The sequence below is a fragment of the Alishewanella sp. WH16-1 genome, assembly GCF_001441695.1.
Taxonomy (GTDB): Bacteria; Pseudomonadota; Gammaproteobacteria; order Enterobacterales; family Alteromonadaceae; genus Alishewanella; species Alishewanella agri.
In genome coordinates this window covers 57,672-114,719 of record NZ_LCWL01000122.1, presented here as the reverse complement: position 1 = coordinate 114,719, position 57,048 = coordinate 57,672, and the positions used below count along the sequence as shown (strand labels likewise).

Annotated in this window: 53 protein-coding genes and 5 tRNA genes; 25 read left to right on the top strand and 33 right to left on the bottom strand. The window is 50.4% G+C overall.

From position 1 onward, the window contains the following. Positions 1-50: 50 nt before the first annotated feature. From AAY72_RS13035 to AAY72_RS13020, 4 genes are read right to left on the bottom strand one after another with little or no spacing between them, the layout of a single operon-like run. Positions 51-947, bottom strand: coding sequence for a hypothetical protein (locus tag AAY72_RS13035; RefSeq protein ID WP_057788020.1), 897 nt, complete (start codon positions 945-947; stop codon positions 51-53). Positions 948-958: 11 nt separating this feature from the next. Further along, the gene (locus AAY72_RS13030; RefSeq protein ID WP_008983761.1) at positions 959-1,723 is read right to left on the bottom strand and encodes a hypothetical protein; all 765 of its coding nucleotides are present in this window, start codon (positions 1,721-1,723) and stop codon (positions 959-961) included. A 2-nt stretch (positions 1,724-1,725) separates the two neighbouring features. Beyond that, on the bottom strand, positions 1,726-2,310 hold the full coding sequence (locus tag AAY72_RS13025) for a hypothetical protein (protein WP_057788018.1): 585 nt from the start codon (positions 2,308-2,310) through the stop codon (positions 1,726-1,728). Positions 2,311-2,316: 6 nt separating this feature from the next. Next, complete coding sequence (locus tag AAY72_RS13020; RefSeq protein ID WP_008983759.1) at positions 2,317-2,601, bottom strand: J domain-containing protein; 285 nt, start codon at positions 2,599-2,601, stop codon at positions 2,317-2,319. A gap of 216 nt (positions 2,602-2,817) precedes the next feature. On the opposite strand from AAY72_RS13020, the gene AAY72_RS13015 reads away from it, so the two are divergent. Both AAY72_RS13015 and secF read left to right on the top strand, forming a co-directional pair. Further along, positions 2,818-3,120 (top strand): hypothetical protein, encoded by a 303-nt coding sequence (locus AAY72_RS13015; protein ID WP_057788016.1) that lies wholly within the window; start codon positions 2,818-2,820, stop codon positions 3,118-3,120. Positions 3,121-3,199: 79 nt separating this feature from the next. Beyond that, positions 3,200-4,141, top strand: a complete 942-nt coding sequence (gene secF, locus AAY72_RS13010) for a protein translocase subunit SecF (protein WP_057788014.1) — start codon at positions 3,200-3,202, stop codon at positions 4,139-4,141. Here secF and AAY72_RS13005 read toward each other — a convergent pair. Beyond that, on the bottom strand, positions 4,138-5,289 hold the full coding sequence (locus AAY72_RS13005) for a hypothetical protein (RefSeq protein ID WP_057788012.1): 1,152 nt from the start codon (positions 5,287-5,289) through the stop codon (positions 4,138-4,140). The two genes, secF and AAY72_RS13005, sit on opposite strands and share 4 nt — an antisense overlap. Positions 5,290-5,463: 174 nt before the next feature. Continuing rightward, positions 5,464-7,128, bottom strand: coding sequence for an asparagine synthase B (gene asnB / locus AAY72_RS13000; RefSeq protein ID WP_008983755.1), 1,665 nt, complete (start codon positions 7,126-7,128; stop codon positions 5,464-5,466). Between the two features lie 153 nt (positions 7,129-7,281). On the opposite strand from asnB, the gene AAY72_RS12995 reads away from it, so the two are divergent. The 6 genes from AAY72_RS12995 (at position 7,282) to AAY72_RS12970 (ending at position 12,650) form a co-directional block, all read left to right on the top strand. Next, entirely contained in the window at positions 7,282-8,100 is an 819-nt protein-coding gene (locus AAY72_RS12995; protein WP_057788010.1) for a DUF3025 domain-containing protein, read from the top strand. Between the two features lie 12 nt (positions 8,101-8,112). Continuing rightward, positions 8,113-8,913 (top strand): ATP-binding cassette domain-containing protein, encoded by an 801-nt coding sequence (locus AAY72_RS12990; RefSeq protein ID WP_008608206.1) that lies wholly within the window; start codon positions 8,113-8,115, stop codon positions 8,911-8,913. After that, positions 8,913-10,115, top strand: a complete 1,203-nt coding sequence (locus AAY72_RS12985) for an ABC transporter permease (protein ID WP_008983753.1) — start codon at positions 8,913-8,915, stop codon at positions 10,113-10,115. Before AAY72_RS12990 ends, AAY72_RS12985 begins: the two co-directional genes overlap by 1 nt. A 361-nt stretch (positions 10,116-10,476) precedes the next feature. Next, the gene (locus tag AAY72_RS12980; RefSeq protein WP_057788008.1) at positions 10,477-10,683 is read left to right on the top strand and encodes a bacterioferritin-associated ferredoxin; all 207 of its coding nucleotides are present in this window, start codon (positions 10,477-10,479) and stop codon (positions 10,681-10,683) included. Positions 10,684-10,824: 141 nt separating this feature from the next. Then, on the top strand, positions 10,825-11,712 hold the full coding sequence (locus AAY72_RS12975) for an aspartoacylase (protein WP_008983751.1): 888 nt from the start codon (positions 10,825-10,827) through the stop codon (positions 11,710-11,712). Positions 11,713-11,780: 68 nt separating this feature from the next. Then, a complete protein-coding gene (locus AAY72_RS12970) occupies positions 11,781-12,650 on the top strand; it encodes an ABC transporter substrate-binding protein (RefSeq protein WP_008983750.1) in 870 nt (289 codons plus the stop codon). Positions 12,651-12,665: 15 nt separating this feature from the next. Here the strand turns inward: AAY72_RS12970 and gloA are convergent, their stop codons facing one another. The 14 genes from gloA to AAY72_RS12900 all read right to left on the bottom strand — a co-directional run bounded on the left by gloA (position 12,666) and on the right by AAY72_RS12900 (position 22,111). Next, a complete protein-coding gene (gene gloA / locus AAY72_RS12965; protein WP_057788006.1) occupies positions 12,666-13,067 on the bottom strand; it encodes a lactoylglutathione lyase in 402 nt (133 codons plus the stop codon). A 9-nt stretch (positions 13,068-13,076) separates the two neighbouring features. Then, the gene (gene nth / locus AAY72_RS12960; RefSeq protein ID WP_057788004.1) at positions 13,077-13,709 is read right to left on the bottom strand and encodes an endonuclease III; all 633 of its coding nucleotides are present in this window, start codon (positions 13,707-13,709) and stop codon (positions 13,077-13,079) included. A 7-nt stretch (positions 13,710-13,716) separates the two neighbouring features. Beyond that, the gene (locus tag AAY72_RS12955; protein ID WP_008983748.1) at positions 13,717-14,412 is read right to left on the bottom strand and encodes an electron transport complex subunit E; all 696 of its coding nucleotides are present in this window, start codon (positions 14,410-14,412) and stop codon (positions 13,717-13,719) included. Then, positions 14,409-15,041, bottom strand: coding sequence for an electron transport complex subunit RsxG (gene rsxG, locus AAY72_RS12950; protein ID WP_008983747.1), 633 nt, complete (start codon positions 15,039-15,041; stop codon positions 14,409-14,411). Before rsxG ends, AAY72_RS12955 begins: the two co-directional genes overlap by 4 nt. Then, positions 15,038-16,105 carry an electron transport complex subunit RsxD gene (gene rsxD / locus AAY72_RS12945; RefSeq protein WP_057788002.1) on the bottom strand — a complete coding sequence of 356 codons (1,068 nt, stop codon included), beginning with the start codon at positions 16,103-16,105 and terminating at the stop codon, positions 15,038-15,040. Before rsxD ends, rsxG begins: the two co-directional genes overlap by 4 nt. After that, the gene (gene rsxC / locus AAY72_RS12940) at positions 16,102-18,279 is read right to left on the bottom strand and encodes an electron transport complex subunit RsxC (RefSeq protein WP_057788000.1); all 2,178 of its coding nucleotides are present in this window, start codon (positions 18,277-18,279) and stop codon (positions 16,102-16,104) included. The genes rsxD and rsxC overlap by 4 nt, the downstream gene beginning before the upstream one ends. Positions 18,280-18,285: 6 nt before the next feature. Further along, positions 18,286-18,837, bottom strand: a complete 552-nt coding sequence (rsxB, locus tag AAY72_RS12935) for an electron transport complex subunit RsxB (protein ID WP_008983744.1) — start codon at positions 18,835-18,837, stop codon at positions 18,286-18,288. Further along, positions 18,834-19,418 carry an electron transport complex subunit RsxA gene (gene rsxA / locus AAY72_RS12930; RefSeq protein WP_008983743.1) on the bottom strand — a complete coding sequence of 195 codons (585 nt, stop codon included), beginning with the start codon at positions 19,416-19,418 and terminating at the stop codon, positions 18,834-18,836. Before rsxA ends, rsxB begins: the two co-directional genes overlap by 4 nt. Before the next feature lie 120 nt (positions 19,419-19,538). Continuing rightward, a complete protein-coding gene (locus tag AAY72_RS12925; RefSeq protein ID WP_057787998.1) occupies positions 19,539-21,464 on the bottom strand; it encodes an EAL domain-containing protein in 1,926 nt (641 codons plus the stop codon). Positions 21,465-21,640: 176 nt separating this feature from the next. Continuing rightward, a tRNA-Asn gene (locus AAY72_RS12920) sits at positions 21,641-21,717 on the bottom strand. 20 nt (positions 21,718-21,737) lie between these two features. After that, a tRNA-Asn gene (locus AAY72_RS12915) sits at positions 21,738-21,814 on the bottom strand. A gap of 23 nt (positions 21,815-21,837) precedes the next feature. Continuing rightward, positions 21,838-21,914: transfer RNA gene (locus AAY72_RS12910), tRNA-Asn, on the bottom strand. A gap of 20 nt (positions 21,915-21,934) precedes the next feature. Further along, a tRNA-Asn gene (locus AAY72_RS12905) sits at positions 21,935-22,011 on the bottom strand. A 23-nt stretch (positions 22,012-22,034) separates the two neighbouring features. After that, positions 22,035-22,111: transfer RNA gene (locus AAY72_RS12900), tRNA-Asn, on the bottom strand. 488 nt (positions 22,112-22,599) lie between these two features. On the opposite strand from AAY72_RS12900, the gene AAY72_RS12895 reads away from it, so the two are divergent. The 3 genes from AAY72_RS12895 (at position 22,600) to AAY72_RS12885 (ending at position 26,882) form a co-directional block, all read left to right on the top strand. Beyond that, on the top strand, positions 22,600-23,949 hold the full coding sequence (locus AAY72_RS12895) for an MATE family efflux transporter (RefSeq protein ID WP_008983741.1): 1,350 nt from the start codon (positions 22,600-22,602) through the stop codon (positions 23,947-23,949). 8 nt (positions 23,950-23,957) lie between these two features. Further along, positions 23,958-25,973: an excinuclease ABC subunit UvrB gene (uvrB, locus tag AAY72_RS12890; protein WP_057787996.1), complete on the top strand. Its 2,016-nt coding sequence runs from the start codon at positions 23,958-23,960 to the stop codon at positions 25,971-25,973. 120 nt (positions 25,974-26,093) lie between these two features. Continuing rightward, positions 26,094-26,882, top strand: a complete 789-nt coding sequence (locus AAY72_RS12885; RefSeq protein ID WP_008983739.1) for a putative porin — start codon at positions 26,094-26,096, stop codon at positions 26,880-26,882. A gap of 61 nt (positions 26,883-26,943) precedes the next feature. Here AAY72_RS12885 and AAY72_RS12880 read toward each other — a convergent pair whose 3' ends face one another. From AAY72_RS12880 to AAY72_RS12840, 9 genes are all read right to left on the bottom strand, one after another. Further along, complete coding sequence (locus tag AAY72_RS12880) at positions 26,944-28,221, bottom strand: acetyl-CoA hydrolase/transferase family protein (RefSeq protein WP_057788079.1); 1,278 nt, start codon at positions 28,219-28,221, stop codon at positions 26,944-26,946. Positions 28,222-28,344: 123 nt separating this feature from the next. Continuing rightward, positions 28,345-30,432 carry an elongation factor G gene (fusA, locus tag AAY72_RS12875; RefSeq protein ID WP_057787994.1) on the bottom strand — a complete coding sequence of 696 codons (2,088 nt, stop codon included), beginning with the start codon at positions 30,430-30,432 and terminating at the stop codon, positions 28,345-28,347. Between the two features lie 130 nt (positions 30,433-30,562). Then, complete coding sequence (gene rimO, locus AAY72_RS12870; RefSeq protein ID WP_057788076.1) at positions 30,563-31,960, bottom strand: 30S ribosomal protein S12 methylthiotransferase RimO; 1,398 nt, start codon at positions 31,958-31,960, stop codon at positions 30,563-30,565. Between the two features lie 96 nt (positions 31,961-32,056). Continuing rightward, a complete protein-coding gene (locus tag AAY72_RS12865; RefSeq protein WP_008983735.1) occupies positions 32,057-32,470 on the bottom strand; it encodes a BLUF domain-containing protein in 414 nt (137 codons plus the stop codon). 9 nt (positions 32,471-32,479) lie between these two features. After that, positions 32,480-33,415 (bottom strand): ribosome biogenesis GTPase YlqF, encoded by a 936-nt coding sequence (ylqF, locus tag AAY72_RS12860; RefSeq protein WP_057787992.1) that lies wholly within the window; start codon positions 33,413-33,415, stop codon positions 32,480-32,482. 19 nt (positions 33,416-33,434) lie between these two features. Next, on the bottom strand, positions 33,435-33,941 hold the full coding sequence (locus AAY72_RS12855) for a DUF3087 family protein (RefSeq protein WP_057787990.1): 507 nt from the start codon (positions 33,939-33,941) through the stop codon (positions 33,435-33,437). Positions 33,942-33,944: 3 nt separating this feature from the next. Beyond that, on the bottom strand, positions 33,945-34,988 hold the full coding sequence (locus AAY72_RS12850; RefSeq protein ID WP_057787988.1) for a CsiV family protein: 1,044 nt from the start codon (positions 34,986-34,988) through the stop codon (positions 33,945-33,947). Further along, positions 34,988-38,464 carry a transcription-repair coupling factor gene (gene mfd, locus AAY72_RS12845; protein ID WP_057787986.1) on the bottom strand — a complete coding sequence of 1,159 codons (3,477 nt, stop codon included), beginning with the start codon at positions 38,462-38,464 and terminating at the stop codon, positions 34,988-34,990. Before mfd ends, AAY72_RS12850 begins: the two co-directional genes overlap by 1 nt. 64 nt (positions 38,465-38,528) lie before the next feature. Continuing rightward, a complete protein-coding gene (locus AAY72_RS12840; protein WP_057787984.1) occupies positions 38,529-39,107 on the bottom strand; it encodes a PilZ domain-containing protein in 579 nt (192 codons plus the stop codon). Positions 39,108-39,216: 109 nt separating this feature from the next. Between AAY72_RS12840 and AAY72_RS12835 the strand changes: the two genes are divergently transcribed. From AAY72_RS12835 to AAY72_RS12825, 3 genes are read left to right on the top strand one after another with little or no spacing between them, the layout of a single operon-like run. After that, positions 39,217-40,416: a lipoprotein-releasing ABC transporter permease subunit gene (locus AAY72_RS12835; protein ID WP_057788074.1), complete on the top strand. Its 1,200-nt coding sequence runs from the start codon at positions 39,217-39,219 to the stop codon at positions 40,414-40,416. Continuing rightward, positions 40,409-41,086: a lipoprotein-releasing ABC transporter ATP-binding protein LolD gene (lolD, locus tag AAY72_RS12830; RefSeq protein WP_057787982.1), complete on the top strand. Its 678-nt coding sequence runs from the start codon at positions 40,409-40,411 to the stop codon at positions 41,084-41,086. Before AAY72_RS12835 ends, lolD begins: the two co-directional genes overlap by 8 nt. After that, positions 41,086-42,324, top strand: coding sequence for a lipoprotein-releasing ABC transporter permease subunit (locus AAY72_RS12825; RefSeq protein WP_057787980.1), 1,239 nt, complete (start codon positions 41,086-41,088; stop codon positions 42,322-42,324). The genes lolD and AAY72_RS12825 overlap by 1 nt, the downstream gene beginning before the upstream one ends. On the opposite strand, the gene AAY72_RS12820 is transcribed toward AAY72_RS12825, so the two are convergent. After that, positions 42,321-42,851, bottom strand: coding sequence for a DUF2062 domain-containing protein (locus AAY72_RS12820; RefSeq protein ID WP_057787978.1), 531 nt, complete (start codon positions 42,849-42,851; stop codon positions 42,321-42,323). The genes AAY72_RS12825 and AAY72_RS12820 overlap by 4 nt on opposite strands. A 121-nt stretch (positions 42,852-42,972) precedes the next feature. Between AAY72_RS12820 and AAY72_RS12815 the strand changes: the two genes are divergently transcribed. From AAY72_RS12815 to tcdA, 7 genes are all read left to right on the top strand, one after another. Next, positions 42,973-45,066 (top strand): ComEC/Rec2 family competence protein, encoded by a 2,094-nt coding sequence (locus tag AAY72_RS12815; RefSeq protein WP_231728969.1) that lies wholly within the window; start codon positions 42,973-42,975, stop codon positions 45,064-45,066. An 82-nt stretch (positions 45,067-45,148) separates the two neighbouring features. After that, positions 45,149-46,876, top strand: coding sequence for a lipid A export permease/ATP-binding protein MsbA (msbA, locus tag AAY72_RS12810; protein ID WP_197408417.1), 1,728 nt, complete (start codon positions 45,149-45,151; stop codon positions 46,874-46,876). After that, a complete protein-coding gene (lpxK, locus tag AAY72_RS12805; RefSeq protein ID WP_057787972.1) occupies positions 46,873-47,871 on the top strand; it encodes a tetraacyldisaccharide 4'-kinase in 999 nt (332 codons plus the stop codon). Before msbA ends, lpxK begins: the two co-directional genes overlap by 4 nt. Beyond that, the gene (locus AAY72_RS12800) at positions 47,846-48,043 is read left to right on the top strand and encodes a Trm112 family protein (RefSeq protein ID WP_057787970.1); all 198 of its coding nucleotides are present in this window, start codon (positions 47,846-47,848) and stop codon (positions 48,041-48,043) included. The genes lpxK and AAY72_RS12800 overlap by 26 nt, the downstream gene beginning before the upstream one ends. Further along, the gene (gene kdsB, locus AAY72_RS12795) at positions 48,031-48,783 is read left to right on the top strand and encodes a 3-deoxy-manno-octulosonate cytidylyltransferase (protein ID WP_057787968.1); all 753 of its coding nucleotides are present in this window, start codon (positions 48,031-48,033) and stop codon (positions 48,781-48,783) included. Before AAY72_RS12800 ends, kdsB begins: the two co-directional genes overlap by 13 nt. Beyond that, the gene (locus tag AAY72_RS12790; protein WP_057787965.1) at positions 48,776-49,492 is read left to right on the top strand and encodes a pseudouridine synthase; all 717 of its coding nucleotides are present in this window, start codon (positions 48,776-48,778) and stop codon (positions 49,490-49,492) included. Before kdsB ends, AAY72_RS12790 begins: the two co-directional genes overlap by 8 nt. Next, positions 49,492-50,286, top strand: coding sequence for a tRNA cyclic N6-threonylcarbamoyladenosine(37) synthase TcdA (tcdA, locus tag AAY72_RS12785; protein WP_057787963.1), 795 nt, complete (start codon positions 49,492-49,494; stop codon positions 50,284-50,286). Before AAY72_RS12790 ends, tcdA begins: the two co-directional genes overlap by 1 nt. Position 50,287: 1 nt before the next feature. Here tcdA and AAY72_RS12780 read toward each other — a convergent pair whose 3' ends face one another. From AAY72_RS12780 to gltA, 3 genes are all read right to left on the bottom strand, one after another. Further along, a complete protein-coding gene (locus AAY72_RS12780; protein ID WP_008983718.1) occupies positions 50,288-50,731 on the bottom strand; it encodes a SufE family protein in 444 nt (147 codons plus the stop codon). A gap of 2 nt (positions 50,732-50,733) precedes the next feature. Next, positions 50,734-51,948 (bottom strand): aminotransferase class V-fold PLP-dependent enzyme, encoded by a 1,215-nt coding sequence (locus AAY72_RS12775; protein ID WP_057787961.1) that lies wholly within the window; start codon positions 51,946-51,948, stop codon positions 50,734-50,736. A 142-nt stretch (positions 51,949-52,090) separates the two neighbouring features. After that, positions 52,091-53,368 (bottom strand): citrate synthase, encoded by a 1,278-nt coding sequence (gltA, locus tag AAY72_RS12770; protein WP_057787959.1) that lies wholly within the window; start codon positions 53,366-53,368, stop codon positions 52,091-52,093. A gap of 364 nt (positions 53,369-53,732) precedes the next feature. On the opposite strand from gltA, the gene sdhC reads away from it, so the two are divergent. The 4 genes from sdhC to AAY72_RS12750 are packed head-to-tail and all read left to right on the top strand — an operon-like array spanning position 53,733 to position 56,955. Next, positions 53,733-54,110: a succinate dehydrogenase, cytochrome b556 subunit gene (gene sdhC, locus AAY72_RS12765; protein WP_156411334.1), complete on the top strand. Its 378-nt coding sequence runs from the start codon at positions 53,733-53,735 to the stop codon at positions 54,108-54,110. Continuing rightward, positions 54,101-54,448: a succinate dehydrogenase, hydrophobic membrane anchor protein gene (sdhD, locus tag AAY72_RS12760; protein WP_008983714.1), complete on the top strand. Its 348-nt coding sequence runs from the start codon at positions 54,101-54,103 to the stop codon at positions 54,446-54,448. The genes sdhC and sdhD overlap by 10 nt, the downstream gene beginning before the upstream one ends. Continuing rightward, positions 54,449-56,221 carry a succinate dehydrogenase flavoprotein subunit gene (gene sdhA, locus AAY72_RS12755; protein WP_008983713.1) on the top strand — a complete coding sequence of 591 codons (1,773 nt, stop codon included), beginning with the start codon at positions 54,449-54,451 and terminating at the stop codon, positions 56,219-56,221. It abuts the gene before it with no gap. 14 nt (positions 56,222-56,235) lie between these two features. After that, positions 56,236-56,955 carry a succinate dehydrogenase iron-sulfur subunit gene (locus AAY72_RS12750; protein ID WP_008608256.1) on the top strand — a complete coding sequence of 240 codons (720 nt, stop codon included), beginning with the start codon at positions 56,236-56,238 and terminating at the stop codon, positions 56,953-56,955. The last annotated feature ends 93 nt before the right edge of the window (positions 56,956-57,048 follow it).

Below are 57,048 nucleotides of genomic sequence, written 5' to 3'. Positions count from 1 at the left end.
AGTTAATAACACTGGTCAGACCGGTACCGGAGTGCGGTCTGACCAGTTGTTCAGAGTTCGAGATAATGTGGCCAGCCGAGCAACGGGCTCTGCAGGCCATGTTTGTGCTCGAAGGCATCCAGCTTTTCCGGAGTAGCGTCAGTCTGCTGCAGACTTTGATAATCACGGCAAAACTGCAAGGTGCGCAACAAGGCAGGAATAAAGTGCTGTCCCAGATCGGCACGGATCGCTGCAGCGTTTTCCGCTGGCAGCTCGCTTAAAACCGCCTCGGTCTGCAATAGCAGATAGGTTTCGCTAAACCAATGCTCGGCCAGATTAATCTGCCGCAAGCGCTTTTTCAGATCCTGGCGGACTTTATCGCCACTGCAGATCGCCCGGTATAACACCACTTCGGCCAGCACTTCTTCCAGACTAAAGTGTTCAAATTCATCAAACACTTGTTTTTGGTAAAACTGTTGCCGCAGCAGTTGCATCGCCTGATGCCGATGGTGTTCGGTCAGTGCTTGCTGATAAGCCTGCCAGCCCGGCCAGTCTTCGGCATCCGGAGGGGAGGAGACTTGCTGCAACAGCTGCTCATCGACCTCGCCATACAAGGAGTTTTTGCCTGGCGTTTTACGGCTTACCGCCGACAGCATGGACCAGCCTTTCTGAAAAGGTTTAACGATACCTTCCTGACTCAGCAGTGCCTGCAATGCTTGCTGCGGATCACCGTCCGACAGAGCCCGTAAGCCGAGACTGGTAATACCAATCACGTCATAAGCCGCTTGCTCCAATAAATGCATCTTATATTTATTGTAAAATTTATCGGCAAATTTCAGGCTCATCAGCACCGCTTTGCTTTTTATTTGTTGCAATTGCAAGGCGCTGAGTTGTTGCTCCGACAGTGCTTGTTGCAGTACCTGACTTAAAAATGGACCGGCTGACGCTTCACGAACCACTAACTGCATGGCGCTATCCCTTAATCCAGAAAGCTGAACATATCGTCCACTTCGGCAAATTCATCTTCGACTTTGTTTTTCTCTTTTGCCTGCATCACCAGCTCAGTCGCAAACTTACTGATAATGCTTTCCCAGCCTGATTTTTCATCGCGGATCAGGGCTTTAATCGAGGTTTCAACTTTCGGGGTTAATTGCCGGATCAGTGCCAGCAGACTTTTGGGATCATCATACCCGATGTTATGGGCGTCTTCTGCCAATTGCCGTTCGGTGTAGGCTTCTGCTTCTTCCAGATGTTCTTCATCTTCGTACAGTTTGTCTTCCCAATAGTTCTCGTATTCGAGAATTTCACCTCGGTAAATTTCGATAAAAGGGATCGACAGATAGAATAAACCAGCCGGATCTTCGGCGATACACTCCAGTATTTCAGCCTGTTTCTCTTCGGTTTCCTGCGTACGGATCAGATAAGTCAAAAAATCGAAGGTATGTTGTTTCAGCTCTTCGGCATTGTTTTTGATCTTTTCTTCCCAGTACAGCGGTTGCTGACAAACGATGTCACGGATCTTCTCCGGCGTCATCAGCTCAGAAATAATCGATGGAAAAGACAGATCGTGCTGACTGTTGATCTGGGTCAGAGTGACGATGTCAATTTGTTCGATGACTTCGGACAGCTGCGCATCACTCATGGTGTTGGCAATGATCTCAAAGCGCTCGCTCGCTTGTTTTGGCTCGACCAACGCCAGTTGCCGGATTTCGTCAGCCGCGATTTTAATCAGCTCAGTACTCATTATTAGCCCTCGTGCTTAAAGCGGATTTCATCATATTGATCGTCATAGCCTTCTTCGTCGCTGTCGTCATCCTCGGCAGCATAGCCATCATAATCGTCGGCGGCATAGTCTTCATCTTCGTCCGCTGCCTGCTCATCAGCTTCGTAGCTATCGTCGTTAGCATCTTGTTTGGCTTTACGTTTGGCGGCGGGCAGCGGCTTCTCTTCAGCCAGTAAAAATAATGCAGCACAGGCTTCAATCAATAAGCTTTCAGAGTGGGTTCTGACCGCTTTGACTAAAGGCAGATCGGCATTATTAAACGCAATTGAAACTTTAAACTCATCCCATGACGGCATTTTTCCGCTGGCCAGCCATTGTCGCCATTGCGTTTTGGCTGCAGCCGGAAATTGTACCCGGCCGGCCAAGGCTAGCGGCAGGTATTCCGGCACGGACTCCAGCATTACCGGATCGGCTAACAGTACTGCTTTCATTTTACTGGTGAACTGTTCCAGCGCTTTCGGGTTTTCCGGATCGCTGTAAGATTCGATATTTTCTTTAGCATCAGTTTGTAACTGGCGGATATGTGACAGATTTAACTTTTTTGCCATCTGGCTTCACCCATAATATTCATCCCACAGCTCACGCATCGCGGCAGTAGGATCGGAAACGATAACGTTATTGAAATCTTTTAAAAAAGCACTGCGCTGCTTGGGATCAGACAGCACCTCATAAGCTGTTTTGACGCGCTGCAATTGCATCGCGGCTTGAGCCTGTTCCTCTTCGGTCTGGCCATGTAGCTTGTCCGGGTGATACTTATTGGCTAAGCGTCGGTAGGCCTTTTTAATTTCATCCTCACTGGCATTGGACTTTATTCCCAGTACCCGAAAGTGATTTTGCATAGCTGTTAATCCTCAGACCGCCAAAGACGGTTAGCGCCGTATCGCAACTTATTTGCAGCAAACTTAGCTGCAAAGCTAAAGGGCAGATCATAGCAGATTGCCAGGGGCGGGGCATAGCGACAGTTTTTTTATCACTGCATCTTGTTAATTTTGCCGGGCACCGTCATCATTAACAAGTGGATTCCCTGCCGGGAACCCTGTCTGTTGCGGAGATGTATGCGCTGGTTTAGCGGTTTTGCCATCCTGTTGTATTTAAGCTTGTTGTGCACGCCACAAGGCTTTGCCGTGCAAGATTTACGGCTGGCGCCACTTGCTGATCATCAGATAACGGCCGTCACCGCAAAAGTTTACAGCTTAAATGAGCGTGCTACCGCCGCTGACGACAATGATGATAATGCCAGTATCAGCCCGTTAGCTATCGCTGTAACTGGTTCCCAGCTGCTTAATGCTGCGGTTTTTTACTTTTATCAGACCCCATTCCATCCCAGCTTTAGTGCCCGCGCACCACCACAACAATAAACCTGTTATCGCTTGCTGTTTTTGTTGCTGGGTCAGTCACTGATCCGCGTTAGCTATGGTTTATTGTTATGGAGCTGTTATGCAGCTATTTAAGTTTGATACCTCTTTAAATTTTATGCGTTTTCGCTGGTTTGCCGTCGGGCTTTCCTCGCTGTTAGTGCTGTTGTCGATTGCATTGTTACTTACCCGAGGGATTAACTGGGGTCTGGATTTTACCGGCGGCACCGTGCTGGAATTAAGTTTTGCCCAGGCGGCTAATCTGGACTTATTGCGTCAACATCTGACACAGGCCGGCTATGCCGAAGCGGTGGTGCAGTTTTTTGGCAGCAGTAACGATGTGCTGGTGCGCTTACCTTCAGGCGCCAGCGCTGTGCAGCAGCAGCTTGGCGAGCAAGTGTTTCAGCTATTGCAGGCACAAAGTGATGTCGCGATGACGCTGAGTCGGGTTGAGTTTGTCGGCCCGAGCGTCGGTGAAGAACTAAAACAGGATGGTGGGCTGGCAGTACTGGTTGCCTTACTGGGGATCCTGGTTTACGTTGGTTTTCGTTTTGAATGGCGTTTATCCTTGGGTGCGGTACTGGCGCTGGCACATGATGTGATTTTAACGCTGGGCTTGTTTTCACTGCTGCAAATTGAATTTGATTTAACGGTACTGGCAGCCATTCTGGCGTTAATTGGTTATTCGATTAACGATACGATTGTGGTGTTTGACCGGGTACGGGAAATGTTCCGTAAGCTGCGGGATGAAAGCGTATTAGAAACGGTCAATCAGGCCATTACCTCCACCCTAAACCGCACCGTGATCACCTCGGCGACCACTATGCTAGTGCTATTTGTACTGTATTTTAAAGGCGGTGCTTTAATCCATGGCTTTGCCACTGCACTGCTGTTTGGTATTGCTGTGGGAACCTACTCTTCCGTTTATGTTGCCAGCTCGGTGGCAGTGTTACTGGGGCTGAGTCGTGAAGACTTGATGCCACCGAAGCCGGTTGAAACGGAAGAAGGTGAGCCTTTAGTCTAATTAAACCAGCGTGGGTCAATAGCCAGCTTGAAGATTAGCGGTGAGAACTGCTGAAACGCCGCAGCATTATCCGGACATTGAATATTCTCCGGATAATGCCGCTTCCATGGATCGTTGACGAGCACCACCTGATCACCTACCACGGCAACACCCTCGATCGAGGTATTAGCCAGCGGCTCATAGGGCGGGCAACTGCTGTCTGGACGGGTCGGCGCGTAAAAACGCAGTGGAATCACCTTTGCCGGTTGCTGCCGGCTTAAATCCAGCACCCAGAGCTGATCATCATTGCGTGCCGCAGCCAGCAGATAACCGGGATGGCCCTCTTTTCTGGCTGGTAGAAAGTCCAGACCATTGATCGGGTGATCTTTGGCATCCGGTACCGGCAGCGGCAACTTGAGGTCGGTAATCTTAACAAAATCATCGCTGAGCCAGAAATCGTCGCTATAGGGCGTGACAAAGAGCATCGGCGCATTGGCCTGATTTTTCTCCAGCGCCAGATACAGGTTACGCTGATTGTCAAACGCCAGGCCTTCAATGCCATCATTTGGGAAGTTACCAACCTGAGCTGCTGCCGGGAACTGTACTGGCCGCACCGCGACGACCTCGGCAAAGCTTAAGGCTTTATCGGTACGGATTTTTACCAGTAGGGTCGGATAGGCGGTGGAATGGGTAACGCCGAAGCGCCGGGCGCAATCTGCGGTTAAGTGAAATTTGCTGGAGTCTTCGGTGACGCTGATTAGCGTGCTGTCGTCCAGGCGATCCCAGGTCAGGGATTCCCAGTCTGGATCGCCGGCTAACAGCTCGGCAAAGCAGCTCTGTTTTAGCGCCGGGTTAACGTTAATGGCGAGGGGTGGTGCGACCAGCTGCCCGGTTGCCGGGTTGATCCGCAGCAGCTTGTTTCTAAGCGCCGGGGTCGCGCTATTATCGCCAATATGCACCAGTTCACCATGGCGGTAGGTTAACCCTGAACTTTGTGGATCCGGGATCGTCTGCCCGTTGCCATCGGTGAGCCATTGGCCAGCGAGATGCTGCTCGGTTAACCATAGCGCAGGCGTATCTGCCGCGACAGCAAGGCTGCCAGCAAGGTTGCCAGCAAGGTTGAGAATGCAGCCAGCGGCGAAAAGTAAAGATGTAACAGCAGGTTTCATTAGCGAATAGTCCGGAAATAAAAGGCGTATTCTGCCAGTGTCGGATGACAATTCAAGTTTTGCTGCGCTACGGGCAACAAAAAACCCGGCGGACCGGGTTTGGCTTGTTAGTGCTTGGCTTTCGCTGCGCTCTGCTTTGTCAGCGCTTGGCTGGGTCTACACTTGACTGTGCGGTTAATAACCCTGAGCGTGTACATCGCGCACGGCACGACCAGACGGATCCGTCAGCTCGGCCATTTTGGCATCCCAGGCCAGAGCTTCCGGCGTAGAGCAGGCGACGGATTTACCGCCCGGTACACAAGCAATGGCGCCAGCATGCGGGAAGTGCTCTTCAAAGATCACCCGATAGTAATAGGCCTCTTTGCTGTCCGGCGTATTGACCGGGAAGCGGAAGCTGGCAGTCGCCATCTGCTGATCACTGATCTCTTTCGCGGCATGGGCTTTCAGGCTGTCGATCCAGTTATAGCCAACGCCATCTGAGAATTGCTCTTTCTGACGCCACAGGATTTCATTGGGTAGTAAACCATCAAAGGCCTGACGCAGGATATGCTTTTCCATCTTACCGCCACCGCACATCTTCGCTTGCGGGTTTAAACGCATCGCCACGTCCATAAATTCCTTATCCAGGAAGGGCACACGGGCTTCAATACCCCAGGCTGACATGGCTTTGTTGGCGCGGTTACAGTCGAACATATGTAAGCGCTCGAGCTTACGCAGCGTCTCTTCGTGGAACTCTTTGGCGTTGGGCGCCTTATGGAAATACAGATAGCCGCCGAAGATTTCATCCGAGCCTTCGCCCGATAGCACCATCTTAATGCCCATGGCTTTGATTTTCCGTGCCATCAGATACATCGGCGTTGAAGCGCGGATGGTGGTAACGTCATAGGTTTCTAAATGATAAATCACATCACGCAGCGCATCTAAGGCTTCCTGCACACTAAAATGGATGGTGTGATGCACAGTACCGATGGCGTCCGCGACCTTTTGTGCGGCCGCCAGATCCGGTGAGCCGGGCAAGCCAACGGCAAAGGAGTGCAACCGCGGCCACCAGGCTTCACTTTGATCATCATCTTCCACCCGGCGCTTGGCAAATTGCTGGGCAATGGCCGAAATCAGCGACGAATCCAGACCTCCGGATAACAGCACACCATAGGGCACGTCTGACATCAGGTGGGTTTTAACACTGTGTTCCAGCGCGGCTTTTAACTCCGCCTCGCTGGCCGGGTTATCTTTTACCGCATCAAACTGCATCCAGTCGCGCTGGTAGTATTTACGTAGCTCGCCAATTTTGCTGTCAAAGTAATGACCCGGTGGGAATTCTTTAATTTGCTTGCACACCGGCACCAGCGCCTTTAATTCTGACGCCACAAACAGTTGACCATGCTCGTCATAGCCATAGTACAGCGGAATAATACCGATATGGTCACGGGCGATCAGGTAGCGGTCTTGTTCGGCGTCGTACAGCACAAACGCGAACATACCATGCAGGCTGTCGATAAACTCAGCGCCGTGCTCTAAATACAGCGGTAGAATGACCTCACAATCCGACTTGGTTTTAAACGGATAGGGCGTGGCCAGATTTTTTTCCAGTTGTTTGTGATTGTAGATCTCACCATTCACTGCCAGAATGTGATTTCGATTATCATTAATGAGGGGTTGGGCACCATTTTCAGTATCTACGATGGCCAGGCGCTCGTGCACCAGAATGGCATTGTCGTTATTCCAGATCCCGGACCAATCCGGGCCACGATGACGTAATAACTTAGATAACTGCAGCGCCTGCTGGCGCAATGCTTTAACATCGGTTCTGATGTCAAGCACCCCAAATATCGAACACATGATAACCTCTGATAATCAAATTAAATAACACATAGTTTGGCAGTATGTACGTCTATACGTACCCTCTGACTGTGCCATGCCCGCTTAAAATTGCAAGTGCTTTTTGGGCTGCTGGGCGAAATTTATCACTGCTCCGATTACTGAAAGTCAACAATGCTGAAAAATTCATCAAAAAGCCGTTTTACCCCACCTGCCGACTGGTCTGCCGCCTTACTAACGGCCAATCCCATTTTTACTGATTTGGTGGCGCGTTTTCCTCTGCAAAACCAGAGTCAGTGGCCCGAACCGGCTCAGCTTAACCACTGGCGGAGTAACACCGACTTTAGCTTTGTTGAAAATGCGCTATTGGAGCAGGATGGCCGTTATTATGAAGATTTTATTTTCGCCACCCGGCAAATCCCGACCCGGGCAGCAAACTGGCATGACTTTTTTGGGGCGCTGATTTGGTGTTTGTTGCCCCGCAGTAAGGCGCTGTTAAACCAAATGCATATCGCGGAGATCGCCCAGTATGGCCAGAAACAACGCACGCTGCTGCGCAATAAGCTGACGTTATTTGATGAGTGTGGTGTGGTGCTTTGTCTGGAACCCTCAGCGGTGGCACATGCTGGCTTACTGCGCGATCACCAGTGGCAACAAAGCTTTTGGCTGCAGCGGGCTGACTGGTGGCAGGGGGTGCGGCCGCTGATTTTTGGCCATGCCATTTATGAAATGGCAACAGTGCCTTTTATCGGTTTAACTGCCAAAGCACTATTTATCGAGGTGCCAACGGGCTTTAGCCAGTGGTCTTTAACAGATGCTTACACTTTTCTCGATGAAAAGCTGCTGCTGCAAATTGCTAACAATCACTTACTGCTTGATAATCTGCAGCTAACACCGCTACCCTTGCTGGGGGTACCGGGTTGGTACGCCGCAAATCAACAGGCGGAGTTTTATGCAAATACGGATTATTTTCGTCCACGTAGAAGGCCATAACAGGACAGGCAGATGATTGAAATAAAAAATCTGGCCAAGGCATTTGCTCTTGGTAAAGGCAGCAAACTTTCTGATACCGAAAAACAGGATGTGCGCTATGCCGATAAAGAATTTCGCTCGGTGCGTGATGTTAGTTTTCATTGCGGGCAGGGCGAAGTATTGGGTTTATTAGGCCCCAATGGTGCCGGTAAAACCACCACCTTGCGCATGCTCTCTACGGCATTGAAGCCGGATGCCGGCTCGGTACTGATTAACGGTGTCGATGTGCTGCGCGAGCCGGTTAAAGCGCGCAAACAAATTGGTTTTTTATCGGCTGATACCGGCCTGTACGGTAAGCTGAGTGCCTATGAAAATATTGCCTATTTCGGCCGACTGCACGGCATGAAGGAGGCCGCTTTAAAGCAACGGATTGATGAGCTGTTCACCATGCTGAATATGCATGACTTCGCCAGCCGTCGTGCCGACAATATGTCGACCGGTATGAAACAAAAAACTGCTATTGCCCGCGCGGTGGTGCACTCGCCGAAGGTGGTGATCCTGGACGAACCCACCACCGGCCTGGATATTATGACGGTACAGACGGTACTGGATTTTATTAAAGGCTTAAAACAGGTCGGTACCCCGGTGATTTTCTCTACGCACCATCTGGATGAAGTGGCCAGCTTATGTGACCGGGTGGTAGTGATTGATAAAGGGATCAGTGCGTTTTCCGGTGATCTGGCGGAGTTTAAAGCCCTGGCACCGACCGGTGATTTGCGTGACGCCTTTTTAGCTGTGTTAAAACAACAATCCAATGAGCAAGGAGCAGCCTGATGTGGCAGGTTTATTTAAAAGAACTCACTGAGCTGATGCGCGATCGTAAAACGCTGATCTTTGTTATTTTGCTACCGATTTTTATCTTTCCGGTGATTTTCGGCATTATGGGGCTGGTCTTATCCTCTACTACCGCCAAAGCTGCGCAGGAGCAACATAAGTATGTGATTGTTAATGCAGAGCAGGCACCTGAATTCGCTGAAGCCCTGTTCTATCACAAGAACTTTACCCGCGTTGAGTCGACGTTAACGACGCCGGAGGAGCTGACGGCCGCAATTCGTGCCGGTGAGTTCGCGGTGGCGATAGTGATCCCGGACGATTTTCAGGCTAAGCAGCAGAGTGTTGAGCAAAGCCAGTGGCAGCTGATTTATAATCAGTCCAGTCAGCTGGATTTTATGTCACGTTACTTTAATGAGTTACTGGAAAATTATACCGGCCAGTTACAACGCCAGTCTTTATCAGCACTGGGGGTCGATCCGGTAAAACTGACCGCTATTTTAAAACCGGTGTCAGTACAAAAAGTTGATACGGCCGATAAACGCGAAAATATTGGTGAAAAGTTTGGCGCCTTGATTGCTTACATCCTGATTCCATTGTGTTTGCTGGGTGCATCTTATCCGGCCATTGATATGGGCGCCGGTGAAAAAGAGCGCGGTACGCTGGAAACCTTGTTGATTTGCCCGGTAAGCCGTTCAGCGATTGTATTGGGTAAGTTTTTAACGGTACTCACCACCGGTTTAGCGGGCGCGCTGATAACGGTGGCCAGCTTTGGGATCTGGGGCGCTATTATTGGTTCATTCGCGGGTTTTGCCGTGGTGCAGGAAGCGATGGGCGCCATTGCTACGGTTGAGTTGTTATTAATTTTCCTGATGATTGTGCCAACTTCAGCCATTTTTGCCTCCTTGCTGCTGGCGATTTCGATTTACGCCAAAACCTTTAAAGAAGCACAAAACTATATGAGCCCGTTGTCGATTCTGATGTTTGTGCCACTGGCGGCAGCGATGATGCCGGGAGTTGAGTTGACCGGGAAAACGGCGTTAATTCCGGTAATGAATGTTGCACTGGCAATTAAGGAATTGATTAAAGGCACAGCAGACGGCACCATGATTGCGCTGATTTTCGGGGCGACTGTCGCCTTAGCGGCAGCACTGATTGCCTTCTGTGTGCACTGGTTCCAGCAAGAAAAAGTGCTGTTTCGTTAGGGCGTGTTGACGTTTGCTGCTTGTTTTTGCAGCCGTTTGGCTGGTGTTTATACAAGGCAGAGCTTGTGATGTGTAGTTATTCTACATGAACAAGCGATAACGCAGTAGAAACGCCAGCCAAACGCTGCCCGAAGGGTTCGCGCTGGCGGCGCTTTGCTCTTTGGCACTCGTCACTTATTTAGAATAACTAAACTGCGCTCCTCGTTTCGCGATCAAAGCGCCGCCAGTGCGAACAAAATCTAAGCAGAAAACGTCAACACGCCCTAAGCAGGGCTCTTTTTGTCAATCAGCATCAAAAAGCTATTGATAACGATTCGCAATAATATTATGATGGCGCAGTTTTCTGAGAAGAGGCTGCGCCATGTTTGTTTGTATTTGCAAAGCGGTAACGGATAAAGCCATTAAGCAAGCTATTGCCGGCGGTGCCGAAACGATGCGTGAGTTAAAAGCACAGTTAGGTGTGGGTAGTCAATGTGGCAAATGCGTCTGTCAGGCGCAGCAGATCCTGCATAATGAGCTGGTAAAACAGCAACAATTAATCGACAGTCTGGCCAAGCCAGCTGCGTAAGTATGAATTAATCTGCAATCCCCACCTTTTGCTTATTTTCATTACAACCAAACAACGCCATAATAAGCCCTGATTTTTATCAGGGTTTATCGTTTTGGCATTTTGCTGGCCGGCGGCACTTTGACAGTTAGGAGTTGGGAAATGGATCAGATCAAACAGGTTGCCATTGTTGGCGGCGTGCATGGGAACGAATTCTCTGGCATTTACCTGGTAAAGCAGTATCAGCAACAACCTGAGCAAATTACTCGCAGTAGCTTTACTACCGAAACCGTTTGGGCTAACCCGGAAGCGCACTACGCCAACAAACGCTACCTGCACAGTGATTTAAATCGTCAATTTAAAACCGTCGATCTGGCGAATCCTGACCTGAGTAATTACGAACAAAGCCGTGCCAAGGTGCTGAACGCGCAACTGGGGCCAAAAGGCAATGCCCGCATTGATCTGCTGATTGACCTGCATAATACCACCAGCAATATGGGCGCCTGCCTAATCCTGACGCAAGCCGGCCCCTTTTATAATAAGCTGGCTGCCTACGTCAAAATGAAAATGCCGGAAGCCATTATCTCGCGTGATGAAGATCATTTTGCTGCTGAAGATCATGCACTGATGTGTACCTTGGGTCGCTATGGTGTGCTGGTAGAAGTGGGACCACAGCCACAGTCGGTATTACGACAAGACGTGCTGGAGCTGATGCATCGGATGACGCAGCATATTTTGGATTTTGTCGAGCTCTATAATAAGGATGCGTTGCCGGCCTTACCAAAACAAACCGAAGCTTTCCGTTATTTGCATAGTATCAAATTGCCGATGAACGAACGTGGTGAGCGTATTGGCATGGTACATAAAAATGTGCAGGATCGGGATTATCAGCCGATCCATCCGGGAGACCCATTGTTTACCTTATTTGACGGTACCGTCGTTCCCTATCAGGGAGAGACGGTGGTGTATCCGACTTTTATCAATGAAGCCGCTTATTATGATAATAATCTGGCTATGTCATTAAATGAGAAAGTCCTGATTGAATTGTAAGGATGTTTGGCTGTAAGCCATGCTTGGCAGTCAAAAGCTGAAATAACCATAACAGGAAGTTAACTCAGATGTCATTGCGTTACCGGGTGTTGTTACTGGCGTTGTTGTTGTCAGGTTTTGCTGTGTCGGCTGCTGAAAAGTGCAAGCAAGAGCAGTGTCACAATACGGTGGTCTTTATCACAGAGCACAGTATGCCCGGCACTTACCTGAACGAGCAGGGCGTACCGGCCGGTGTCATGGTTGAGCTGGTACAGGAGCTCAGTCGCAGGATGCAGCAACAGGGAGCGTATTTTTTAATGCCCTGGGCGCGAGCGATACAGCGAGCGCAACAAACCCCAAGATCGGTGTTGTTTGAAACGGTGCGTAATCCGGAGCGCGAAGCCTTGTTCAAATGGGTGGGGCCGGTTAAATTTTTCGATATGCAGCTTTATGGCCCGGCTGAGCTCGCTGGTTTAAGTATCAGCGCCGCTGAACTCAGCCAACGCTATGTTGCCTGTGGTTATCGCGGTGCTTCTTATCAACAAGCTTTAGAAAGCATGGGCTTTAACGAAGGCCAAAATCTGGTTCTAATGTCACGAGCCGGCGATTGTGTGCAAATGTTACGCCTGGGGCGGGCTGAGCTGACCCCACTTAACGTGCTGCGCCATGGACCACGTTTTACGCAGGCCGGGCTGAATCTGGTGCCATTACAGCCGATTAGCGAAGTATCGCTTTACCTGGCATTTTCTTTGGATTTTTCGGACGCTGAAATTGCGCTATGGCAGCAACAACTCGATCTAATGTTCAATGATGGTACGGTGCGCAAGTTGTATCAGGACACTTTTTCAGATGAATTGATTCAGCGTTTAGAGCGCGCGGCGCAACGCAGAATTGCAATACAGCAAACCGGGGCAGAGCGTGCTCCGTCAATAGAGGCCGCGCCTGGCCAGGAGCCATAAGCGCGGCTGCTGAGTTTACAGTTGCTGGTAACTGGCTTTTTTCTGAATTAACTCAATCGCATAATTATCCGGATCCCGGACAAAAGCAATCTCGGTCGTACCACCTTTAACTGGCCCGGGTTCCCGGCTGATGACGCCGCCCTTGGCGCGAATTTTGTCGCAGGCGTCGTACACGTTTTCCACCTCCAGCGCAATATGGCCAAAGGCTGAGCCTAAATCATAACTGTCTACACCCCAGTTATAAGTCAGTTCCAGTACAGCGTTACTGCTCTCATCACCATAACCGACGAAGGCCAGCGTATATTTATATTCCGGATTTTCCGATTGCCGCAGCAATTTCATTCCCATTACTTCGGTATAAAAGGCGATGGATTTTTCCAGGTTACCAACCCGTAACATCGTATGCAAAATACGCATTATTTACTCCTATTCGGTTTTCGTTTTGAACTCGCAAAGGTCTTCAATCAGGCATGAGCCGCACTTAGGTTTACGGGCGATACAGGTGTAACGGCCATGCAGAATTAACCAATGGTGGACATCCAGTTTAAACTCGGCCGGTACCACTTTTAGCAGTTTTTGTTCCACCTCATCGACATTCTTACCCGGCGCCAGTTTGGTACGGTTAGATACCCGAAAGATATGGGTATCGACCGCTATTGTCGGCCAGCGAAAGGCGGTATTCAGTACCACATTAGCCGTTTTGCGGCCGACACCGGGCAGGGCTTCCAGCGCTTCACGATTTTCCGGCACCTCACCGTTATGCTGTTCTACCAGAATGCGACAGGTTTTGATGACATTTTCAGCTTTGGTATTAAACAGGCCAATGGTTTTAATATAATCTTTAACGCCGTCAACCCCCAGTGCCAGCATGGCTGCAGGCGTACGCGCCACCGGAAATAGCTTACGGGTAGCTTTATTCACACCCACGTCCGTCGCTTGCGCCGACAGCAAGACGGCGATCAATAACTCAAAAGGTGAGCTGTATTCCAGCTCAGTGGTTGGGTTCGGATTTGCCGCACGCAAGCGGCTTAATATTTCGATACGTTTTGTTTTATTCATTAGTGTCTTACTGTACTGAGCCGGTGACTCTGGCACGGGTAATGCTGCCTTTCTCGATGGTTTGGCGGCGCGCCTGGCGCTGGTCAATGACATTTTTCAGGGCGATCAATAAACCCATGCCGAGGAAGGCGCCGGGGGGTAACATCGCCAGCAGGAAATGATTGTCACTATGGAATACTTCGATACGCAGTACCTTAGCCCAGTCACCCAATAGCAAATCTGCACCATCAAATAACGTACCTTGCCCCAACACTTCACGCATCGCACCCAAAGTCAGTAATACCAGTAAGAAACCCAGCCCCATCATCAAGGCATCCAGCGCTGCCGGGCCCAGCGGATTCTTTGACGCAAAGGCTTCGGCACGGCCGATGATGGCACAGTTGGTGACGATCAGTGGAATAAAGATCCCCAGTGACTGATACAAGCCAAAGGTAAAAGCATTCATCAACAGCTGCACCACGGTGACAAAGCTGGCGATAATCAGTACAAAGATCGGAATGCGGATCTCATCCGGTACGTGCAAACGGACCAGGGAGACGACGATATTCGAGCCCAGCAGCACCAGTAAGGTTGCCAGCCCCAGCCCCAGGGCATTAGTGACAGTACCGGTTACCGCCAGTAACGGACATAACCCCAGCAGTTGCACCAGGCCAGGGTTGTTTTTCCACAGACCTTGCAAACTAATTTCTTTAAACTGACTCATTGGCGTGCCTCACAATTGGCTGACAGGCTTGCCAGCTCGGGGTGTTGCTGCACAAATTGTGCGGTACGATATACCGCATTGACAATAGCGCGTGGTGTGATGGTGGCACCGGTAAACTGATCAAAATCGCCGCCATCTTTTTTTACTGCCCAACGGGCTTGATTGACCTCCGTAGCGTCCTTACCACTAAAACTAAAGATCCAATCACTGCGCCGGCTTTCAATTTTATCACCCAAGCCGGGGGTTTCCTGGTGGTTTAATACCCTGGTACCGAGCACCTGACCTTGTGGGCTGATTGCAACCAGTAAGTCGATATTGCCGCTGTAACCGTCTGGGGCCGTGGTTTCCAGCACATAGGCTTGTAGCTGCCCGGCGTCACGCCAGCGATATACCGCCTGAGCTGTTGGTCGCCCCAGTGCTTCGGCATCGGTGATCAGAACGCAGTCGGCCAGCAAAGTTTTAACATCAGCCCGTTCGGGCAAAACTTCTTGTAATAATGCTAACCGGCTCAACAATAATTGCTGTTGGATCCGCGGTTGTGATAATTGATTGACAATACCTAAAATAGCCACACAGATTAGCGCGACTGCAGCCAGAATCAGCGCATTTTTACTGATAAACCGAATCATTTAACATCTCGCTTGGCTTTATGACCGTAAGTTCTGGGTCGGGTATAGTAATCGATAAGTGGCACGCACATATTGGCTAGTAATACCGCGAACGCAAAAGCATCCGGATAACCGCCATAACTGCGGATGATATAGACCAGCAGACCAATCAGGGCACCATACCATAAACGGCCACGATCAGTGGTCGATGCCGATACCGGATCAGTAGCAATAAAAAAGGCAGCCAACATGGTCGCGCCGCTAAATAGATGAAACAGCGGACTTGGACTGGCGCCGGAGGATCCGAGCCAGAACAACAAAGCTGGGACCGCCAGGCCGGCTAGCAGCGCCAGCGGGATACGCCAGCTAATCACCTTGAGCTTGATTAACAGCATGCCACCGAGCAGATAAGCGAGATTAACCCAGAGCCAGCCAGTACCGGCGAAGGCAAAAAACACCGGGCGTTGCAGGCTTTCACTGACCGTCAGGCCATTATTCAGATCCTGACGCAGCGTATCGAGCGGAGTAGCCAGCGTCGTACCATCAATACCCAGCTGTAATTGGCTCAGGCTAAAACCGCTGCAACTATACTGCGTGAACACCATACAGAATGCATCCAGTGGGCTAAGCGCAGCCTGTTGCAGGCTAACCGGGGGTAGCCATTGCGTCATTTGTACCGGAAAAGAGATGAGCAGCATAACATAGGCGGCCATTGCCGGATTAAACAGGTTATTGCCAAGGCCACCATAGAGTTGTTTCACCATAATGATGGCAAAAGCCGTGCCTATTACTATTAGCCACCAGGGGGCGTATGGCGGGATAGAAATTGCCAGCAATACCGCAGTAACCAGCGCACTATGATCCAGTAAGCGTGGTAACACTGGTTTTTTACGTAGCCACAACACCAGTGCCTCTGACAACCAGGCTGTGCTAATCGCTAATAGCAGTTGCACAATCACGCCATAGCCAAAGAACACGGCTTGTAGTGCGATCCCCGGTAAGGCGGCTAAAGCGACCCATTGCATCAACTGCTGAGTGCTGCGCTGACTATGGTGGTGGGGTGAACTGGCTATTTTAAAACTCATTCCGTTTGGCTCCCGTTCCCGTTGCTCAGTGCTTTACGGGCTTTGGCCCTGGCCAACGCCGCTGCGACCGCAGCTTTGCGGGCGTCCGGCTGTTCGGCTACTGGTGTCGTGGTTTCAGCGGCTGAGCTTGACGTGGGCTCTGGGCTGCTTTCTGCGGATGCTGCGGCCTGTCTGGCTTTCGCCCGGGCCAGTGCCGCAGCCACGGCCGCTTTTCTTGGATCATCGCTGACTGGCGCCATCGCAGCCGGTTCGGCATCAGCAGGACTAACAGGCTTTGTCTCAGCTGTCGCTGCTGGTGTCAGAGGTTCGGCCGCGGCGCGCTGCGCCTTAGCTCTGGCGAGTGCAGCAGCCACGGCTGCTTTACGTGGATCCTCTGCTGCCGCTTGCTCACTGGTATCAGGTTCAGCAGCTACCTCGCGGCGCGCTTTGGCCCGGGCGATAGCTGCCGCAATGGCAGCGGCTTTACTATCTGCTTCTGCAGCGGCGCTCTGAGTCGTGGCAGTATCGCTGGCAGCAGTTGGGGTCTTAGTATCTGACTGTGTTGCCGCACTCTCATTGGTTTGGGCTTTTTGCGCCTGATAGGCCAGTGCTTGTTGCTTTATCAGTTCGCGTTCAGCCAGGATCTGTTCACGACTTTTCTCTGCGCTGGCGTCTTGCTGAGCCTTAACTCTGGCCAGTGCGGCTGCGACAGCATCCTGGCTGTCAGCAGGTTGAGCTTGTTGCCGCGCTGCTGCCAGCTGTTGATTGCGTGCCAGCCGTTGTTGCTTTTCTGCTTCGAGCCGCGCATTACGGGCTTCAAAACGCGCCTTGGCTTGTTCTGCTTTCAGGGCTTCACGTTGTTGCTCGCGGATTTCTGCTTTCGCGACCCGATAATATTGCACCAGTGGGATCTCACTCGGACAAACATAAGCGCAGGCGCCACATTCAATACAGTCTGCCAGATGATATTCTTTTAACTTATCGGTATCTTTGGCCTTGCTGTACCACAACAATTGTTGCGGCAATAAGGTCGCCGGGCAGGCATCGGCACACTGACCACAGCGAATACAATCCAGCTCTGGTCCGGCATCCGGTAATTCAGTCGTGCTCGGCGCCAGAATACAATTGGTGGTTTTAACGATGGGTACACTCAGATCGGGTAGGGTAAAGCCCATCATCGGCCCACCCATAATGACCTTTTGTCGTGGTTCACTCTGAAAACCACAGAAATCCAGCAACGCACTCACCGGCGTGCCAACCAGAGCTAACACGTTTTGCGGCTGCAGCACGGTTTCACCGGTCACTGTGACGATACGGGAGAGCAAAGGATGATCATCCAGCACTGCCTGCGCTACAGCAAAAGCGGTTGCCACGTTGTGCATGACTATGCCGATATCGGCCGGGCGCCGACCCGCGGGGACTTCTTTATTAGTCAAAAGCTGAATTAATTGTTTCTCGCCGCCAGACGGGTACTTAACCGGGACTTCCCGCACATAGTAATGTTCGCGTTGGCTACAGGCGGCTTTTAACGCTGCAATCGCAATAGGTTTGTCGGCTTCAATGCCAATTAGCACCGCCTTGGGGCTGAGCAGCTGGCACAGAATATCGATGCCTTTGACAATCGTTGTCGGCGCTTCCTGCATCAGCGCATCGTCGGCACTGATATAAGGTTCGCATTCAACCGCATTGATAATCAGATAGTCAACCGGTTGTGTCATACCGGCTTTTAAGTGGGTTGGGAAGCCTGCACCACCCATACCAGCAATGCCACTATCCTGTAAGCGTTCTAAAATACTGTGCCGATCAGCGGTGGCAATGTTTAGCGGACGCCGATCGCGCCATTCCTCTTTGCCGTCCGGCGCTAGTATAACAGTGGTTTCAGGTAAGGCTGACGGGTGAGCGCTGGTATGCTCTGTAATTTTTAAAATAGTGCCAGAGGTCGGCGCATGCACCGGCACCGCCATGGAGTTGTCGGCCACCGTCAGCGGTTGACCTTTTAACACCCGTTGACCGGCACTGACAATCAGTCGGCCGGCAACACCGATATGCTGTCTTATGGGGATATAGAGCCGGTCAGGCAAGGGCATTTGCACCAGAGGTTTACCACTGGTTTGGGCTTTACGCGCCGGAGGATGAATGCCACCATGAAAATCCCACAGGGTTCCGGCTTGAATTTGTTGAAATAAAGTTGGCACCGCTCGTTACTCCACCAGCTTAACAGGTATAGTGTTGAGATCCCACTTCCAGCGTTCGGCTGTGACGGTGACCGGGATCATATCAATACAATCAACCGGACAGGGTTCAACACAGAGATCGCAACCGGTACATTCGTCGGCGATCACGGTGTGCATTTGTTTCGAGGCACCCAAAATCGCATCCACCGGGCAAGCCTGAATACATTTAGTGCAGCCGATACATTCCTCTTCCCGGATAAAGGCCACGCGCTTTACTGCGACTTCCTGGGCGGCATTTAACGGCTTAGCTTCTACCCCAAGCAGTTCGGCCAACTTTTTAATCGTCGCTTCACCGCCTGGTGGACACTTATTAATATCATCACCATTGGCGATCGCTTCGGCATAGGGCCGACAGCCGGGGTAACCACATTGGCCACACTGGGTTTGTGGCAGGATATCGTCAATCTGCTCGACCAGTGGGTCACTTTCTACTTTAAAACGAATCGCTGCATAGCCGAGCAGAGCACCGAATAATAAGGACAGCACGCCAAGCGCGAGCAGAGCATTTAACAATGTCATAACGCTTTCACCAAACCGCTAAAGCCCATAAAGGCTAAAGACATCAGCCCAGCGGTAATCATCGCGATTGCTGCACCACGAAACGGCACGGGGACATCAGCGGCGGCTAAACGTTCGCGCATCGCGGCGAACAGCACCAGTACCAGCGAAAATCCTACGGCGGCGCCAAAGCCGTAAAGTGCAGAGTTGATAAAGTTATGCCGGGCATTGACGTTTAACAGCGCAACACCTAATACAGCGCAGTTAGTGGTGATAAGTGGCAAGAAGATGCCTAACAACCGGTACAAACTGGGACTGGTTTTATGGACTACCATTTCGGTAAATTGCACCACCACGGCAATAACCAGTATAAAGCTCAGGGTGCGTAAATAAAGTAAATCCAGCGGACCCAGTAAATAGGTATCGACCAGGTAGCTACAAATCGAGGCCAGGGTCAATACGAAAGTTGTGGCCATAGACATACCGATCGCCGTTTCCAGCTTACCGGAGACCCCCATAAAAGGGCAGAGACCGAGAAACTTTACCAATACGAAGTTATTGACCAGGATGGTACTGAGCAACAACAGCAGAAATTCAGTCATAAGGATATGTTACGTAAGTTAGGGCCTATATTATGCTACCTTGGCACAGGGCTTACAACCCGATAAAACAAAGGGTTTTACCTTTCAGTAAAACCCTCGTGGCTTAAAGTCGCGTTGGCTTTACATTGGTGTCGGTTTGCCGATGTAATAGCCCTGATTACCGTCGATGAATAACGACTCCAGCATATGTTTCTCTTCCTGAGTTTCGACGCTTTCGGCGAATACCCCTACGCCAATCCGGTGCGCCAGATCTATCATTAACCGCATAAAGTATTGATTGTTCTTGTCACTATCGATATGTCGGGTATAGCTACCGTCCATTTTCACGTAATCCGGTTTCAAATCACGGAAAAACTTAAAGGAGGTAATGCCAACGCCAAATTTTTCGACGGTAATACGCGCACCAGCACGGTGTACCATATCAATAAAACGCTTACTGGTCTTCAGGTTTTGTTGTAAACCAAACTCAGACACTTCAAACACTAGCTTGGAAGCAATATTGGCATCTTTTAATAACCGCCGCTCCAGCCAGATCACAAATTGATCGTCATGCACAGTACGCGGTGACAGATTAATGCCAAAATACTGGTCTTGCATATTGCGCTCTTTAATGGTTGTCAGCGCAGTTTCGATAATCATCCGGTCAACAGCAATAATTTTATCCAGTTTCTCCGCCATCGCTAAAAAGGATGCCGTTGGCAGGATTTGGTCTTCATGCGTTTTAAAACGCACCAGGATCTCGGAGTAGGCTTTGGCGGCGCGACTCGATGGCTGAATGCTTTGCAGCAACAACGTCAGGCGGTTATTCGTTAGCACATCTTCAATCACATTACGCCAGTTTTGATTGCCATAGCTGTTACTGGCATTTTCCAGACCACTACTTTCTTTTTGCAGGTGCCAAGCATTCGGTTGTTTAGTTTGTGCCAGGCTGATTGAGGTATCGGCAGTAGCCAGCAATTCCCCCAGAGCTTTGCCTGTCTCATAACTGACAAGACCGGTGTAGGCCACTGAATCGAGTTCAGCTAACTTCTGATACTCGTTAAAACGGCTTTGCAGCTGCAGCGCAAAGTTCTCCGCCTCTTTGGCGGTAACTCTCGGCAATAAAATACCGACATCTGAGCTGTTTAAACGGAACAAGGCAGCATTTTTGTAGGTTGCGGTAACTTTCTTAATAATGTCGGCAACCTGACTGACGTAGTTGTCACCTTCCTGAAAGCCCCGGGTTTGGTTAAGGGTTTGCAGTTCAGTACAGCGAGTGATCGCAAAAATGCCAAAGTCAGTTTGGCTGTCACCTTTGCTAAATTCTTCGTAGGTTTGTACAAAGCGATTCCGGTTCGGCAGACCAGTTACCTGATCCTTATAGGCAGCTTCAGCGATTTGCTGCGCATCCGAGGTCATTTTTTCGTACTGCTGACGGGTATGGGCAGCTAAGCGTTGCAGTGCCTGGGCCAGATCATTAAATTCAGCCGGTAGTTTCTGAAATGCTTGATTATCCGGCTTTTGCTGATTTAAGAAGCCTTCAATAGCATGATTAACTGCTTCTGCGGCCCGGCGATATTTGCGCTCCATACTGCTTTTTACAAAAAACACCGGTAACCAGCCCAACAGTAACGGCAGGAAGACGATTAACCATAAATGGTTCTGCAAAGCCTGTAACTGTTGTTGTGGGTTAAGTTCAAAGCGGACACGAATTTCCTGCTGTTCGTCACGTACTGTTTGCGCCTGAAATACCTTACCACTCACGGTAAGCAAGCGTTGCATCAAATTTGGCTGACTTGGTGCGCTGTTTTGCTCATAAAGGATAGTGCCATCCAGTTTACTGATTTGCAGGCTCTTTAACGCCAGACTGCGCTCCAGCTGACGACTTAGTGCTTTACCGTCAGAGATAATCTGGCCGCTAAGCATTTGTTCCACCACGATCTGAGCCTGCGTTTCCTGTTGTTGTAACTGCTGCTTGCCGAATTGCAGAAACGCCAGCACAAGAATAACAACCAATAATAATGCAGCAACAAGTTGTGCAATGAGTAGCGTTCGAAAATTCTTCATAATTCCTTACCACCGGACATAGCATTATCCCTGAAAGAAGCTTGGAAGGTCAGTGTTGCAGATATTGTCTATATTAAAGCAAAAAAAACTTTAAAAATAAATAAATAACCTTGATTTGACGCCAGCGTGAGGTAAATGTAAAAACAGTTTAGGCTTGGTGCCTGACAGAAGTAAAGTGGCTCCCCAGACTGGACTCGAACCAGTGACCTACGGATTAACAGTCCGCCGCTCTAACCAACTGAGCTACTAGGGAACAGAAAGGTATTCAGGATTTGGCTCCCCAGACTGGACTCGAACCAGTGACCTACGGATTAACAGTCCGCCGCTCTAACCAACTGAGCTACTAGGGAACGCTGAGAATGCTTTGAGGGATTGGCTCCCCAGACTGGACTCGAACCAGTGACCTACGGATTAACAGTCCGCCGCTCTAACCAACTGAGCTACTAGGGAACAGAAAGGTATTCAGGATTTGGCTCCCCAGACTGGACTCGAACCAGTGACCTACGGATTAACAGTCCGCCGCTCTAACCAACTGAGCTACTAGGGAACGCTGAGAATGCTTTGAGGGATTGGCTCCCCAGACTGGACTCGAACCAGTGACCTACGGATTAACAGTCCGCCGCTCTAACCAACTGAGCTACTAGGGAACAGCATTCAACGGGGCGCAATACTAATGCCAGCCAACAAGACTGTCAACACTTTGCCAAGCTGATTTTCAGCCGAAGAGTTCACTTGCATAGAGTTTCGCCACTATGCTGCTTTTGCCAGCGTTTTCTGCCGCTATCGTTGCTGTTGCATTGCCAGTTAGCTTGTCGCAAAAGGGTTGGCGTAAGTTACTCACAGAAGCTGTGGATAAGTCTGTGAGTTATAGGTTATCTGTTGCCGCTAAGCCTTACACTGGATGGCTTTGGCTCGGGTCAAGTACTTTGCGATGAATTTTTTATGTCTTTAAATACAATGGCTTATGAAATTTGCTTATGACAATAGTTCGCTGTCGTTGCCAAGAGGAGCCGCAGCGCATGATTTGTCAGCAATGTGTACTTTATCCGGACGATCATAGCTAAATAAGCCTGATCCATGGTAGCGGGCGCCAAATTTGACTACAATAAGCGGCCCTTATGCTGCAGTGTGTATCATGTCAGAGACCAAGCCTTCTGTTAATCCGTTACTTAGCGCCGAAATCGCACCTTTGATGCAACGTCTGACCTGGCCGGTGCTAGGGGGCATGTTAACGCTAATGAGTTTTAATCTGGTCGATACGTTTTTTATTAGTCTGTTAGGGACTGACCAATTAGCGGCGATCAGTTTTACTTTTCCTGTTACTTTTATGATTATCAGCCTGGCGATTGGCTTAAGTATCGGGACTTCCGCTTTGATTGCTAAAGCCCTGGGAGCCGGGGCTACCGAATCAGCCAAGGCCGATAGCTTGGCAGCACTCTGGTTATCGGCCTTATTGGTGACGATTCTGGCGCTGCTTACCGCATTATTTCTAAAGCCGCTGTTCACTTTGTTAGGTGCACCTGCCGCTATTCAACATTATATTGACGACTATATGCTGGTCTGGCTGGCCGGTTCAGTGTTACTGGTCACACCAATGATTGGTAATGCTATCTTACGGGCGGCAGGGGAAACAAAAATCCCCAGCCTGGTGATGGCCAGTGGCGGCTTAGTAAACGCTGTGCTGGATCCACTACTTATTTTTGGTCTTGGGCCTTTCCCAGAGCTTGGCATGCAAGGTGCGGCGCTGGCGACGGTGATTTCCTGGTTAACCGGTTTCTTATTTATTCTGTATTGGCTTAGCGTTAAACGTGGCCTTTTGGACCGCATCTGGTTACCTGTACCGATAATGCTCGGCATCTGGCGCCGGATTTTACATATTGGTTTGCCGGCTGCAGCGGCGAATATGTTAACGCCGGTCGCTATGGCGATTTTGACAGCTATAATGGCCAGTTATGGACCACAAGCCGTTGCCGCCTTGGGTGTGGGGATGCGGCTGGAGAGCATTGCCTGTTTGGTGGTACTGGCGTTGTCGATGACGTTGCCACCAGTGGTAAGCCAGAATTTCGGTGCGGGGCAGTTGGGACGGGTGCAGCAAGCGTATCTGACCTGTTGTCACTTTGTGTTGAAGTGGCAGGCCGCTGTCTATTTGTTACTGGCCTTGCTGGCGTATCCAATCGCTGCTGCTTTTACCCGGGACCAACAGGTCGCAACCTATATTCATTATTTTATTTGGCTGCTGCCATTATCTTATGGTTTACAGGGTATTATTATTCTGACCAATTCGTCATTTAATGCCTTACACCTGCCGGCTAAAGCAATGATTCTAAGCCTGATCCGGTTTTTCGTTTGTTATATTCCGCTGGCCTGGCTGGGCGGTAAACTGGCCGGCGTTCCCGGGGTTTTTATCGGTGCTACCCTGGGTAATCTGTTAACCGCGGGTTTGGCGTATCATTGGTTTCGACAAGTTGTGCAACGTTATCAGTAGGGAGTGTTATGTCACGCGCATTTGAATTAGTGTCGGATTACCAGCCGGCAGGCGATCAACCTGAAGCGATTCGCAAGCTAGTTGAGGGTCTGGAAGCTGGCCTGGCGCATCAAACCCTACTTGGCGTCACGGGTTCCGGCAAAACCTTTACCATGGCGAATGTGATTGCGAAAGTCGGGCGGCCCACTTTGATCATGGCGCACAATAAAACGCTGGCGGCACAGCTATACGGTGAGATGAAAGCCTTTTTTCCGCATAACTCGGTAGAGTATTTTGTTTCCTACTACGATTACTATCAGCCGGAAGCTTATGTGCCGTCGACGGATACCTTTATTGAGAAAGATGCGTCCATCAATGAACATATTGAGCAGATGCGTCTATCGGCAACCAAAGCGCTGATGGAGCGTCGTGACGTCGTCATTATCGCCTCGGTCTCTGCCATCTATGGTCTGGGTGATCCCCAGTCTTATATGCAGATGTTGCTGCATTTAAAGCAGGGCGATATTGTCGATCAGCGTTTTATCCTGCGCCGCCTGGCTGAGCTGCAATATACCCGTAATGATTTGGCTTTTGAGCGCGCTACTTACCGCGTGCGTGGTGAAGTGATCGATATTTTTCCGGCGGAATCGGATGATATCGCGGTGCGGGTAGAGCTGTTTGATGAAGAAATTGAGCGAATTAGCTTATTTGATCCTTTAACAGGTGCTGTTGAGAAAATTGTCACCCGCTTTACGGTTTATCCAAAAACCCACTATGTCACGCCACGCGAAACCATTTTAGCGGCCGTCGAGCAAATTAAAGTCGATTTGGCTGCCCGGCGTCAGGAGCTGTTAGCCGCGAATAAATTGCTGGAAGAGCAGCGGATCGCGCAGCGCACCCAGTTTGATATCGAAATGATGGTGGAGCTGGGCTATTGCTCGGGCATCGAAAACTATTCCCGCTATTTGTCTGGTCGCGAACCCGGCTCGCCGCCACCAACCTTGCTGGAATATTTTCCGGCAGATGGCCTGATGTTTATCGATGAGTCACATGTCACCATCTCGCAAATTGGTGCCATGTATAAAGGCGATCGCTCGCGTAAAGAAAACCTGGTGAATTATGGTTTTCGCTTGCCATCAGCATTGGACAACCGGCCATTGAAATTTGAAGAATTTGAAATGATCGCGCCGCAGCGAATTTATGTTTCCGCCACACCGGCGGCCTATGAGCTGGAACATTCCGCCGGCGAAGTCGTCGAGCAGGTGGTCAGGCCAACCGGGCTGGTGGATCCGGAAATTGAGATCCGGCCGGTAGCGACCCAGGTTGATGATTTGATGTCGGAAGCGATACGACGGGCAGAGCGGAATGAACGAGTACTGGTGACTACCCTAACCAAAAAAATGGCCGAGGATTTAACTGAGTATCTGAGCGAACATCAAATCAAAGTGCGTTATCTGCATTCAGATATTGATACCGTCGAGCGGATGGAAATTATCCGTGACCTGCGACTTGGTGTTTTTGATGTGTTGGTTGGGATTAACCTGCTACGGGAAGGTCTGGATATTCCGGAAGTATCGTTGGTGGCCATCCTGGACGCCGATAAAGAGGGCTTTTTACGCTCTGAGCGTTCATTAATTCAAACCATCGGTCGCGCGGCGCGTAACCTCAGTGGCCGCGCCATCCTCTATGCCGATCGCATCACCGATTCCATGCAACGGGCAATTTCTGAAACAGAGCGGCGGCGTGCCAAACAGCAAGCGTTTAATGCCTTGCATGGTATTGCGCCTCAAGCCATTAAGAAAAAAGTGGCCGATGTGATGGATTTGGGGCAGGCGCCGCAGCAGGGTGATACTAAACTCCGACAGGTGGCGGAGCAAAGCCGGTTGCGGCAGGGCAAAACGCCTTATCAGTTGCAGGCGGAAATTAAGCAACTGGAGCAAAAAATGCTGCAGCATGCCCGCGATCTGGAGTTTGAGCAGGCAGCGGCGTTACGGGATCAGATCCACCAACTAAAGCTGTTATTGCTCGAATTACCGGCAGATTAAGTGGTGGCTGCTTAAAGTCTAAACGTTTTCATAGGGTTATTCAGTTTTCATTAAGTTGCAACGCCTAAGATGCGCTCAGTTGCACAATATCAATGGAAAACTGACTAAGTGAGGTCAACTATGAAACGTACTTTAATCGCCACCGCTTTATCTCTGTGTTCTGCCGGCGCGCTGGCCAACAGTTTTCAACACCAGACCAACCTGGATTATCAATGGGGCGACATCCTTAATGCTGAGCTGGATAGCTACAGCTTGTCTCATCAGTTTTATTTAAGCCCGGTACAAACCCCGAATAATATGCCTCGTGCAGAAGCCGGCTTTTTAAGCCGTAGCAGCAGCCTGTTATTCGGTTATCAGTACAATCAGTTTGATTTTGGTACCCTGGGCAAAACCAGTTTAAGTGGCTGGAGTCTGGGCGGCGAATATCGCGACGTTAGCCATAATTTCTATGCCAGTTTGTTATGGACTGAGCTGAACAATAGTGATGACCGCGTCGGTCAGGCTAGCCTGGGTTACTATGTTGACCCGAGCTGGTTAGTGAAATTAGATGTTGAGCATCTGCGTCCGGATGGTGACGGCAGTACCACCCAGTACGGTATTAGTACCAAAAAGTTAATGACGCTGGCGCATGGTGATTTTATCAATATTGAAGCCAGCTATATGGATTTAGCTGACAGTTCGCTGGGCCGCTTTGGCGTCGCTGCTGATTACTATTTTGGTCAGAATGTGTCATTAGGCCTGGCCTATGACTGGACCACCAAAGGGGTATTTGATCCGGAAGCGGATGCCTTTACCGTTCGCGGTCAGTGGTATGCGTTGCCCAATTTGGCGCTGCGTGCCGGTGTAACCTTTGATAGCGTTGATACCGGCGATGATTTATTTCATCTGGGTGCCAGCTTCCGTTTCTAAGTTCTGCAACCGTTCTTGCTGATGTTGGGGGCCTTTGGCCCCCTTTTTTATCCTTTACTGGCTATATAGTTAGGCCCCAATCTTGCCAGGCTTGCTGTGCCAGCTGCTCCTGAAACTGTGGTGCAGCGATGGCAATCAAAGCTTTAGCGCGTTCGGTCAGGCTGCGGCCCCGTAATTGTGCAATACCATATTCGGTAACAATATAATTCACATGAGCTCTCGTCGTTACCACACCGGCACCGGGTGTTAACAGTGAGCTAATGCGCGAGACTGTGCCACCCGCAGCGGTAGCGGGTAGAGCAATAATAGCGCGGCCACCTTCAGATAAACTGGCGCCGCGGACAAAATCCATCTGACCACCGACACCGGAATAGATCTTAGTACCGAGTGAATCGGCACAAACCTGACCGCTAAGATCAACCTGCAGCGCACTGTTAATCGCCACCACTTGCGGATTCTGGCGGATCACTGCCGTATCATTGGTATATTCCACATCTAAAAACACGACCTGTGGATTGTCATCGACAAAATCATACAAGGCTTGTGAGCCCATCGCGAAGGTGGTGACAATCTTACCGCGGTGCTTTTTTTTGTTTTGATTGGTAATGACGCCTTTGGCAATCAGTGGCAGTACGCCATCGGAAAACATTTCGGTATGGATCCCCAATCGCTGGTGCGATCCGAGGCAGGCCAGAGTCGCATCCGGGATAGCACCGATGCCCATTTGCAAACAATCGCCATCGCGGATCAGGCTGGCAACGTGCTGGCCAATTTGCCGGGTTACCGGATCCAATTCCGCCGGCAGATGCAGCGGCATCGGTGCACTAAATTCGACATAACGGTTTATTTGACTTAGGTGAATAAAAGAATCGCCATGGGTACGCGGCATTTGCGGATTAACCCAGGCGATCACTTTTTTCGCCATTTGCAGCGCGGCCCGGGTGGCTTCGACCGAAATGCCTAAGCTACAGTAACCATGTTTATCGGGCGGCGACACCTGAATTAATGCTGCATCGAGAGGTTGCTCACCACTGCGGAATAGTTTGGGAATTTCAGACAGAAAAATTGGTACATAATCTGCCTGACCGCACTGAATGGCATTACGGGTACTGCTGCCAACAAAGAAGCAGCGCTGACGCAGATGGCCTTGTAGCTCGGGTTGGCACAAGATTTCGCTATGTTCGGTATGTAGCTGTAGCAGTGTAAGGTTCTGATAGCGTGGTGCCAGTTTCGCCAGGGCCTGTAACAAGAACCATGGCGTGGCGGCCATAGATTGACACCAGATTTGCTCATGATCGGCGAGGATACTTAACGCCTGTTCGGCGGTTGCACAGCGCATAGCGGCTCCTAAGTGTACTAAAACCTTAGTGTAGCTGCTTTTGTGTTTAGCAAAGCTGATAGCGATCAAGTCGCAGCCATAAAAAAGCCCCGCACGGGGCGGGGCTGTTTCGAAAAGCGGCAATTACTTGTTAGCTTTCTTTTCTTTTTCTTTGGCGATAACCACTTCAGCCACGTTGTTTGGACATGGTGAGTAGTGATCGAATTCCATTGAGAACTGACCACGACCAGAAGTCATAGTACGCAGGTGGCTGATATAACCGAACATCTCGGCCAGTGGTACGTGCGCTTTAACGCGAACGCCCATAGCGCCTGATTCCTGGCCTAAGATCATACCACGACGACGGTTCAGGTCACCGATCACGTCACCGATGTTGTCTTCTGGTGTGAAAACGTCGACTTTCATGATTGGCTCTAACAGCTGTGGACCGGCTTTCGGCATAGACTGACGGAAAGCGCCTTTAGCAGCGATTTCGAACGCGATAGCTGATGAGTCAACAGCGTGGAAACCACCGTCGAACAGCTCAACTTCAACGTCCAGTACCGGGAAGCCTGCCAGAGGACCAGTAGCCATCATTTCTTTAAAGCCTTTCTCGATAGCCGGGAAGAATTCCTTCGGAACGCTACCGCCCACTACGGTTGACTTAAAGGTGTAACCGGTATTGACTTCACCCGGACGGATGCGGTAGTCGATCTTACCGTACTGACCAGAACCACCAGACTGCTTCTTGTGCGTGTAGCTGTCTTCGATTTCACGGGTAATGGTTTCGCGGTACGCAACCTGTGGTTGACCTACAATCAGCTCAACGCCATAGGTACGCTTCAGGATGTCAATCTTGATATCCAGGTGCAGTTCACCCATACCTTTGAGGATGGTTTCGCCAGAGTCCTGATCAGTTTCAACGCGGAAAGTTGGGTCTTCAGAAACCAGACGGCCGATAGCCACGCCCATCTTCTCGATAGCGCCTTTATCTTTTGGCTGTACAGCGATAGAGATTACCGGCTCTGGGAATACCATTGGTTCCAGTGTACATGGGTGTTTCACGTCACACAGGGTGTGACCGGTTTGCACGTTTTTCAGACCGATCAGCGCGATGATGTCACCGGCTTGAGCCGTGGTTAAGTCGGTACGGTCGTTAGCATGCATTTCTACCATCCGGCCAACGCGCTCGGTTTTACCGGTGAACGAGTTCAGAATGGTATCGCCTTTGTTCAGTACGCCTGAGTAGATGCGGATAAAGGTCAGGGCGCCGAAACGGTCGTCCATGATTTTGAACGCTAAAGCACGGAATGGCTCGTCGGCAGAAACGATAGCGTACTGGCCAGTTTCGTTACCTTCTTCGTCAGTCAGTGGCTGTGGATTAACTTCAGTTGGCGCTGGCAGATATTCAACTACGCCATCCAGCACCAGTTGCATACCTTTGTTTTTGAAGGCTGAACCACAGAAGGTTGGGAAGAATACCAGGTCACGGGTACCTTTACGGATACAACGCTTAACGTCTTCAATTGAAGGCTCTTCACCTTCCATATAAGCCATCAGCAGTTCGTCGTCCATTTCCAGCGCGGTTTCGATCAGCTGTTGACGGTACATTTCAACGTCATCAGCCATATCAGCAGGCACGTCGGTTACAGTGTAGTTTTCAGGGATACCTGAATCATCCCACACGTAAGCTTGCTTGGTTAACAGGTCAACCACACCTTTGAAAGTTTCTTCACGACCGATTGGTAACACCATGATAAGTGGGTTAGCACCCAGTACTTTTTTAACCTGTTCAGTTACACGGATAAAGTCAGCACCGATGCGGTCTAATTTATTAACGAAAATCAGACGAGATACTTTAGCGTCGTTCGCGTAGCGCCAGTTGGTTTCTGATTGTGGTTCTACACCACCAGAGCCACAGAATACGCCGATACCGCCGTCCAGAACTTTCAGTGAACGGTATACTTCTACGGTGAAGTCAACGTGACCCGGGGTATCGATAACGTTGAAACGGTGACCTTTCCAGTAACAGCTTACAGCCGCTGACTGGATAGTGATACCGCGCTCAGCTTCCTGTTCCATAAAGTCGGTAGTCGATTCACCTTCGTGAACTTCGCCCAGCTTATGGATTTTACCGGTTAATTTCAGGATCCGCTCAGTGGTAGTGGTTTTACCGGCATCAACGTGCGCGAAGATACCAATGTTTCTATATAAGGATAAATCTGCTGACATAGTAGTCTCTATAAGCTAGGGTTTGAAAATTAGGGCGACAATATACAGGATTTTTTTTCAGTTTGCCCGAAAAAAAATCAGTGAAATTTGTTAAATTTCTATGTAACTGTCAATTCTTCGGCACGCTGTGTTATTCGACCAGCGTTGCCCATAAATCATATTCATCCGCATGTTCTAACACCGCCTGCACCAGTTGACCTGGTTTTAGGCTGGTTTCACCATTCAGATACACAGCACCATCAATCTCCGGCGCATCAGAAAAACTACGGCCAATAGCGCCTTCGTCGTCCACTTCATCAATCAGCACACTGATGGTGCGGCCGACTTTAGCTTGCAAGCGCTCAGCACTAATCGCTTGCTGTAGCTGCATAAAACGATGGTAACGCTCTTCTTTTACATCCTCTGGCACCGGATCCGGCAGCTCGTTGGCTTTGGCACCGTCGACCGGGCTGTACTTAAAGCAGCCAACCCGATCCAACTGCGCTTCTTGCAGCCAATCCAGTAACAGCTGGAAATCTTCTTCGGTTTCACCCGGGAAGCCGACAATAAAGGTGGAACGGATAGTCAGATCCGGGCAAATTTGCCGCCATTTCTTGATCCGCTCCAGTACCTTTTCCGCCTGTCCCGGCCGTTTCATCAATTTTAAAATCCGTGGGCTGGCGTGCTGGAACGGGATATCCAGATAGGGTAATACTTTACCTTGCGCCATCAAAGGAATAATGTCATCGACATGCGGATAGGGATACACATAATGCAGCCGCACCCAAATGCCCATTTCGCCCAGCGCTTCGCACAGCGATTGCATTGAGGTTTTTACCGGCTGACCATTCCAAAAGCCCGTGCGGTGTTTCACATCAACGCCATAGGCACTGGTATCTTGCGAGATAATCAACAGTTCTTTTACGCCGGCGTTTTTCAGGCGCTGCGCTTCATCCAGCACTTCACCAATCGGCCGGCTGACCAAATCACCGCGCATTGACGGAATAATGCAGAAAGTACAGCGGTGATTACAGCCTTCAGAAATTTTTAAATACGCATAATGCTTCGGCGTCAGTTTTACACCGTGGTCCGGCACCAGCATGGTAAAGGGATCATATTTCGGCTTCGGCACAAACTCATGCACCTGCTTTAGCACATTCTCATAACTGTGCGGGCCGGTAATCCCCAGTACATTAGGGTGCACTTCACGAATTTCATCTTCCCGGGCGCCTAAACAGCCGGTGACAATAACCTTGCCATTTTCCGCCAGCGCTTCGCCGATGGTGTCTAAGGATTCCTGCACCGCAGAGTCAATAAAACCGCAGGTGTTCACGATGACCAGCTCGGCATCATCATAGCTTGGTACGATATTGTAGCCTTCAGCTTTAAGTTGGGTCAGGATCCGCTCTGAGTCGACCAGATTTTTCGGACAGCCGAGCGAAACAAAGCCTATTTTGCTGCCCGTGCCGTTGCTGGCTTGTTCGGCTAAGGTTTTGGCCGGGGTATCCAGCGTGGTGGTTTGGCTGGGATCGAATGTCTGAACGCTCATAGTTGCCTGTGCAGGGTAAAGGAAAAACCGGGCGCGCATTATACCTAAAGCGCGCTAAAGATACAGTGGCTGCTGTTTAAAAAAGCAGCGTTGAGCTTAAACCGCCTGAAATAACAGGGCGATAGCCTCGGCGTGCTGTGGTGAGAAGTGTTGCTGTTGGCCGTAGAGGTTGATTACAGCCGTCAGATCGGCATCTTCATCCTGATCTAACAGTCGTTTTAATCCCATGTGCCAGTTTGGGAACTGCCGGCTGGCGATTGACCGTTCGCTGATTAATCGCACCTGCTGATGCCGCGGATCGGCTGCGATAATGGCAAAGCGTGAACGCACCAACGGCGCCGGACCTTCCAGTAATTGCATAAAATGCCGTCCGGTATGCAACAGCAGCCCGGTTAATCCTAACTGCTGGTTGTTGCGATTAGCTTGTTGATGAATAGCCGCAATATCCGATGCTGTGAGCGAGGAGGGAATATCGCTAATATACGTCAGTTGTAACAGCGGCTCGCTCATCTCAACTCCTTAACGGTAACGTTTTTGCGCTTTGCGTTTGCGCTCGGCTTCGCGTTCGGCTTTCTCTGCCGACTTTGCCGCTTCTTCGGCCTTGGCGTCGATCAGTTCCTGACTCACCATCTCAGGCGTTTCCAGCGTAATAGAGCCGAGGTTACCGGCCCGGAGTTCAGTGATTAAGATCGCACCGGCTTTTTCTAAATCGACCACGCCGCCTTTGCGCATTGCGCCACGACGCATACCGATGGCATCCAGCAGTGCCAGATCGTTCTCTGGCTGATCCGTCAGTCCGAACCGTGCCATCACTGCTGCCGGATAAGCTTGCAGCAGGTAGTCAGCGGCAAAGAGCGCGATATCGGCATAATCAAATACGGTGTCTTTAATGGCGCCGGTCACCGCCAGACGATAACCACAGGTGGTCGGGCTGAGCTTGGGCCATAAAAAGCCGGGCGTGTCGGTCAGGATCACATTGTTCTCGAGTTTGATCCTTTGCTGCGCTTTGGTTACACCTGCCTCGTTACCGGTTTTAGCAATGATTCTGCCAGCTAAGGTATTGATTAGGGTGGATTTTCCTACATTAGGAATGCCCATAATCATTGCTCGGGCGGCTCTCAGTTCCAGATTGCGTTCCGGCAGCATGCTATTGCAAAGCTCAAGCAGGGCTTTAATTTGTTCCGGTTGCTGTTGGCTGATTGGGATAGCGCGGACATTTTTTTGCTCGGCAAAATAGTCAACCCAGCGCGCGGTCAGGGCAGGATCAGCCAGATCGGCTTTATTCAATACTTTGATACAAGGCGTATCTTTGCGCAGTTGCGGTACCAGTGGGTTTTCACTGGAAAACGGAATACGGGCATCCAGCATTTCGATAATAATATCGACCTGTGGCATCACCTCAGCGATTTCTTTGCGGGCCTTGTGCATATGGCCCGGAAACCAGTTAATTGACATCAGCTATCCTGTGGTAAGGTTAAAAGCGCGCGAGTAATTCACGCCGGTATGTATCCAAGTCGAGCTTAAGGCCTAGCCCGCTGATTTGTTCTTGCAGTTTATTATCCGCCAGATTTAGCTCGGACATCATCAGCGTATTATCATCCAGCTGCCAAATTAGTCGTGAACCGGCGTAACTAAAGGCCAGAATTAGCAGGGCGGTAGCATCATTCTGTTCAGCTGCTGCTTGAATGGCTCGCAGTTTACGCTGTATTAAATTTAATTCGTGTTTTAAATCCCAGATGTAAGCGACTTCGCTAAAGTAGGGGTGACGTTTTAGTTTTTTTAACGCGCTGCCAACCAGGATGCAACCGATAACGACCCCGCCGAAGTTAAGCCAAAAATTTGAGCCGCTGCCGTCCGATAGCAGGCTGATCAATAGTGTTGAACTGGCAAGGCTGATAATCAGCAGTGCCAGTATACTTAATACCGTAATCTGGTTCAGGCGTTTACGGTATAGCGCTTTATCAATCACTTTCAGTTGCATAATTTACTCGGTAATGCTGGCATCAGAGCGTGCTGTCGCCGGATCAAAACGGCGGATCTGTAAAATAATTCCCAGTTTGGGATGATCCAGGTAATGGATTTCGCCACTGATTAAGCGCCGGCTTTGTTTCACATTAATGCTTTGCAGATTGTTAGTCTGAGGGCGACGCAGATTAAAGTCGGTATTTACAAACAGGTATCGGTCCAGATGTAAGCGAAATAGTCCATCCAATTGCCAGACTTGAGACGGTAAATTGGCCGTGCTTTGCTCCAGCCGCCGTTGTTCGTCTGCGCTGCTTTCTTGCTGGGTCAGCGGTACACCGGCCTCCAGTTGTTGCCGTCGGCTGGCGATCTGAGCTAGTAAATCGGCTTCCTGCTGCTCTTCTGGGGCAAACGCCGGATTGCTGTCTACTTTACTCGGCAGCGGCTGGCCCCAGTAATCAAATTGCTGGCTAAAGTTTTTGCCGGCAAACCAACGGCTGGGGATCGCCCGGCGCTCTGTTACCGGCACCTGACGCCACACCGTATGCAGCAATATCTGATACTGACGCTGCCGTTTTAAGCGGTTAACTACCTCATTAAGCTGAAAGGCGTTTTCGTCAGCCAGATAGGGCTCCGGCTGATGCAGTCCTTCCCCAAAGATCTTTTCCGGCAGTTGTTCCGGCCAGTATTGATGTGGGGCTGGTTCCAGTACGCCAGCCAACAAGGCATCAGTGCTGTCACCGGCGACCGGCGTCTGTTCTATCGGTTGCGGCATACACTCTGCTGCCGGTTCAGCTTCGCCCGTTATGGGGATGCCTGCTGCATCAACAGCGTCTGGCGTTTGACAGTCAGGATCGACCGGCAGCGGTATATAAAATTTTTCTGTCAGTAAGTCGATATGCCGCCCTAGTCTGATCGGGGTTACCTGGGTGGGGAAATGTTCTTTCAGCGTACTGTCGCCGGTGCGTTCAAAAATAATCATTTCTACTTCAAACCAACGTTCGTTGGCTTGTAGTGTCAGGGCGTTGACGAGTAAACAACCGCCAAGTAACAGCCGAAATTTCATTAATGTCCTACCTTATGTTTGGCCAGCTCGGCCAGCATATTGCTGATCAGTTGTAACCGGTCTTTATAATCCACTGCGGCAATCTGGAAGCGCAGTTTTTGGCCTTGTTCCAGCTTAAAGATCCGTGATTGTGTTTGGATCAACTGGATAATGTAAGCCGGGTTAACCATAGTTCTTTCGGCGAATTCTATCACACCACCCTTGGCATTAGCTTCAATCCGTTTAATACCTAACTCCTGTGCCAACAGTTTAAAGCTACTCAGTTGCACCAGATGTTTGGCGGCATCCGGTAATAATCCAAAACGGTCGATTAATTCAACCTGAACCTCGTCCAATTCTTGTTCATTGCGCACGCTGGCCAGCTTTTTATAGAACGACAGCCGCAAATTCACGTCCGGGATATAGCTCTCCGGCAACAGCGCCGGAATCTTCAAGTCAATTTCCGTTTGCTGACTTAACAGGCTATCCAGACTCGGTTCGCGGCCGGCTTTAAGTGCCTGTACCGCTTCTTCCAGCATTTCCATATAGAGCGTAAAACCCACCGCCTCAATCTGGCCGCTTTGCTCATCACCTAATAACTCACCGGCGCCGCGAATCTCGAGGTCATGGGTCGCCAGCGCAAAACCGGCACCGAGATCTTCCAGACTGGCAATGGCTTCCAGCCGTTTTTCAGCATCTTTGGTCAAACGCTTCGGTGGCGGTGTCAGTAAATAAGCATAAGCCTGATGATGCGAGCGACCGACCCGGCCTCGCAGTTGATGCAACTGTGCCAGACCAAAATTATCGGCGCGATTAATAATAATGGTATTGGCTGTTGGCACGTCGATGCCGGTTTCAATAATGGTAGAGCACAATAACAAGTTATACCGCTGATGATAGAAGTCGGCCATAATCTGCTCCAGCTCACGTTCGCGTAACTGGCCATGGGCAATGGCGATATTGGCTTCCGGCACCAGCTCAAGCAAATCGCTGGCCATTTTCTCGATGCTGGCAACATCGTTGTGCAGAAAATACACCTGACCCCCGCGCAGGATCTCCCGCATTATGGCTTCGCGTAACAGGCCATTTTCGAATTCGCGGACAAAGGTTTTTACCGCCAAACGGCGGGCAGGTGGGGTAGCGATAATAGATAAATCACGCATGCCAGACATCGACATATTCAGAGTGCGCGGTATTGGTGTTGCGGTCAGCGTCAGAATATCAATATTGGCACGTAAGGCTTTGATTTTTTCTTTTTGCCGCACGCCAAAGCGATGTTCCTCATCGACAATTAGCAAGCCCAAATCGGCAAATTTAATGTCATCCTGCAGCAATTTATGGGTACCAATCAGGATATCCACCTTGCCTTGAGTCAGATCGTCAAGGATGGTTTTTTGCGCTTTAGGGCTAACAAAACGCGACAGTACTTCAACCCGTACCGGCCAATTGGCAAAACGGTCTTTAAAGTTCTCAAAATGTTGTTGTGCCAATAGCGTGGTGGGCACCAATAAGGCGACTTGTTTACCGTCATTGACCGAGACAAAGGCGGCACGCATCGCCACCTCGGTTTTACCAAAGCCGACATCACCACACACCAGTCGATCCATCGGTTGTGGTTGCTGCATATCGTTTAGTACCGCATTAATCGCATCTAACTGGTCGGCCGTTTCTTCAAACGGGAAGCTGTCGGCAAAAGCCGCGTATTGCTGTTGATCCAGTTTAAACGCATAGCCCTGGTGCGCCGCACGTTGGGCATAGATATCCAGCAATTCTGCCGCGACATCACGCACCTTTTCGGCAGCTTTTTTACGGGCTTTCTCCCAGGTATCGTTACCGAGTTTGTGTAGCGGTGCATGCTCGGCATCGCTACCGGAATAGCGACTTAATAAATGTAACGAGGTCACCGGCACATAGAGCTTGCTACCACCAGCATATTCAATGGTGACAAACTCAGCGCTTATGCCGGCGGCGTCTAATACCTGTAACCCCTGATAACGACCAATACCATGTTGTAAATGCACAACCGGCTGACCAAGGCTCAGCTCTGCCAGATTACGGATAATGGTATCGGAAGAGATTTGTTGGCTTTGCTTGCGGCGTCGGCGTTGGCTGATTTTCTGGCCGAACAATTCATTTTCGCTAATCAGGGCCAGCGGCGTATCCAGCTGCAGCAGGGCGCCTTGCTCCAAGTTACCAACCATTACCCCCAAATCATCTTCGGCCTGCCAAAAGGCCGTAAGGCTGGGGTATTCGCGCAAGTACACTGCTGCTTTGTGCAATAGTTGCAGTAAACTCTCGCGCCGGCCTTCACTTTCCACCAGGAACAGCGCCCGGCCTTGCTGCTGTTTTAGCGTGACTAAAAAACTGAGTAAGGCTTCCAGTGGCTGTTTCAGTTGATGATTGATATTTAGCGCCGGCAGCTCTGCGACAGGTAAGTTGTGCATGCCAGCTTTGGCGGGTAGCGCCGCCCGACTGAGTTTAACTCTGGGCAGAGCTTTTAACAGCGCGAACAACTCATCTACTGCTAAATAGAGTTCTGCAGGAGGCAAAATGGGCCTTAGCAGATCGATAGCTCTATCCTGATAGCGGCGTTTTAGTTCAGTCCAGAACTGTTGTGCGCTATGCTCGATGTCACCACAAATCAACACCCGGCTGTTGGCCGGCAGATAGGAAAATAAGCTACTGGTACTTTCGGCAAACAAGGGTAAATAGTACTCGATACCGGCCGGCAAAATGCCCTGGCTCACCTGTTGATACAGTGATTCTTTTTCGTTGCGGGCGGCAAAGCGCTCGCGGTATTTTAGCCGGAACCGCTCGATGGCGGCTTTATCGGTCGGAAATTCATGCGCCGGTAGCAGTGCGATCTGTGGCACCTTATCTAAGCTGCGCTGGGTGTCCGGATCGAAGGTGCGAATGGCATCAACTTCATCGTCAAAAAAATCAATCCGATAAGGTGTAGTGGCGCCCATCGGGTATAAGTCCAGCAGGGAGCCGCGCACCGAAAATTCGCCGTGTTCCATAACCTGTTCAACATGGCGGTAGCCCACGGCAGTCAGCTGCTGTTTTAAGGCTGTCAGATCGGTTTGCTGCTGTTCGCGGATTAAAAAGCTGTGTTGCTCCAAATGTTCACGCCCGGCAATCCTAAGCAGTAAGGTGCTAACCGGTACTATGACTAAAGCGTGCTTTAAGCGGGGTAACCGATACAGGGTTTCCAGTCGCTGCGAAATAATATCCTGATGCGGCGAAAACACATCATAGGGTAGGGTTTCCCAGTCTGGTAAGGTGAGAAGTGGACATTGGCTGGGATCCAGAAATACTGCCAACTCTTGCTCTAGCCGCAATGCCGCCGGGGTGTCCTGCACAATCAGCAGGTAAACCGCAGGGTGTTGCTGCACCAGTTCGCTGATATAAAGTGGTAAGGCTGCACCGGTTAACTGGCCCAGGCTCTGTTGCTCGCGCTGGGATAACTGCATCGATAAGGTGTTTAGAAGCTGCATGTAAGAATTAAAACCCGTTGTTGTTCTTGGCCGCAATGGCTTACGCCGTTATGGCTGGATTTGTTCAACGCTCGGCAGCTTTTTGTTTCAGCTGCCGGGCTTGTTGCTGCAGGCTGGCGCGTACCAGTAATTCGCGGTCTTCGTCGCGGATTTGCATAAAAACGATTTTGGTCAGGAAGTTGTCGCCGACCGGCTCACTGCTGAGCACCTGGCCATAACAAAAAACTGCACCGGCGTTATCCGCCAGAAAAAGCTTCAGTTCAGTAACGGTCAAAGGGAGCAGTTGAGATTTCGCTAAAAAGGTCAGGCCGGCACCACCGTAACTCTGTGTAATATAGCGATGATCCGGCAAGTCCTGTTGCCGGATCACATAATGCATCAGTAAATCGAGTTTCCGGGCTTGCTGCTGCAAATAGTTAGCCAGTTCTTCCGCCAATTCGCCCAGGCGTTGCAAAGAACGCAGCGAATTGAGATTTAGCTGTCCCATGTTGCCAGCCAATAAAAAAGGCTCCGGAATGGCGGCAACAAAGGTCGCTTCATCGGGAAGCGGGCCAGCCAGCGGCAACACATTGATCGCAATAGCGTGTTCGACCTTAAAAAACTGCACAAAGGCTTCGTTTAGCTGGTCTAATTCGGTTTGCATAATGGTTACCTCGGGCTGCCGCTTGTTATTGTGCCGAATACTCTCTATTATCGGCACCACTTTTTCTGCTAATTTATCATCTAACCGGGATAAAGTCCTGAATTATCACATGCATCTGCCAGTCAGTCTCTACATTGGATTACGTTACAGTCAAAGCCGCAAAGGTAACGCCTTTATTTCTTTTATTACTTTGTTTTCCGTCGCGGGCATTCTGCTTGGGGTGATGGCATTAACTATAGTCAGTTCGGTAATGAATGGCTTTGAAGCTGAGCTGAAAAAACGCATTCTCGGGGTAATACCTCATGTGTTGGTAAAAACCGAGCAGCCGCCCGAAAGTTGGCAACCGGCTTTATCCCGGCAATATCCGCTAACCGATATCACGCCACTATTACAAACCGAGGCTTTAGTACAGTCACCCCGACAGCTGACAGCAGTGATGTTACAGGGGCTGGATCCGCAGGCATTACCGGGTTTTTTACAACAATCTTTATTGTTGGGAGACTGGCAGAGTCTGCTCAGTCAGCGTTACAGCATTATGCTGGGACGCGGGCTTGCCGAGCAGCTTGAAGTAAGTCTTGGGCAGCAAATCCGGGTGCTGCTTGCCAGTGGTGGCAATTACACACCGCTCGGCTGGATGCCACGGCAACGTTTATTTACTGTCGCCGGCTTTATTGACACCGGCTCGGAAGTGGATGAAGTGCTCGCCGTAACGGCACAAGGCGATCTGCAACTGTTGTTACCCGCTAATGAGCGCGAGCCAAGTTACCGCATCAGTTTACAGGAGCCATTTCAGGCTCCGTTGTTGGCAGCCCGGTTAAGTCAGGAACCGGGCTTTAGCTCGGTTACCGACTGGCGTGATAGTCATGGTAAGTTGTTTGCTGCCGTTGCGATGGAAAAAGCCATGATGTGGTTAATGCTGTTACTGATTGTCGCAGTAGCGGCGTTTAATATCGTTTCAGCGCTGGTGATGATGGTGACGGAAAAGCAAGCCGAAGTCGCCATCCTGAAAACCCAGGGGATGACGGATCGGGCGCTGTTTTTAGTCTTTGCCGTACAAGGAATGTTCAACGGAATAGTGGGTGCCTTACTCGGCGTCGTGCTGGGCGTCCTTGGCAGCTGGCAACTGAATAATCTGTTAACCTTACTCGGCGTACAGGTCGCCGGCGTACCTGAACTGCCGATTGTGATGGACGTTAGCCAGATTGGCAGTATCTTTGCCAGTGCTTTGGGGCTGACCCTGGCAGCAGTGTTGTATCCCGCCTGGCGGGCAGTGAAAATTAATCCGGCGGAAATTTTGCGTGATGAATAATGTATTAGAAGCCCGCGGTATCAATAAAAGTTATCGCGATGGTGCCGAGGTCACTCAGGTATTACAACAGGTTGAACTGGACGTGCCGGTTGGCAAAATGGTCGCCATCGTCGGCAGCTCTGGCTCGGGTAAAAGTACCTTGTTACACATTCTGGGAACTTTGGATCAGGCTGATAGTGGCTCACTGCTGTTGGCCGGGCAACAGGTGTCGAAACTGTCGGCAAATGCCAAAGCAGCGTTACGGAATGACAAGCTGGGTTTTATCTATCAATTTCATCACTTACTGATGGATTTCACGGCGCTGGAGAATGTGGCCATGCCGCTACGGATCCGCGGCCTGGCAGGCAAAGAGGCCGAGCAGCAAGCCAGTGCCTTGTTAGAAAAAGTCGGGCTTTCGCACCGGCTAAAACATAAGCCTTCAGAACTAAGCGGTGGCGAGCGGCAGCGGGTAGCAATCGCCCGGGCATTAGTCACCAAACCGGCGCTGGTATTGGCAGATGAACCGACCGGTAATCTGGATCAGCATACGGCTGAAGCGATTTATCAGCTGTTACGACAGCTGAACCGGGATTTTAAAACCAGTTTTGTGGTAGTAACGCACGATCGACAACTGGCTAGCCGGCTTGATCAACAATATCTGATGACAGACGGGAAGTTGGAGCCTCTTTGATGCAAAGTTTGGTTTGGCAACTGGCCCGTCGTTATCGTTCTACCCGGCACACCAGTGGTTTTATCCGTTTTATTTCGGCGTCTTCCACCCTGGGCATTGCGCTTGGGGTGGCTATTCTGATTTTAGCCTTGTCAGTGATGAATGGCTTTGAACAAGCGCTCAAACAGCGATTGCTGGCAGTGATCCCCCATGTCGAGTTGGAAGCGGTATCAAATCAGCTGGATAACTGGCCCGAGAAACTACCTGTTCTCAGTGCTGTACCAGGTGTGGTTGCTGGCGCGCCTTATATCAAGGCGAATGGCATGTTGCGCAGTGGCAATCAGGTTAAAGCAGTACAGCTCAGAGGAGTGGACCTGCAGCAAGAGCGACAAATAAGTGATTTCGCTAACTATATACAAAGCGGCGAACTTGACGTGTTGCACGCTGAGCAATTAGTGCTGGGTAGTGGCATCGCCAAAGCATTACAGGTAGCGGTGGGGGATAAGGTGCAATTAATGCTGCCGCGCTTTACCGCCGATGGACGTCTGGCGAGCTATTCTAACCGCTTATTGCAGGTTAGTGCTATTGTCGCCATGGGCGGTCAGCTGGATTACAGCCAAGCCTGGATCGACTTACAGGCGCTGAATGGCTTCCTGGAGATGCCAGCCGGGACTGTGCAGGGGCTGGCCTTCAGAATTGATGACATCTTCGCCGCACCACAACTGGCGCGACAACTCGGACAGCAGACCGAAGACTATGTGTATATCCGCAACTGGTTTAACAGCCAGGGCCATGTTTATCAGGATATTCAGATGGTACGGGCGATTTTGTACCTGGTATTGTCGCTGGTTATTGCTGTGGCGTGTTTTAATATTGTTGCAACATTAGTGATGGCAGTACGGGAGAAAGAGTCCGATATTGCGATTTTATTGACTATGGGGATGCGGCCGGTAGCAATTATCCGGATCTTTATGTTGCTGGGCTCGTTAAATGGTGTCGTGGGCACCTTATTTGGTGCCGTCAGTGGCGTGTTGCTGGCGCTGTTTATCGAGCCGATTTTCGCGTCACTAACCCAGCTGCTCGGCCGTTCTTTGCTGGATCCCAGTATCTATTTTATTGATTTCATTCCATCGTTATTGCAGTGGCAGGATGTGTTAGTCACGGTGCTGTTAGCACTTGGTCTGAGTATTTTGTCGACGTTGTATCCCGCGTATCGTGCCAGTAAAGTGGATCCGGCGCGGGTACTTGGCCAGCGTTAATCGATTGGTTGTTTATTGCGTTTGAGTAAACGTGTCAGTTTTTCATTGCGGATAGACAGTCGCCATAACCAGTCGATGGCGAAATAGCCGGCAATACTAGAGGCGAGTCCCATCAAAAAGCAACCCGTTAGCAGCGGTTTGCCGATAGTTTTCATGCTATACCATAACCATTCAAAACTTGCTTCAAAGGCAAAAGGCTCGACCGGAGTTTTTAGTACGACGGTACCAATCAGGTAACACAGGTAAAACATTACCGGCATCGTTAGCGGGTTCGAAATCCAAACCAGCGCCACCGACAGTGGTAAGTTCACTCGCAACGGCACCGCCACCAGCGCCGAAAATACCATCTGAAAGGGTAACGGCATCCAAGTCCAAAACAAGCCCACCGCAAAGGCACCACGCGCCGAGCGGCGGTTCAGATGCCATAAATTGCCATCGTGCAGCATGGTACCAAACAGGCTGAGGATCCTCATCTGCTTGATTTTTTCCGGAGATGGTAAATATTTCTTAATAGTTTTCTTTGGCATTACAACTCATTTACATAAAGTAAATATGCACAGGATCTGTTACGGTGTGCTGGCTGGTTGTCTATTGTCGTTATTTTTGCCGCTTCTGCCAGCATTTTTTACAATAATTTTTGCACTCTTAGTGATCCAGGCCGCTTATTGGCGAAATGGGTTATTACTGGGGTGTTGTGGCTTTTTAGCCAGCTGGCATTGGCAGCTGACGCAGTACCATCAGGCTCAGCAATGGGTACTGCAAAATAGTCTGGATTTCTATCAGGTTAAGCTCCTCGACGTACAGCAGCGTAACACCGACAGTACGGTATTGTTGCAACTGCTTAACGGTAAGGCGGCAGGATATCGGCTCAAGGTCAGTTGGCAACAGCCTCCGGCACTGGCAACCGGCCAGCATTGGCGCTTGGCATTGCGATTAAAAGCACCCTCTGGTCGTTTTAACCCCGGCAGCCCAAATCCCGAATTACGGGCATTATTAAATCAGGTGGTGGCACACGGCTATGTCAACACCAGTCAGCCGACGATCAAGCTTCGGCAAACCCAACCGATGCGCGAAGCTTTGCTACTTAAACTTGAACAGCAGTATGCCGCGCTGGATACGGCGGTATTAATGCGGGCACTGGTCAGCGGTGAACGTGAATTTGATGCCACACTCTGGCAAGGGCTACGCACCAGTGGTCTGGGGCATCTGTTGGTGATCTCCGGTTTACATATCAGTTTGGTTTATGGCTGGAGTTTGTTACTGCTAAGCTGGCTATTGCGCCGTTGCGGTCTGCGTCAGGCGATGAATCTGGCCATGTTATTGGCTTTATTGCCGGCACTGGCTTATGCCTGGTTGGCAGGCTTCGCGATCCCCACCTTACGGGCCGCCTTGGCTCTGCTGATTGTTTTGCTTGGCCGCTTGCTACTCAGACCGGCTAATCCTGCCGGCTATTGGGGACTCTTATGCTGCAGTTTATTGCTGCTGCAGCCGTTTTGGTTGTTAAGTTATAGTTTTTGGTTATCCCTGTCAGCGGTAGCGCTGATTTTATTGCTGCTCTGGCGCCTGGGGCCGGCACCGCGAAAGTTTTGGCAGCGCTGTCGCTATTTCTTTCGTTTTCATCTGTTGTTAACCAGTTTAATGGCGCTACTCACGTTGGCATTTTTTTCCGGTTTTAGTGGTTTGGCGTTGCTTTCCAACCTGCTGTTTGTGCCCTGGTGTACCTTGCTGGCGATACCATTACTGTTAATGAGTCTGCTGTACTATCTTACTGGGTTGCCTTTTGCCGGGGTGTTATGGCAGCTCAGTGATTATGCATTGCGACCTTTAAATTATTGGCTGACGCTAAGCGCAGATCTTGATCTGTGGTGGAGTCAGCCATATTTGGGAATGGTTGGGGCATGCCTGCTGTTGTTGTTGGTCGTAGCGGTGCTGGTAGTTCGCGCCAAAGCGAGTGTTCTGGCATTGCTATCGGCTACCATGTTGTTTGCGGTATTACCCGCTAAACTGAGTTCGGCACAATTGACTTTATTAGACAGCGGGCAAAGTACGGTGTTGCTGTTACGCCAAGCCGGTTTAACGCTGTTGTATCTGGATTTACCTGTAGAACAAAGCGAGGCACTGTTGCAGCAGCAGATACTGCCTTTACTGGCTTATTATCGGGTATCGGGGCTGGATGCAGTGGTGGTGCCGGCGTATCAGCGTGAGATGCAACCCGCGCTGGCAACGTTGCGGCAAGCTTATCCGCAGCTACAGCTGTACACGGCCGCGGCAGCAACAGGGCAGTCTTCCAGCTGTGAACAGTTAGCGGCGGCTTACACGACTACAGTCCGGCATTGGCGGTTACCAGAGCAAGATCCTTGCGTATTGACGATAATGCTAAATGGCTGGCAGCTGCTATTGCCCGGTAAACTGAGCGTGCACAGCGAGCGGCAATTACTGTTAGCTTACCCGGAGTTGACCGCTGATTGGTACTTACTGGCGGATTATGGTCGCGCCACCGCCAATAGTCTGGCATTTTTACAACAGCTGGCGCCGGTACAGCTGCTGCTGGCTGCTAACAGTGCGGGCGCGCATCCGTATCCGGTGCAAGCCGTGCGGCCGCGGCTTGGCTTACTAAACTTACCCTTACACCATAGCGGCGAGCAGGGAGCGGTGAGTATCGAGTTTCAACCGCAATACTTCAGGTTGCACACTGAGCGTCAACGCCGCTGGCCGCGCTGGACAGAAAAGCCAACGCAGTAGCTGAAACTCGGATCAGAACGCGCTAGAATAGCGCGATATAATAAAAAAGGTGCTTATTTTGCAGTCAGATAACGCTACTAGCATGGCGGTTTACCGTCGTTTACTGGGTTACCTGAAACCCTATCGCGTGGGTTTTATTGCCGCTATCGTCGGTATGATTGGCTATTCTGCGGTCGATGCGGGTTTTATCGCATCGCTACAACCCTTTATCGATCGGGGTATTCAAGAGAAAGATACCGATTTTTTGCGCTACGCACCACTGGTGGTGATTGTGATGTTTATTTTGCGCGGTATTTTTCATTTTACCGCCACCTATTGTATGAGCTGGGTTGGTAACCAGATCGTCAAGGATATGCGGCAGCAGCTGTTCGCCCATATGATGCGGTTACCGGTCAGCTTTCATGACAAGCATTCGACCGGGGAACTGATTTCCAAAATTACTTATGATGCCGAACAAATTAAACAATCACTGACCAAGGCTCTGATTGTGCTGGTGCGCGATGGCGCTTTGGTTGTCGGTTTGATTGTGGTGATGTTCTGGTATAGCTGGCAACTGTCACTGATTTTCTTTCTTATCGCCCCCATTATCGCGGTTATCGTCAGTTTGGTCTCTAAACGTTTCCGGCAACTAAGTCATAAAATTCAGCAGGCAATGGGTGGGGTTACCACGGCTTCTGAGCAGATGCTCAATGGCCATAAAGTGATCCTGTCATTTGGTGGCCAGCAATTGGAAGATCAGCGTTTTGCTGTAGTGAATAATCAAACTCGGTTGCAAGGGGTCAAGATGGATGCGACCTCTGCCATCAGCTCAGGGGTTATCCAACTGATTGCCTCCTTCGCGCTGGCGTTCGTGGTGTTTATGGCCAGTCAACCCGAGATGCTGGATACCCTGACGCCAGGTATCTTTTCTTCCATCGTCACGGCAATGGTGATGATGTTAAAACCGTTAAAACAGCTGACCACGGTTAATAGCGAATTTCAACGTGGTCTGGCGGCAGCAGCCAGTATTTTTCATATTATGGATCAGGTAACGGAACAGGAAACAGGCAAGCGCCAACTTCAGCATGCCCGGGGGGAGATTGAGTTTAGTCATGTCAGTTTTCATTACCCGGGCCATCAACAGCAGGTGCTAAACGATATCAGCTTTCAGGTAAAAGCCGGGCAGACGGTAGCCTTAGTTGGTCGCTCTGGCAGTGGTAAAACGACGATATCAAGTTTATTGCCACGCTTTTACGAAGTAGAGCAGGGCGAGATTTTACTGGATGGTCAGAACATTCAAAGCTACACCCGTAGCTCATTGCGTAGCCAAATTGCGGTGGTATCGCAGCACGTGATGTTATTTAACGATACCATCGCTAATAACATCTGTTATGGCATGGCAACGCCGGTAAGCCGGCAACAATTAATGGACGTTGCAGAAAAGGCCCATGTGCTGGAATTTACCGAGAAAATGCCGGATGGTCTGGATACCCAGATCGGAGAAAATGGTGTCAGCTTATCCGGTGGTCAGCGCCAGCGGATTGCTATCGCCAGAGCACTGTTGCGTCAAGCGCCGGTGTTGATCCTGGATGAAGCGACATCGGCATTAGATACTGAATCGGAGCGCAAAATTCAGGCAGCATTGGATGTATTGTTAAAGGGCCGCACCAGTATCGTTATTGCACACCGCCTGTCGACCATTGAAAAAGCCGATAATATTATCGTGATGGATCAGGGCCGGATTTTGGAGCAGGGGACCCATCAACAATTACTGGCCGCTGACGGTGCCTATGCGTCCTTACATAAATTGCAATTTGGCAGCGAAAAATGAACGTGCTGGAGCAGGGTTGGTATCAAAAACATCGCTGGTGCGCGTTACTGCTGCCTTTAAGCGGGCTATTTTACTTACTTAGTGCCGGACGGCGCTTGTTATATCGCCTGGGGCTGAAAAAAACCGAACGCCTGCCCGTACCGGTGATTATTGTTGGCAATATTACCGTAGGCGGTACCGGCAAAACGCCTTTTACCCTATGGTTGTGTGATTACCTGCGGACGCAAGGCTATACCCCTGGCATTATTTCCCGCGGTTACGGTGGCAAAGTTAAAGCGCCGCGTTTAGTGGCCGAGCTGGATAACGCCGCTTTGGTTGGTGATGAACCACTCTTGTTAGCGCAGCGCAGCGGCTGCCCGGTAGTGGTGTCGCCGGATCGGGTTGCTGCCGGGCGGTTTTTGTTACAAAAACGGCCGCAGGTCGATTTAATTATCTCAGATGACGGTTTGCAACATTACCGCTTAGCCCGCGATCTGGAAATCGTGTTACTGGATGCGCAACGCGGATTAGGCAATGGCTGGTTACTGCCTGCCGGTCCGTTGCGGGAATTGCCGAAACGCCTGGCCAGTGTCGATCTGGTGATTGCGAACAGTGGTTATTCGGCGCTGGCGCATGCGGGTATGACGCTACAAAGTGGTCAGGCTGAGCCACTGTTACCTGATGCCCCGCCCTTGGAACCCGATACCGAAATTCAGTTGGTGGCCGGTATTGGTAATCCGGGGCGTTTTCGCCGCTCGGCTGAACTGGCAGGCTTTAAAATTAAGCATTGTCATTTTTGGCCCGATCACCATCCGTTTCAGGCAGACGATTTTAATATGTTATCCGGTCCATTACTGATGACCGAAAAAGATGCGGTAAAATGCCGCGCCTTTGCCAAAGCCGACTGGCACTATTTACCGGTTGTGGCGCATCCCGATTTGGCTGCGACAACACGACTAACTACCTTATTGCAACAATTACGGAGTCGTTATGGCACTCAATCCGGCACTGACTGATATTCTGGCCTGCCCGGTCTGTAAAGGTAAACTAAAGTACGACAAAGAGGGGCAGCGCCTGCTTTGTACCTTTGACCGTCTGGCCTACCGCTTAAGTAATAATATTCCGGTGTTGCTGGCCAATGAAGCGGTGGTGTTATCTGCTGAAGAGTGTGAAAAATGGCGTTCGTAGTGGTCATTCCGGCACGCTACGCCAGTAGTCGTTTACCGGGCAAACCGCTGGCACAGATCGCCGGCAAAACCATGATTGAGCGGGTGTACCGTCAGGCGCAGCAAAGTAGCGCGGCGCGCGTTTTAGTCGCAACCGATGATGAGCGGATCCGTCAACATGTCGAAGCCTTTGGCGGTGAAGTTTGTATCACCCGGGCTAGCCATAATTCCGGTACCGAGCGGCTGGCTGAAGTAGTCAGGACACTGGGTCTGGCTGCTGATACGGTGGTGGTTAATGTGCAGGGCGATGAACCTTTTATCCCGCCACAACTGATTGACCAGGTTGCCGGCAACCTGGCTGCGCAACAGAAAGCGCGGATGGCGACGCTGGCAGTCCCCCTTGCTGACGCTGCAGAAATCGGTAACCCGAATATCGTCAAGGTCGTGACCGATCGTCAGGGCTATGCCTTGTATTTTAGCCGCGCCGCGATCCCGTTTGACCGTGATCAGGCATTTCAGTCAGCGCTAAGCCAACATTACCGGCGGCACATTGGCATTTACGCCTATCGTGCCGGCTTTATTCAGGATTATGTCAGCTGGCCGGTTTCCACGCTGGAGCAAATTGAGGCGCTGGAACAGCTAAGGGTGTTGTGGCAGGGGGAAAGTATTCATGTCGCTGATGCCTGTGTGCCTCCGGCGATGGGTGTTGATACACCGGAAGATTTAGCGCGCGCTATTGCCCACGCCGAGCACCATGCTTAACGCCTTTTCTGTTATCGCTGAAACGCCGCAGTTTTGGGTGTTAAATAAAGCCGCGGGCGTCAGTTTTCACTCCGAGCAGGGCCCCGGACTGGTGGCGCTGGCGGAAGCCCAGTTTGCTGAAAAACTCTATGCTGTGCATCGCCTGGATAAAGTGACTTCAGGTTTGCTCATTCTTGCCCGGCAGCCAGCTGGAGCGGCGGCGTTAACTCAGTTGTTCGCCAGTCGACAGATCACTAAATGTTATCTGGCATTAAGTGCGGCTAAACCGCAGAAAAAACAAGGCTGGGTAAAAGGTGCGATGCAACCGGCACGGCGTGGAGCCTGGCGTCTGGCTGAAGCCGGTGCGGCTCCGGCTGTTACCTATTTTGTCAGTCAGGGCTATCAGGATGCGCCGTTTCGGGCTTTTTTACTACGGCCTTATACCGGTAAAACCCACCAACTTCGGGTTGCATTGAAAAGTGTCGGCGCGCCGATCCTGGGTGACAGCCTGTATGGCGGCGCCGCGGCTGACCGAGTCTATCTGCATGCCTGTGCACTGAGTTTTAGTTTATTTGGCCAGCATTATCAGTATCAGTGCTGGCCAGATCATGGTGCGTATTTTCAACAGTTATTCGAAATGGGGCTGCCAACTGCTTGGCAGAACCCGATTAGTTTACCCTGGCCAGCGGCACCCGCTTTGGCTGTGGTTGATGCAGAGCAGGATCAGTAATGTCAGATTATCAAACCCGTTTTGCCGGTATCGCCCGGTTGTATGGTCAAAAAGCCTTGCTGCATTTTCAGCAGGCGCATGTGGTTGTGATTGGTATTGGTGGGGTTGGTAGCTGGGCGGCTGAAGCGCTGGCCCGCTCCGGTATTGGTGAACTGACGTTGATTGATTTGGATGATATTTGTGTCAGTAATATTAATCGCCAATTACACGCACTTAGCAGCACTGTTGGCCAGGATAAGGTCGCGGTAATGGCGGATCGGATCCGGCAGATTAATCCGGACTGCGTGGTGCATCAGGTAGCCGACTTTATCGCGGCGGATAATCTGGCCGAGTTGTTGGGGGGGAAACCAGTCGACTACGTGTTAGACGCTATTGATTCAGTTAAGGCGAAAACTGCACTGATAGCCTGGTGTAAGCGGCGTAAAATTCCGTTAATCACTACCGGCGGCGCCGGCGGACAGCTGGACCCAACACAAATACAAATCGCCGATCTGACGCAGGCTTTTAATGATCCGCTGTTAGCGAAAGTACGCAATATGTTGCGGCGCGACCATCAATTTACCCGTAATCCGAAGCGTCGTTTTGGTGTAGATTGCGTGTTTTCTACCGAGCAACTACGCTATCCTGCTGCCGATGGCACAGTTTGTCAGCAGAAGCCGGATAACAGTGGCGCAATGCGGCTGGATTGCGCAGGAGGTTTTGGCGCGGCAACCGTGGTTACTGCCAGTTTTGGTCTGGCAGCGGTATCAAGGTTACTGATTAAACTCAGTCGCAAAAGTCAGGCCGGAGATTGAATCACGCACTGGTAACGGTTTGGATCCGTTGCAACATCAGATTTAAACCATTACCGCGTGATTGGCTGAGATAGGGCCGCAGATTCAGCGCATCAAAATGCCGGCTCAGCTCGACATCGGTTAGTTCAGCGCTGGTTTTACCATTAACAAAGCAGAGCATAATTGCGAGTAAGCCTTTAACAATACGGGCTTCACTGTCCAGCACAAAGAAATGTTTACCGCTTACCGGGTCCTGATAATGCAACAACCAGGCACGGCTTTCACAGCCGCGTACTAGGTATTCGGGTTGACGCATTTTTTCTGGCAGGGCGGGTAATTTTTTACCTAACTGCATCAACAAACGATACTTAGTTTGCCAATCCGCGGGTTGTTGCAGTAACGGCAACTCATGCTGACAGATCTGCTGTAAGCCATTGGCGGTATCGGCAATAAGTTGTTGTAACATCCTTACCTCAGAATATCAGTAGCTGCCTGTAAAGCCTCTAGGGTTTTCTCAACCTCAGTCGGCAGATTATAAGGCGCAAAAGCAAAACGTACGGCGCCGGGTAACTGCAAACTGGCAAATAATGGCATAGCGCAATGGCTACCCGCCCGTACAGCGATTTTTTGCTCGTTTAACAACACCGCCAAATCATTCGGGTGTTCGTTAAGCAGTTGCAAGCTCAAAATACCCGCACTCTGCGTCACCTGAGTCAGTGATCGTAAACCAGGGATCGCAGCAAGCCCATCGGCAAATTGTTGTAATAGCTTGCCTTTATACTGATTTATTAGCTTAGCGTCAAACTGACGCAAAAAGCGAATGGCGGTAGCCAGCCCGATCGCACCGGCAATATTAGGTGTACCAGCCTCTAAACGGGCGGGCAGGGCAGCAAAACTACTTTGTTGAAAACTGACTTCACTGATCATTTCGCCACCACCTAATAATGGCTTAAGTTGTTCCAGCAACGCTGTTTTACCGTAGAGCACGCCGATACCGGTAGGACCATAGAGTTTGTGGCCGGAAAAACAATAAAAATCTGCCGGATACTGCTGTAGATCAGGTACTTGCCAGGCTATGCCCTGAGCACCATCGACGATTGTAATGGCGCCGGCAGCCTTGGCAGCACTGAGCATTTGCTGAAGCGGCAGAACATGCCCCAGCGCATTGGAAACCTGTGTCAGGCTGACGACCTTGGGTTTGAGAGTCAGTAAGGCCTGATAAGCCTCAAGATCTGGCATTAGCTGTGAGTCTAAAGGCACTACATCCAGAATGACACCCTGTGTTAGACAGTGTAATTGCCAGGGTACGATATTAGCGTGATGCTCAAGGGTACTGATCAAAATGCGATCGCCAGGTTTTAACAGGCTGTGCATCAAACCAAAGGCCAGCTGGTTAAACGCAGCTGTGGTACCACTGGTAAAAATAATCTCTTCCCGGTAGCGGGCATTCAGAAAAGACTTAACAGTCTCTCTGGCATCTTCATACAGGGCGGTGGCTTGTTGACTGAGCTGATGCGCACCCCGATGCACATTACTGTTGGCTTGCTGATAGAACGCCAACTCGGCGGCGATAACCTGTTGCGGCTTATGGGTGGTTGCCGCATTATCGAGATAGATCCAGTCTGGCTGGCTTTGAAAGAACGGAAAATGCTGACGAAACTCCAGCGGGTTAAAAGCAGCCATGTTCAAGGGCGTCCGACAGTTTAAAAGGGCATTATTATGCCGTTTTTTTGCAATTTCAGCAGCCTTGGCGTTGCATAAAAATGCAAAAACGAAAAAGCGGCCTTAACAGCCGCTTTTAACAGGAGGGGACAACCGCACTAACTTAACGCTTGCTAACGTAATCGCGGGCGTTATAACCGGTGTAGAGCTGACGTGGCCGGCCAATCTTGTGGCCTTTATCAGACAGCATTTCGTCCCAATGTGAAATCCAGCCGACAGTACGTGACATGGCGAAAATTACCGTGAACATGCTGGTTGGAATACCGATAGCTTTCAGGATAATACCGGAGTAGAAATCGACGTTTGGATACAGTTTCTTCTCGATGAAGTACGGATCAGACAGGGCAATACGCTCCAGCTCCATTGCGACGTCAAGCAATGGGTCTTTAATGTTTAGTTCTTTCAGCACTTCATGACAGGTTTCACGCATCACCTTGGCACGTGGGTCAAAGTTTTTGTAGACGCGATGACCAAAGCCCATCAGGCGGAAAGAGTCATTCTTATCTTTGGCACGGGCGACGAACTCTGGGATCCGCTCAACTGAACCGATTTGCTGCAACATCTTCAGGCAGGCCTCGTTAGCGCCACCGTGCGCCGGGCCCCACAGTGAGGCGATACCGGCAGCGATACAAGCATAAGGGTTAGCACCTGATGAGCCGGCTAAACGTACAGTAGAGGTTGACGCGTTTTGCTCGTGGTCAGCATGCAACATAAAGATGCGGTCCATGGCCTTGGCCAGTACCGGGCTGACTTTGTACTCTTCGGCTGGCACTGAAAACATCATATGCAGGAAGTTTTCTGAGTAGCTCAGATCGTTACGTGGATAAACGAATGGTTGCCCCACAGTGTACTTGTACGCCATCGCCGCGATGGTCGGTAGCTTGGCAATTAAACGATGCGCACTGCGTTTGCGCTGCATCGGATCATTGATGTCTAAGTCCGAGTGGTAGAAAGATGACATTGCGCCTACCACACCACACAGCATCGCCATTGGGTGCGCATCAACACGGAAACCCTGAAAGAAAGCGGCGATTTTCTCATGCACCATAGTATGACGGGTGATGGTGTGCGTAAAATCTTCGTACTGCGCTTTATTTGGCAGTTCACCTTCTAACAACAGGTAGCAGGTTTCCAAATAGTTTGATTTATCAGCCAGTTGCTCAATCGGATAACCACGGTGTAGCAGTACGCCGTTGTCGCCGTCGATGTAAGTAATCTTCGATTCACAGGAGCCGGTAGCCATAAAGCCCGGGTCGAAAGTGAAGTAGCCCTGTGCCCCGAGAGTACGTACGTCGATTACGTCAGTGCCAGCCGTACCAGAATAGATGGGGAGCTCGAAGGTCTTACCATCAATCTGCACGATGGCCTTTTTATCTGCCATTGGATTTCTCCTATTGTTGTAGTATCGGATATTAGGGTTTGGGCTATTCTACTCGCAAACCACACCTGAAAGTCAATTCTAAAGACTAATCGTTGAATAAGTATTCGACTCTAGTCGTATTGCCCGCAGTGACGATTTATGTAAATTTCCACCTGCGGAATTTTCCGTGTAAAACCAAACAAAAATTGTAATAGCGGTTCATGAAATATATACTATTGGCGGCGTAAAAGCAGTTCACCTGACACCAGCTTTTTTGCTGAACCAGCTTCGGGCATAAAGAGTATATTGGCGTTGGGATGTCACTGGTTTTACAGCGACAATAATGACAACTACGCTCTACACGGGCATCGATGGGCAAGTAACTGTGAAAAAGCAAAGACCAATAAATCTCGATTTATCGACTATCTCTCTACCTGCGACTGCCAAAGCCTCCATCCTGCACCGGGTTACCGGTGTTGCAATGTTTTTCGCGCTGCTGTTTGTGATTTGGGCGTGGGCGATTTCATTGCAAAGTGCTGAGGGTTTTGACTACGTTAAGTCCTTGCTAAATTCACATTTAGCGAAATTTATCGCCTGGGGTACGATTACTGTACTGACCTACCACCTGCTGGGTGGCGTTCGCCATCTGATTATGGATATGGGCCATTGGGAGGAATTAGATTCCGGTAACCTGAGCGCCAAAATCACAATCGGCTTGTGGATTGTATTAGCAGTATTAGCAGGAGTATGGGTATGGTTCTGAATCAGGCTAGCCTGAAACGCGACGGCGTTCAGGATTACGTTTCGCTGCGTGCCACCGCTATTGTACTGGCACTGTACAGCTTATTTATCTTAGGTTTCTTCCTCTTTACCCCAGAGGTTACTTTCGAAGTATGGCAGGGGTTATTTGCCAATACACTGATGAAAGTCTTCACTTTACTCGCCCTGATCTCAATTGCCATCCACACCCGTATTGGTTTGTGGCAGGTACTGACTGACTACGTGAAATGCGCCAGACTGCGCGCCGTATTGCAGTTTGTCCTTTATGTGATTGCCTTCGGTTATGTGGCAGTGGGTTTATTTGTGTTGTGGGGTGCTTAAGTGACTATTCCAGTAAGAGAATTTGATGCCATCGTCATTGGTGCCGGTGGTGCAGGTATGCGTGCGGCGCTGCAGATTACCCAGTCTGGTTTAACGTGCGCCTTATTGTCTAAAGTGTTTCCAACCCGTTCGCACACCGTGTCTGCCCAAGGCGGTATCACGGTAGCACTGGGTAACTCCCATGAAGATAACTGGGAATGGCACATGTTCGATACCGTTAAGGGTTCGGATTATATCGGTGACCAGGACGCCATTGAATACATGTGTAAAACCGGCCCGGAAGCCATTACCGAGCTGGAAAACATGGGCTTACCGTTCTCACGTTTTGAAAACGGCCGCGTTTATCAGCGTCCTTTCGGTGGTCAGTCAAAGAATTTCGGTGGTGAGCAAGCTGCCCGTACTGCCGCTGCTGCTGACCGTACCGGTCATGCTTTGTTGCACCTTTTATATCAGCAAAACGTTAAGAACCGCACTCAGGTGTTCTCCGAGTGGTATGCCTTAGATCTGGTGAAAAACCAGGATGGCGCTATCGTTGGTTGTACGGCGATTGATATTGAGACCGGCGAAATTGTCTATTTCAAAGCCAAAGCGACCGTGTTAGCGACCGGCGGTGCCGGCCGGATTTATGCTTCGACCACTAACGCCCACATTAATACCGGTGACGGTGTTGGTATGGCGCTTCGTGCTGGCGTGCCGCTGCAGGATATGGAAATGTGGCAATTCCACCCAACCGGTATTGCCGGTGCCGGTACCTTGGTAACCGAAGGTTGCCGTGGTGAAGGTGGTTATCTGCTGAATAAAGATGGCGAGCGCTTTATGGAGCGCTATGCACCAAACGCCAAAGATTTAGCCGGCCGTGACGTGGTAGCCCGCGCCATGATGACCGAAATCCGTGAAGGTCGCGGTTGTGATGGCCCTTGGGGCGTACACATCAAGCTGAAACTGGATCACTTAGGTGAAGAAGTGCTGGAAAGCCGTCTGCCAGGTATTTGTGAATTGTCACGTACTTTTGCGCACGTTGATCCGGTAAAAGAGCCAATTCCGGTTATTCCAACCTGTCACTATATGATGGGTGGTATCCCAACTAACGTCCACGGTCAGGTTGTGTCACCAAAAGCTGACGGTTCAGAAGCTATAGTTCCGGGTTTATTCGCCTGTGGTGAGATCGCTTGTGTGTCGGTACATGGTGCTAACCGCTTAGGTGGCAACTCGCTGTTAGACTTAGTGGTATTTGGTCGTGCTACTGGTTTACACCTGGGCGAAGCGCTGGCCGCAACTGCTGAAGCCCGCGCCGCCTCCAAAGACGACATTGATGCCGCCTTAGCCCGCACCCGTCGTTGGGAAGACAGCAAACCAGGTCAGGGTGAAGATCCGGTACAAATTAAGAAAGACCTGCAAAACTGCATGCAGCTGAACTTCTCGGTATTCCGTGAAGGTGAAGCCATGGCTGAAGGTCTGCAACAGTTAAAAGAAATCCGTGAGCGGCTGAAGTTTGCCCGTCTGGATGACAAGAGCTCAGACTTCAATACCCAGCGTATCGAATGTTTAGAGCTGGACAACCTGATGGAAACCGCTTATTCGACAGCGGTAGCGGCGAACTTCCGTACCGAAAGCCGCGGTGCCCATGCCCGTTTCGACTTCCCGGATCGTGATGATGAAAACTGGTTATGCCACAGCGTTTACACACCGGATACTGAATCTATGTTTAAGCGTAAAGTAAATCTGGAACCGAAGTTCCGTGAAGCTTTCCCGCCAAAAGCACGTAAGTACTAAGAGGGGCCACAACGATGCAGAAGTTAGTATTTTCCATCTATCGTTATAACCCTGATGTCGACCAAGCGCCGCGCATGCAGGATTACACGCTGGATAACCCGGAAGGCCGGGATATGATGGTGCTGGATGCACTGTTAAAGTTAAAAGAGCAGGACCCCACTTTGTCGTTCCGTCGCAGCTGCCGTGAAGGGGTTTGCGGTTCAGACGGTCTGAACATGAACGGCAAAAACGGTCTGGCCTGTATCACGCCACTGTCTGCTGTTGGTTTAAAAGGTGGTAAGATTGTGCTGCGGCCACTGCCGGGTTTACCGGTAATCCGCGATCTGGTGGTTGATATGAGCCAGTTCTATACCCAGTATGAGAAGGTAAAACCTTACCTGATCAACGACAGCAAGTTACCACCAGCCGGTGAGTTCCTGCAGTCGCCGGAAGAACGTGCTAAACTTGACGGCCTGTACGAATGTATTTTATGTGCCTGTTGTTCAACCTCTTGTCCGTCGTTCTGGTGGAACCCGGATAAGTTTATCGGCCCGGCTGGTTTGCTGCACGCTTACCGCTTCCTGGCTGACAGCCGCGATACTGCAACTGAACAACGCTTAAATGATTTAGATGACGCTTTTAGCGTGTTCCGCTGCCACGGTATTATGAACTGTGTCAACGTATGTCCAAAAGGGCTGAACCCGACCAAAGCTATCGGACAGATCAAATCGATGTTGTTAAACCGGGCGCTGTAATGCGCCCTTTTTTAGTATTTAACTGAAACTGTCCGCGCTGCATGCAGCACGGCAGTTTTTTTGCTACTTTTTCCAGGTGCTCAGAAATAAGGG

What these genes read in the sequence shown, in the direction of transcription:
- AAY72_RS13035 (WP_057788020.1), bottom strand. Translation starts at nt 947, where the DNA reads ATGCAGTTAGTGGTTCGTGAAGCGTCAGCCGGTCCATTTTTAAGTCAG.
- AAY72_RS13030 (WP_008983761.1), bottom strand. Translation starts at nt 1,723, where the DNA reads ATGAGTACTGAGCTGATTAAAATCGCGGCTGACGAAATCCGGCAACTG.
- AAY72_RS13025 (WP_057788018.1), bottom strand. Translation starts at nt 2,310, where the DNA reads ATGGCAAAAAAGTTAAATCTGTCACATATCCGCCAGTTACAAACTGAT.
- AAY72_RS13020 (WP_008983759.1), bottom strand. Translation starts at nt 2,601, where the DNA reads ATGCAAAATCACTTTCGGGTACTGGGAATAAAGTCCAATGCCAGTGAG.
- AAY72_RS13015 (WP_057788016.1), top strand. Translation starts at nt 2,818, where the DNA reads ATGCGCTGGTTTAGCGGTTTTGCCATCCTGTTGTATTTAAGCTTGTTG.
- secF (WP_057788014.1), top strand. Translation starts at nt 3,200, where the DNA reads ATGCAGCTATTTAAGTTTGATACCTCTTTAAATTTTATGCGTTTTCGC.
- AAY72_RS13005 (WP_057788012.1), bottom strand. Translation starts at nt 5,289, where the DNA reads ATGAAACCTGCTGTTACATCTTTACTTTTCGCCGCTGGCTGCATTCTC.
- asnB (WP_008983755.1), bottom strand. Translation starts at nt 7,128, where the DNA reads ATGTGTTCGATATTTGGGGTGCTTGACATCAGAACCGATGTTAAAGCA.
- AAY72_RS12995 (WP_057788010.1), top strand. Translation starts at nt 7,282, where the DNA reads ATGCTGAAAAATTCATCAAAAAGCCGTTTTACCCCACCTGCCGACTGG.
- AAY72_RS12990 (WP_008608206.1), top strand. Translation starts at nt 8,113, where the DNA reads ATGATTGAAATAAAAAATCTGGCCAAGGCATTTGCTCTTGGTAAAGGC.
- AAY72_RS12985 (WP_008983753.1), top strand. Translation starts at nt 8,913, where the DNA reads ATGTGGCAGGTTTATTTAAAAGAACTCACTGAGCTGATGCGCGATCGT.
- AAY72_RS12980 (WP_057788008.1), top strand. Translation starts at nt 10,477, where the DNA reads ATGTTTGTTTGTATTTGCAAAGCGGTAACGGATAAAGCCATTAAGCAA.
- AAY72_RS12975 (WP_008983751.1), top strand. Translation starts at nt 10,825, where the DNA reads ATGGATCAGATCAAACAGGTTGCCATTGTTGGCGGCGTGCATGGGAAC.
- AAY72_RS12970 (WP_008983750.1), top strand. Translation starts at nt 11,781, where the DNA reads ATGTCATTGCGTTACCGGGTGTTGTTACTGGCGTTGTTGTTGTCAGGT.
- gloA (WP_057788006.1), bottom strand. Translation starts at nt 13,067, where the DNA reads ATGCGTATTTTGCATACGATGTTACGGGTTGGTAACCTGGAAAAATCC.
- nth (WP_057788004.1), bottom strand. Translation starts at nt 13,709, where the DNA reads ATGAATAAAACAAAACGTATCGAAATATTAAGCCGCTTGCGTGCGGCA.
- AAY72_RS12955 (WP_008983748.1), bottom strand. Translation starts at nt 14,412, where the DNA reads ATGAGTCAGTTTAAAGAAATTAGTTTGCAAGGTCTGTGGAAAAACAAC.
- rsxG (WP_008983747.1), bottom strand. Translation starts at nt 15,041, where the DNA reads ATGATTCGGTTTATCAGTAAAAATGCGCTGATTCTGGCTGCAGTCGCG.
- rsxD (WP_057788002.1), bottom strand. Translation starts at nt 16,105, where the DNA reads ATGAGTTTTAAAATAGCCAGTTCACCCCACCACCATAGTCAGCGCAGC.
- rsxB (WP_008983744.1), bottom strand. Translation starts at nt 18,837, where the DNA reads ATGACATTGTTAAATGCTCTGCTCGCGCTTGGCGTGCTGTCCTTATTA.
- rsxA (WP_008983743.1), bottom strand. Translation starts at nt 19,418, where the DNA reads ATGACTGAATTTCTGCTGTTGTTGCTCAGTACCATCCTGGTCAATAAC.
- AAY72_RS12925 (WP_057787998.1), bottom strand. Translation starts at nt 21,464, where the DNA reads ATGAAGAATTTTCGAACGCTACTCATTGCACAACTTGTTGCTGCATTA.
- AAY72_RS12895 (WP_008983741.1), top strand. Translation starts at nt 22,600, where the DNA reads ATGTCAGAGACCAAGCCTTCTGTTAATCCGTTACTTAGCGCCGAAATC.
- uvrB (WP_057787996.1), top strand. Translation starts at nt 23,958, where the DNA reads ATGTCACGCGCATTTGAATTAGTGTCGGATTACCAGCCGGCAGGCGAT.
- AAY72_RS12885 (WP_008983739.1), top strand. Translation starts at nt 26,094, where the DNA reads ATGAAACGTACTTTAATCGCCACCGCTTTATCTCTGTGTTCTGCCGGC.
- AAY72_RS12880 (WP_057788079.1), bottom strand. Translation starts at nt 28,221, where the DNA reads ATGCGCTGTGCAACCGCCGAACAGGCGTTAAGTATCCTCGCCGATCAT.
- fusA (WP_057787994.1), bottom strand. Translation starts at nt 30,432, where the DNA reads ATGTCAGCAGATTTATCCTTATATAGAAACATTGGTATCTTCGCGCAC.
- rimO (WP_057788076.1), bottom strand. Translation starts at nt 31,960, where the DNA reads ATGAGCGTTCAGACATTCGATCCCAGCCAAACCACCACGCTGGATACC.
- AAY72_RS12865 (WP_008983735.1), bottom strand. Translation starts at nt 32,470, where the DNA reads ATGAGCGAGCCGCTGTTACAACTGACGTATATTAGCGATATTCCCTCC.
- ylqF (WP_057787992.1), bottom strand. Translation starts at nt 33,415, where the DNA reads ATGTCAATTAACTGGTTTCCGGGCCATATGCACAAGGCCCGCAAAGAA.
- AAY72_RS12855 (WP_057787990.1), bottom strand. Translation starts at nt 33,941, where the DNA reads ATGCAACTGAAAGTGATTGATAAAGCGCTATACCGTAAACGCCTGAAC.
- AAY72_RS12850 (WP_057787988.1), bottom strand. Translation starts at nt 34,988, where the DNA reads ATGAAATTTCGGCTGTTACTTGGCGGTTGTTTACTCGTCAACGCCCTG.
- mfd (WP_057787986.1), bottom strand. Translation starts at nt 38,464, where the DNA reads ATGCAGCTTCTAAACACCTTATCGATGCAGTTATCCCAGCGCGAGCAA.
- AAY72_RS12840 (WP_057787984.1), bottom strand. Translation starts at nt 39,107, where the DNA reads ATGCAAACCGAATTAGACCAGCTAAACGAAGCCTTTGTGCAGTTTTTT.
- AAY72_RS12835 (WP_057788074.1), top strand. Translation starts at nt 39,217, where the DNA reads ATGCATCTGCCAGTCAGTCTCTACATTGGATTACGTTACAGTCAAAGC.
- lolD (WP_057787982.1), top strand. Translation starts at nt 40,409, where the DNA reads ATGAATAATGTATTAGAAGCCCGCGGTATCAATAAAAGTTATCGCGAT.
- AAY72_RS12825 (WP_057787980.1), top strand. Translation starts at nt 41,086, where the DNA reads ATGCAAAGTTTGGTTTGGCAACTGGCCCGTCGTTATCGTTCTACCCGG.
- AAY72_RS12820 (WP_057787978.1), bottom strand. Translation starts at nt 42,851, where the DNA reads ATGCCAAAGAAAACTATTAAGAAATATTTACCATCTCCGGAAAAAATC.
- msbA (WP_197408417.1), top strand. Translation starts at nt 45,149, where the DNA reads ATGGCGGTTTACCGTCGTTTACTGGGTTACCTGAAACCCTATCGCGTG.
- lpxK (WP_057787972.1), top strand. Translation starts at nt 46,873, where the DNA reads ATGAACGTGCTGGAGCAGGGTTGGTATCAAAAACATCGCTGGTGCGCG.
- AAY72_RS12800 (WP_057787970.1), top strand. Translation starts at nt 47,846, where the DNA reads ATGGCACTCAATCCGGCACTGACTGATATTCTGGCCTGCCCGGTCTGT.
- kdsB (WP_057787968.1), top strand. Translation starts at nt 48,031, where the DNA reads ATGGCGTTCGTAGTGGTCATTCCGGCACGCTACGCCAGTAGTCGTTTA.
- AAY72_RS12790 (WP_057787965.1), top strand. Translation starts at nt 48,776, where the DNA reads ATGCTTAACGCCTTTTCTGTTATCGCTGAAACGCCGCAGTTTTGGGTG.
- tcdA (WP_057787963.1), top strand. Translation starts at nt 49,492, where the DNA reads ATGTCAGATTATCAAACCCGTTTTGCCGGTATCGCCCGGTTGTATGGT.
- AAY72_RS12780 (WP_008983718.1), bottom strand. Translation starts at nt 50,731, where the DNA reads ATGTTACAACAACTTATTGCCGATACCGCCAATGGCTTACAGCAGATC.
- AAY72_RS12775 (WP_057787961.1), bottom strand. Translation starts at nt 51,948, where the DNA reads ATGGCTGCTTTTAACCCGCTGGAGTTTCGTCAGCATTTTCCGTTCTTT.
- gltA (WP_057787959.1), bottom strand. Translation starts at nt 53,368, where the DNA reads ATGGCAGATAAAAAGGCCATCGTGCAGATTGATGGTAAGACCTTCGAG.
- sdhD (WP_008983714.1), top strand. Translation starts at nt 54,101, where the DNA reads ATGGTTCTGAATCAGGCTAGCCTGAAACGCGACGGCGTTCAGGATTAC.
- AAY72_RS12750 (WP_008608256.1), top strand. Translation starts at nt 56,236, where the DNA reads ATGCAGAAGTTAGTATTTTCCATCTATCGTTATAACCCTGATGTCGAC.